Source organism: Aliiglaciecola aliphaticivorans (assembly GCF_054782055.1).
In genome coordinates this window covers 1-57,671 of sequence record NZ_BAAGTF010000029.1, presented here as the reverse complement: position 1 = coordinate 57,671, position 57,671 = coordinate 1, and the positions used below count along the sequence as shown (strand labels likewise).

Genomic DNA, 57,671 nt, shown 5'->3' with positions numbered 1-57,671 from the left:
GAGAAAATTGTACAGCTCACTATGCCTGAACTCACATCGCCGACTCTACGTAATCAAAGTCAAATTATATTAGCTGAATGTGAATTGGCAAAAACCCCTACCGATTGGGCCAAGATTGCCACATTGCAAGACCAAATAAATCAAAATATTAGCCACAAAAATCGTGTTCTATATATTCAATACAAACAATACGTGCACTTAAAACAGTGGCTCAATGCAGCACTAGTATTGAACCAAATTGAACCTGCAGAAAATCAGCAGGATAAAGATGTATGGTATTTGCTGCAAAGGTTGACTGAGACAGAGTTAGAAAATGCACTTCGCGCCCATTCAGAATTATCGCCCTGGATACAATTGAGCCTAATCGTTAAACGTTTTGGTTTACAACACCAGCAACTACAAACTGCTGTAAACGAATGGCAAACACGATTCGGTTCTCATCCTTTAAGCATTAACTTACCCCAAGAAGTCCAAATGGCCGTAAGTATAAGTCCCTTAGAAACCCACAGAATAGCGGTACTCTTACCTCTTTCTGGTAGATTATCGCAACAAGGTTTAGCCATAAAACAAGGTCTTCTGGCAGCCTATTATGGCAAGCAAAGTTCAATGCCCAGTGACACCAGGGACGACTTCCCTGCTCTACATTTTTTCGATATTGAAAGTAAGCCAATGGCTGAATTGGTAGCAGAAGTATCAGAATATGACGTGGTAATCGGACCTTTGGTAAAAGACAAGTTGGCTGAGTTTAGTCAATTAGCACCGCCAGAATTGAATATTATAGGCTTGAATAGACTTGATAACAGCAAGCTTGTATCTGAACCTGGAGTGATAGATCCATCTTCTTTGGATAACAACCAAAGTTTGGAACTAGCCACCCCAGAAATACAAGAATCAGCAAGACAGCAAGATGATAGCCAACCCGGAGTTCGCATCTATTTTGCACTGTCTCCAGAAGACGAAGCGGTACAGTTAGCCAACAAAGTGTTCAAAACCGGTGCTACTAGCCCCATTGTTGTCTCTCAACAAAGCGGTGCTCCTAAACGTATGGCCAATGCCTTTTTACAAACTTGGCAACAATTAACTGAAGGGGACGGGGTAGCCCCTGGGTTAGCAACGTTTACCGACAATAAGAGTATGCGCACCAGCTTAACCTCTTTGCTGGATGTCTCCCAAAGTAAAACACGTATAAACCAATTAGAAAGTATCACCAGTGAAAAAATTCATTCGGTTCCAAGGAACCGAAGAGACATTGATGCCATCGTTTTATTTGCATCGCCTGAACAAACAGAATTACTTAACCCGATAGTTGAAACTAGCTTAAGCCCTTTTAATGACAAGGCCGTCCCCGTATATGCTTCGTCTAGGAGCTACAGTAAGAATTTTAGTAATAATACCTTGCGGGATCTGCGAAATATTACATTTACCGATATGCCCTGGATGTTACCAGATGGAGAACATCAATCACTTAAAAGTGAAGTGGAAGCCATTTGGCCTAAACAAGACGATACCTTAAAACGTTTATTTGCTTTAGGCTTCGATGCGTATACGCTAGTCCCCGTTTTGTCTAGTTTAAAAGTATTACCTCAAGTCTCGGTCAAAGGCTTAACTGGCACTCTATCGGTTGACCAAAACGGCAATGTTATTCGCGTGCTTCCTTTTGGTAAAATTACGGAAAGAGAGGTGATATTGCTTGCAAAGGATTAAGCAACGTTTCGCAAGAACAACTGGACAGTTGTCAGAAATCAAAGCTCGCCAGTACTTGCAAGAAAATGGGTTGGATTTTTATCAGAGCAATTATCATTGTCGCTCTGGTGAAATCGATTTGGTAATGCGAAACGGTCAAGAGTGGGTATTTGTTGAAGTAAAATACCGCAGCAATTCTGACTATGGTACAGCAGCAGAATACTTTCATGCTGCCAAACGAAAAAAATTTACTCAGGCAGTGAAACATTTTATGCACTTTCACCGTCTAAACCCCGCAATGGTAGCACATCGTATTGATTTAGTTGCAATTGACGGTGATCAAATTCAGTGGTTCAAATCGGTCTGAAACATGCCATTGATATTCTATTAAAAACACAACTGAGATTGTCATGATTGAACAAATAAAAGCAAATTTCACTGAAAGTATCCAGACGAAAATAGCCGCTGGAGAAGTACTTCCAGAGTCGATTTTTAAAGCATCACAGATGATGGTTGATGCACTTATTCACGGCAATAAAATTTTATCATGCGGGAATGGAGGTTCAGCCGGAGACGCCCAACACTTTTCTTCAGAACTGCTTAATCGTTATGAACGGGATCGTCCGAGTTTACCAGCGATGGCATTAACTACAGATTCGTCAACCATCACTTCTATTGCTAATGATTACAGCTACGACGAAGTGTTTTCTAAACAAGTCAGGGCACTAGGACAAGCCGGTGACATCTTGTTAGCTATATCCACTAGTGGCAACTCTAGAAATGTGATTAATGCCATGGAAGCCGCATTAAGCAGAGATATGACCATAGTCGCGCTAACCGGAAAAGACGGTGGCGAAATGGCAGGATTACTTGGTCCAAATGACGTTGAAATTCGAGTTCCATCAAACCGAACTGCACGTATTCAAGAAGTACACTTATTAGTGATACATAATTTATGTGAGTGTATCGATGATAGTTTATTCCCTGAACAAGGAGCGGAGTAGCAGCATGTTATTTTCATCTGGTCGTTCACTGATTTTGATCGCTATGACCACCTTGCTTTTGCAAGGATGTGCTGCTCTGGTAGTCGGTGCGGGTGTTGGAGCCGCCTCTGCGGCCCATGATAGACGGACTTTGGGGACCCAGCTGGATGACAAAACCGCTACGGCTCGACTAGCAGCTAAGTTTGCCAATAACGCCAAGCTAGATTCTGCCAGAATCGATATCACCGTTTTCAATGGTATCGTTTTGTTAGTTGGTCAAGCGCCGTCAGAGTCTATTAGAGCCGAAGTCTCATCCACTGCTCAAACCGTAGATAACTTGCGTAAAATTCACAATCAAATGCGCATTGCGGAACCTATTCCAGCCACAGTCATTGCAAATGACACTTGGTTAGCCAGTAAAGTGAAAACAGCGTTAATTGGTGATAAGCGTGTAGACGGTTTAAATATAATTGTGGAAGTAGAAGACTCTGAAGTGTTTTTAATGGGCTTAGTTGATAATAGTGAAGCTGATATCGCCGTTGAAATTGCCCGCAACGTAAACGGCGTAGCTCGGGTTATTAAAGCATTTGAAAACAACTAGACTCTTCTAGGCAAAACAGTCTCTGAGTAGGCAAATCATACATTAAACAGGGTCCGCTCCAATTTACTGTAAATCTGTTGGAAACGACCCCATATCCTTATTCAACCATTTGGCGTCGAATAATAATTCATCTACTTTGTTCTGAGCCCTTCGTATTTGTGATGGAGACATCTTTTCAAACAACTTAAAGTAATGGGCATTCACCTCAGCCTTATTTTTATCTAGCGCGCTATATAACCCTTGCCAGATAGCCGCTTTCTCTAATTCATTTTTTTGCAGGTAATAACCAACATAAAACTCATATACTGACGGCTGGATATCTTTTATGACATCCGCTTTTTTGAGGGCTTGACGCGCATACTTTATGCCTTGCTCATGGTTATACTCTGCGGAGTGCGTCATTAGAGCAACATACACATCCACATGCACTTCTTTAGCCGTCTCGTAGCCATTTACCATGGATTCCCAATTATCTTGATTTTGAGACTTTGTCCAAAGCCAAAGGTTCACTTCAGGAGGGGAATGGAACGAGTGCTAGCGATTAACTCCCGTTGTATTTCAGGAATTTTTCGAATGGTTGTCATCTGTGATTGCTTGTCACTTTTATTTCTAACCGCTTCAGAGACAAAAGCATTTTCTAAACAACTTCGATATGCATCGAGACTTTTAAGTACTATATAGGTGTTAATAGAATTCAATTGCTCCCGTTGACGAGCAAGATCACGGATCACTTCACTGCGTGGTAAAGAACACAACGCTCCTGAGTGTGTGCTGTCGCAGATATCCTGATAGGTATCACAAATCTGCCACATAGAATCATCAGCGACGCCGTCGTTGTTGCAACCCGCTATCAAAATGCTTACCCAAATCAACCAATAACGCATAGATACTTTCCCAGAAACCTTGAACTAAATGATATTTTTATTTGATAAAAAAGGCGCTAAATAGCGCCTTTTATTGTTTATTTAACAACAGTTAGGTTCGGTGGACCTTTCCGCTCAGGTTTGGGTGTTGCTTTAGGTTTAGCAGCTGCCCCTTCCTTATCTCCATCAGTAAGATTTTCTTCTGGAGTAAATACTGTACCTGCACCATTTTCTTTTGCATAAATAGCTAAAACAGCGTGCGTGGGAACCACTAACTGTCGTGGTACCCCGCCAAAGCGAGCTTCAAAACTAACATCCGCATCACCAATATTTAATTTAACACATGCACTTGGTGATACATTAAGAACGATTTGTCCGTCTCGGACATGCTCTTGAGGCACATTTGTACCATCAAAAGTCGCATCAACAACTAAATAAGGTGTTAAGTCGTTGTCTACGATCCATTCGTAAAATGCTCTTAACAAATAGGGCTGATTTGAAGTCATCATAATAGGCTACCTAAACCACTTAAAGTGGATCGTGTATTTCTCTTTCTTGATCGGTTAACGAAGCTTTAAATGAGCTACGAGCAAATATACGATTCATATAAGCTAGTACTTCTTTACTGCCTGCTCCGGTTAGTTCGATGCCAAGTGCCGGCAATCTCCACAATAAAGGAGCTAAATAACAATCGACCAAACTAAACTCTTCACTCATAAAGAAGGGTGTTTCAGCAAACAATGGCGCTAAACTCAGCAATGCTTCTCGTAACTCGTTACGCGCAGCATCCAAATCACCTTTACCTGCTACAATCTTATCAGCAACTGAATACCAGTCTTGCTCTATACGGTGCATCATCAAACGACTTTGACCACGAGATACAGGGTAGACAGGCATAAGAGGAGGATGTGGGAAGCGCTCATCCAAGTACTCCATAATGATATGGGACTTGTATAAAACCAGTTCTCTATCAACCAGTGTAGGCACTGTGCCATAGGGGTTTAAATCAAGTAAATCTTCAGGAAGGTTGGTTGGATCAGTATAGCTGATTTCAACGCCCACTCCTTTTTCCGCAAGTACTATACGCACTTGGTGACTGTAAATATCACTTGTGTCAGAGAACAACGTCATGATTGAACGTTTATTCGCGGCTACAGCCATTAACTATCCTCCAGAATCAACAAAACAGGCCAATCAATACAGGGTAAAAAACAACGAGATTGACTGGTCGCCTAACCCTTTCACGGCATTAGACTGATTAAAAAAAGGGGCAATTCCGCCCCTTTTTTGATTATACCTTAATTTTGGGTGAATTAGTGAACATCACGCCAATATTCTTTCTTAAGTAGATAAACGAAAATAAACAGTACAACTATGAAGGCTAAAACCCATTTTCCGGTAGCTTCTAAATTTAAACGGCCGGGTTCACCAACATAAACAAGGTAATGAACTAGATCTCCCACCGCCTTGTCATACTCTTCTGTATTCAATTCACCGTTGCCATCTGTTTTAATGCCAACGTAAACTTCTTTCATTTCGCCATCGATCATTCTTTCTTCATGAGTTTCACGAGGCGTACCTTGCAACTCTTGAAGAACGTGAGGCATACCCACATCTGGGAAACGTTTATTGTTCACCCCAAACGTTTTACTCTCATCAACATAAAAGGTGCGCAAATAGGTATACAACCAATCAGCACCTCTTACACGAGCTACTAGGGTTAAATCGGGAGGTGGAGCGCCAAACCATTTAGCAGCATTCTCGGCAGGAATAGCACTTTTAATATGATCTGATACTTTTTCACCAGTAAACTGCAAGTATTCTTGTCCCAACTCATTAGGAATACCTAAATCTTTGAAACTACGCTCATAGCGCTGATACTGCATGTTATGACAACCTAAGCAGTAGTTGTTGAACAATTTAGCACCATTTTGCAATGCAGCCTTATCGTTCAAATCAATATCGATATGGTCGTTTTCGATTCCGCCACTGGCAGCACCAGCAAGTCCCGAAAACAATAAAGTTAACACTAATACAAACTTTTTCATTTCGTGATCCTCTCTGGTACCGGCTTAGTATTCTCATTTCTGCTGTATATAAACATCAAAACAAAGAATCCAAAGTACATAATAGTAGCGATTCGAGACGCAATTATTTTCCAATTTTCTTGTGGTGTTCCACCTAAGTAACCCAAGAAGATAAACACAGCTGCAAACACTAGTAGATTCCAGCGATGTAAACCACAGCGATAACGCCACGATTTCACTTTACCGCGATCAATCCATGGTAATAGGAACAATGCAACGATTGCAGCGAACATGGCTATTACACCGAGTAACTTATCAGGTACGGCTTTCAATATTGCGTAGAAAGGCGTGAAGTACCAAACAGGGAAAATATGCTCAGGCGTTTTCAGTGGGTTAGCAATTTCAAAGTTAGGATGCTCTAAGAAATATCCCCCCATTCCAGGAGCGAAAAACATGATGTAGCAGAAGATAAATAAGAATGCCGCGAATGCAACCATATCCTTCAACACGATATGTGGGAAGAAAGGCACTACATCATCAATGATGTCGTACTTCTTAGTGTAGTATTCATGCATTTCAAACTTGGTTTTTTGATCTTCAGTCAATGAACCTTTTTTACGCTTCACTTCAACACCGTCAGGGTTGTTTGAACCCACTTCATGTAACGCTACAATGTGTAAGAACACTAAAATAACGATAACCAAAGGCAATGCAATAACATGTAGAGCAAAGAAACGGTTAAGTGTGGCGCCAGAGATAACATAGTCACCTTGAATCCACTCAACTAAGTCTGGACCGATTACAGGAATCGCACTGAACAAAGATACAATTACTTGCGCTCCCCAATATGACATTTGCCCCCAAGGTAACACGTAGCCCATGAAGGCTTCCGCCATTAGCGCAAGGTAAATGAACATACCAAATAACCACAGTAGTTCACGAGGCTTTTGGTAAGACCCGTACATCATGCCGCGGAACATATGTAAATACACGACGATAAAGAATGCAGATGCGCCAGTAGAGTGCATATACCTAAGCACGTCTCCGTAAGGTACATCACGCATAATGTACTCAACAGAAGCAAATGCGCCTTCAGATGAAGGTACAAAGTTCATGGTCAGCCATACACCAGTCACGATTTGGTTAATCAAAACGATTGTGGCTAGGAAACCAAAGATATACCAAAAATTCATATTTTTTGGTGCGGGGTATTGAATCGCGTGCATATTAGCAACGCGCATCATTGGAATACGATATTCAATCCAATCTAAAAGACCTTTAAACATCTTATGCTGCCCCCTCGGCTTCAGAACCGATAATTACGGTATTATCATCAACATATTGATAAGGCGGTACCACCAAGTTCAAGGGTGCAGGTACACCGTCGAAAACGCGGCCAGCCATATCAAATTTAGATCCGTGACAAGGACAGAAGAATCCTTCATCCACGCCTTCGACGTATTCAGCAAATGCGCCGTCAGTCAAGTGCTGAGGAGAGCAGCCTAGATGGGTACAAATTCCCACCAGAATCAAATACTCTTCTTTCAAAGAACGATAGCGGTTCTTAGCAAATGCAGGCTGTTGTTCCTGCTCAGAGTCTGGGTCCTTAAGAATATCTTCATGCTTAGCTAATGAAGCGAGTAACTCTGGTGTACGCCTTACAACCCAAACAGGCTTACTTCGCCAAATAACACGAATCATTTGTCCAGGTTGAATTTTACCAATGTCAATTTGCACATCGGCTCCGGCAGCTTTAGCCCTTTCGCTTGGGCTCCATGAACCAATAAAAGGTACAGCTACACCAACGACACCAGCGGCACCTACAACTGAAGTTGCTACGGTAAGGAAACGGCGCCTAGGGTTGTCTTGAGGCTGATTGTCATTATTTGACGAATCATTTGTATCGACAGACACATTGCTCATCCACTCTTCTCCAAGTTCGGATTTAGTGATACTTCTTGAACATAAAAAGTTGGTTCCGATAGCAATTTGCTAACAGGTAACTCGCACAAGAAATTACGGTTTTGTTGAATTTATCTATTAACATGAAATGATAAAAGAAAACCCCTAATAAAGACAAGGAATTAAGTAAATAATCCTGTGTTTTCTGGGATTAATCTAGTTAGAGGCAATTGAATTAAATGTAATAGACATAAAATCACAAATTTTTAACAATAAAAAACCCAGCATTGCTGGGTTTTTGAAATATTCGTAACGTAAAAATTAACGTTTTGAGTATTGAGGACGCTTACGTGCTTTATGAAGACCCACTTTCTTACGCTCAACTTTACGTGCATCACGAGTTACAAACCCGGCTTTACGTAGCGCTGGACGAAGTGCTTCGTCATATTCCATCAATGCACGAGTAATGCCGTGACGGATTGCACCAGCTTGACCACTAATACCACCACCGGCAACGGTGACGTATAGGTCAAATTTGTCAGTCATTTCAACTAGCTCTAGTGGTTGTCTAACAACCATACGTGCTGTTTCACGACCAAAGAAAACATCCAAAGGACGCTTGTTAACTACAATGTTACCACTACCTGGACGTAGAAAAACACGAGCGGTAGAGCTTTTGCGACGGCCAGTGCCGTAGTATTGAGTATCTGCCATTTTTCTCGCTCCTTAAATGTCTAGAACTTGAGGCTGTTGAGCAGCATGTGAATGCTCAGTACCAGCGTACACTTTCATTTTGCGGAACATAGCACGTCCAAGAGGACCTTTAGGCAACATACCTTTTACCGCTTTCTCGATGATCATTTCAGGCTTGTGAGCTTGAAGTTTCTCAAATGTTGTATCTTTCAATCCACCTGGGTAACCAGTGTAGGAATAATAGATTTTGTTCTGTGCCTTACGGCCAGTAACTGTCACTTTTTCAGCATTGATTACGATAATGTAATCACCAGTGTCAACATGTGGAGTGTACTCTGGTTTATGCTTACCGCGTAAACGTATCGCGATTTCAGTGGCCAAACGACCAAGTGTTTTGTCTGCGGCGTCAACCACATACCAGTCGCGTTTTACCGTCTCTGGTTTTGCAACAAAAGTTTTCATTTTAAAATACCCGAAATATATAAATTGTTACTGGTTAATTTTCTGCTTTTGCCAAATATCGAATACATTGCATCGACATTCCACAATCCAGAAAACCTCTTAAATCAATATTCTGACCCCTTCGAGTCGATTGATTCTTCCACTTTCCCAAAGTGGGCGTAACTGGGCAGGGCGCGAATTATACAGAAGTTTTCATAAAACGCGAGGGGGTATTGCAAGTTTTTTAGTCAATTAAGACATTCAATTCATATTCAGTTCATTTAAGTTAGTCCATTGTATGGGCTAATATTATTCAAACGTCAGTAATCTGTTCTAGTAAAGTGTGTAATTCGGCATTAAATTACGGATAATTCCTCCAGTAACAGGAGCGGAATTAGTGAATTGAGTTTGTTTAATATATATTGCTCATCACAATTAAACCTTAGATTATTTCCGAGGTCATAACTCGCACTGTTCAAGAAAAGTCTAGTATTTAGTGTGAGAGTACAACGTTTCTATTGGAGTCCGTTAGATGAAGTACAATAAGTTGGTTTTGTTGGTCATTGCCAGCATTCAAATGAACCTGGCCATGGCAACCAGCCTACGCTCAGAGCAAATCGAATTGAGTCAACAACAAGGTAGTAATTCAAAAAGCTCCGCTATCAGCCCACTTATTGTTGGTGGTTCCTCTGCAGATGAAGGGGAATACCCGTTTATGTCGGCATTGGTGATAGTGGGCTCAGAAATTGAAACTAGGGTAACAATAAACAGTATTGGATATGACTCCGACGCCTTTGGATTTGGACCAGATGGCGAAGCAGCGGGTACTTTGGTTGATTGCGGTATTGGTGATTCACAATGTGAAGGGGTAAGCAATAACATATGTTTGATTGAACGAGGCGATATCAACTTCTCTGAAAAAGCACTAAATTGTGAATCCGGCGGAGGCATAGGTGTCATTATTTATAATAACGTCGAGGGTGCTTTAGAATCGGGCACATTAGGAGATGATTTTAGTGGCAACATTCCGGTTGTGGCAATCTCACAAGAAGATGGACAGGCACTCTTAGAATTGGACAATGCCAGCGCAAGTATTTCTTCCACCACCCTAACAGGTACTAGTCAAGATGTGGTTTGTGGAGCAACCTTCTTAGGGGAACAATGGGTGTTAACCGCTGCCCACTGTGTAGACTCCGAATTTGCCGATCAATATCAAGTTAATGTGGGTGAGTACAACCTCACAGATGGGGCCGAGGAAGCTATCGCCATTAAGCGTATTTATTCCCACCCCAATTATGATTCAGAATCGTTTGACAATGATGTAGCCCTAATTGAGCTGGTTGAAACTGTGGATGCTACAGCCATTCAACTTGCCGATGCAGACACCACCGACCAATTGGCCATCGAAAATACCATTGCCACCTCAATTGGTTGGGGCGGTCGCACTGGCTATCTACCCAATGAAGGTCCTACCGGCAACTTTCCAGATATATTGCAAGAAGTAGAACTGCCGTTACTTTCCAATACACAATGCCGAAGTGAACTAGCTAGTTCACAAGGGATCAATACGTTCAGTACAGGCATTACTGAACAAATGATTTGTGCTGCACTAGACTCAGGTGGTGCAAGCGCTTGCCAAGGAGATAGTGGCGGTCCTTTGTTTGTTGAAAGCAGTTCTGGTCCTTTGCAAGTAGGTATAACGAGTTGGGGAATAGGCTGCGCTGCAGAAGGTTACCCTGGCGTATATGCCAGAGTGGGCGCGTTACTCGATTTTATCGATGCCACCCGGTCAGGTGTGGGCATTACCGGAAATTCAGATATCACCAATTCCCCTGTTAATGTAGCTATTGAGCAGGAATTCACGGTTACTAATAATTCTAATAGTACCATAATGCCAACCATCAGCTTATCGAATGACAATGACTTTAGTATCGATAGTTCTCAATGCACAACCTTAACAGCTCAGCAAAGTTGCCAGTTAGTCGTGACCTTCAATGCACAAACACAGGGGGCTAAAACTTCCACCATCACCATTGCTTCTGACGTCCAAGATATCCCAACGGGTTCAATCAATATTCAAGGTTATGCCGTTGGCGCTGCCTCTGAATTAGCAAGCTCCATAGGCACGCAAAGTTCAGCAGTGAGCATCTACAGTGGCGGTGATGTGTCCTGGCGCACTAACTCCGTCGGCGGAGTGGTTAGCGGCAATATATCCGGTAACGAAGAAAGTATCCTCATCGCCGCTATTGAAGGTGCTGGCACATTGGATTTTGAGTGGGCAGTATCGTCAGAAGAAAATGAAGATGAGCCAAGTGAGCCTTTTGACGCACTTTACTTATTGGTCAATGGTGAAGAAATCGAATTTATTTCAGGGGAAGTGGATTATACCAGTCAAAGTATTTCACTATCTGAAGGCACTAACCTAGTAGAGATATCCTATCGTAAAGACTTTAATGTCTCAGACGGCGATGACCAAGGAAAAGTACGTAATTTCGTATTTACGCCAACAACGCCGGTAAGTGAACCCACTAATACCAGCTCAGGCGGTGGCGGAACCATGACTTGGTTACTTTTACTGTTATTTGCTGGAATAGGTGTGCGAAGACTAACTTTTTAAATGTTTGACCTTTTGCCAGATGGCTTCCATCTGGCTAAGGGTGGTATCTGGAAGGGCGGTATTCTGCTCAGCAAAATGCTGCTCTACCTTTGCAAAGCGCCCCGCGAATTTGTGGTTCGCTTTTCTAAGCGCAGTTTCTGGATTCACATTTAAATGCCGTGATAAATTTACCACTGCAAATAGCAAGTCTCCCATTTCCTCTTCGATACGATGCTGATCTTTAGGTTGTTGTTCAAGTTCTTCCATAACTTCAGCGATTTCTTCTTCTACTTTTTCCACCACAGGCGCAACATTAGGCCAATCAAATCCCACTTTGGCGCAGGCTTTTTGAATTTTATCGGCAACCATAAGAGGCGACATTCCCATTGGGATATTTTGCAAAATACTGGTTGACTCTTGTGCGCCCTTTTGGGCTCGTTCTTGTTGTTTGATTGCATCCCAGTTAAGACTAACCTGCTCAGCGGAAAGGTCTGTTTTTTCTGCAAACACGTGGGGATGACGACGTACTAACTTATCGCTAATTGTGCGTGCAATTTCTTCAAAATCAAACGCTTGCTGCTCTTTTCCTAACTGCGCATAGAACACAACCTGAAACAGTAGATCACCTAACTCATCTTGAATATCCTGCATGCTGCCATGTTCAATGGCATCGGCCACTTCATACGCTTCTTCAATGGTAAAAGGGACTATTGATTCGAAATTTTGCTGTTTATCCCAGGGACAACCCGTATCGGGATCACGTAGTTGCGCCATAATCTTAAGCAAACGCGCGACTTGGGGATAGCGCCCCTGATCATCCGACTCACTTGTCGAGCCTGATAACATCAGTTACTCCTTTAACCTGTTGCAATCTGGCGATGGTTCTAGACAAACTAGTAAGATCTTTGATTTCCAAGGATACCTTAATTTTCGCCGTTTGATCTTTAGTGTTGCTCAAGCTGTTTACACCCAATAAGGTTACTTTATCATTCGCCAATACAGTGGTGATATCTCGTAATATGCCGTCTCGGTCAGATGTGTGCACATCAAGGTCAGTTTGAAAACTGGCTCTTAAATCATTGGCCCAATTAACTTCAATTTCTCGCTCTGGATGTTGCTCTAACAAGTGACTCAATTGCTCACAGTTTTCCCGATGAACACTGATCCCTCTTCCCATGGTGATATAGCCTTGTATTGCATCACCGGGTAATGGCTGGCAACACTTGGCAATTTGACTCATGAGATTGCCCACTCCTTCTACCACTATGCTGTCTGTGGTACCTTTAGCGGGTTTACTTTGGGTCGTTTTAACCCTGGGGTCAATTTCTGGTGGTGGCGCATCAAGTTGTTGTAAATAGTTAACCACCTGCATAATACGCAGATCACCGCCGCCGATGGCAGCATAGAGATCCTCAACCTGATTCATATTGAAGCGTTCGCAGGCTTTAGTTGCATCTTTTAGTACTAAATTAGCTTTCGAAAGTTCTCGCTCTAATAACTCTTTACCGGCTTGAAGGTTCTTCTCTTTATCTTGCTTTTTAAACCAAGTATGAATTTTGGCCCTTGCCCTAGATGAATGCACATAACCCAAACTTGGATGCATCCAATCACGACTAGGGTTAAGGTTCTTACCGGTTAATACTTCAACCTGATCACCGGTTTGCAACTGATAAGTGAAGGTGACAATGCGGCCATTTACTTTAGCGCCATTACAGCGATGACCCACATTACTGTGAATATAATAAGCGAAATCTAGTGGGGTTGAACCAAGGGGTAAATCAATGACATCACCCTTAGGAGTAAATACATAAACCCTATCATCGAAGACCTGACTGCGTAACTCTTCAACCAGGTCTCCTGATTCTGCCACTTCTTCTTGCCACAACAGGATTTTACGCAACCAATTAATTTTATCTTCATAAGCAGAACGCTCTGAACTCACCCCTTCTTTATATTTCCAGTGAGCTGCAATACCCAATTCAGCATCCTGATGCATTTGTTCCGTGCGAATTTGGATTTCTACGGGGCGCTCTTCAGGGCCACGAACCACTGTGTGAATGGATTGATAACCATTCGGCTTAGGAGTAGCGATATAGTCATCAAATTCACTGGGTATATGTTTAAAAAGTGAATGGACGATCCCCAAAGCGCTATAACAATCTTGCAGTCTTTCAGCGATGATCCGTACAGCTCGAATGTCAAAGAGTTGCTCAAAGGACAAATGCTTTTTCTGCATTTTTTTCCATATGCTGTAAATATGTTTGGGACGTCCGTAGACTTTTACCTTGATATTCGCATTGTCCATTTCAGTTTGTAAATTACTCACAAACTCTTCGATATAATGTTGTCTGTCAGTCCGCTTCTCGTCTAATAAATTAGCGATTTTTTTATAGGTTTCTGGGTGCAAGTAGCGAAATGAAAGATCTTCAATTTCCCATTTGAGCTGGCCAATCCCTAACCTATTGGCAAGGGGAGCGTAAATTGTTGAGCATTCCCGCGCAACTATGACCCGAGTTTCTTCTTCTGCGGTTTTCATTTTCTGAAGGGTACAAATACGTTCGGCTAACTTTATTAACACTGTACGAACATCTTCGACCATGGCTAACAACATGCGGCGAATGTTGTCTATTTGTGCTTCGTCAGCCTTCTTGCTACTTCGACTGTGTAACGATTTAATGGCATCCATTCGACGCACACCGGAAATTAAGTGGCGAACTCCTTTGCCAAACTCTTCTTCTATTTGATCGTCATCTAACCCATGGACTTCACAGTAGGGATACACCAACGATGCTTGCAGCGTTTCATCATCCATGTTCAACTCATGGAGAATTTCCACCATTTCTTGACCCACCAGCAAAATTTCTGGCGACTCAGAGGTATCCCGCAGTTTTTGTTTAGTCTTCTCCGACAGATTCAAGCAATCAAGCCATTTATCAAATGTAGGTCTTTGAGGTTGATGAACTGTTCGGATTGAAACCATAGTAATAGCCCAGTAGAGTTACTTTCGTTTATTCAGAGGCACAAATAATGCCATCAATTCAGTGTGCGCAGTTTGCGGAAACATATCCATCACACTTAACTTATCTAACCGATAATTTTTTTCAATTAAATGTGCCGCATCTCGAGCAAAGGTAGCAGGATTACAGGAAACATATAAAATATGAGATGGCTGCAAATCTGCTAACTGCTTAACAACCGCCAATGCACCTTCTCTTGCTGGATCAAGTAACACTTTATTGCAGCTTTTCATTTGACCATGATCTGACAATTTAGTGCTGTTTAAATCTGCATGGATGAAATGACAATTGGTTAGTTCGTTAATGGTTGCATTATGTTGGGCTCTTTGCACCATTTTAGGTACACCTTCCACACCAATTAAGGTTTTACATTGCTCAGCAATAGGTAAACTAAAATTACCAATTCCACAGAACAAATCCAATACTAGATCATTTTTTTCTAAAGCTAACCAGCCAATTGCCTGCTCAACCATTTGCTGATTGACCTGGCTATTTACCTGCACAAAGTCATCATTGTGGACTTGCAAACTCAAGTTTTCATTTATTTCGTAGGTTAATTGCTTGTCTGGCTGGGTGGCGAAATCTTGCGTGTTATGTTTATCTTCGATAAGTAACTGCACATTATATTGTTCAGCAAATTCACGACATAACTGTCGATCTTGTTGGCTTAATGTGTGAATTGTGCGGATACAAACTTGCACGCCATTGTCTCCATTAAGCAAACTAACGTGACCAATATTCAACGGCGTTTGCAACTGAGCAAACATTAACTGCAGTGGCTCAATCAGACATTCCAGTGCTTGGTTAAGCACGGGGCACTGTTGCAGATTAAATATTTTATTACTACCTTTGCTTCTAAAGCCGAGTTTTAGGGCATCCGGATTCCTTGCATCCACAGATAAACGTGTTTTACGCCTATAACCTTTCGGGGCAGAGTGTAGTGCGGTCTGCCAATTTAACTCCCCTTGCTTATCACTGAATTTACGTGACTTTTTGTTTTTTCCACCACGAGATGCTTTACTGAGTCCCCGTTTAGGCTGAGCAGCAGATTGATTAGAGTCTAAGGCGGTATGTAAGATAAGATTTTGAATTGCAGATTGCTTAAACTGCAACATGGCATCGGTTTGACAATGCTGGGTTTGGCATCCACCACAAATATCAACATGTTGGCAAAAGGGTGTTTGTCGATATTCCGACGCCTCAACAATGTTTACTAACCGACCATGACAAACCTTACCGCGATCTTCTGTAATTTCCACCTCTACAACTTCACCGGGTAAAACACCTTCGACAAAGATAAGAGGATCATGATCGCCACTGATCCCTTGCGCCAAATGATCAAGTTGGGCAATAGTGACCGTTACTTTCTGACCAATTAGCTGACTATTGGATGCAGCTTTCTTTTTATTTTTTTTCGGCGAATAAAAGTTAACCATGGTTATATACTTTGCTCCAAAATCACTGTCGCCATTGCATAATGTTGTTCGTCGGAAATAGAGACCAACGCATTGTTGATGCCTCGCTGCTCGCACAGTTTCGCAAAGTGCCCATTAAATTGAATAACCGGCTGCCCTAACTCACTATTGGTAATTTCAATTTGTTGCCACCCCACTCCATTTCCTATCCCTGTCCCTAGGGCCTTAACTGCAGCTTCTTTGGCAGCAAAACGTTTAGCTAAGTAACGGCAGGGAAAAGGGTGTTCCCGATAAACCTGCATTTCAGTGCTGGTTAAAATACGTAACGGCAAGCGATCGGATTTTTCTAACAACTTTTCTAATCGAGCAATTTCGATGATGTCTGTGCCCAACCCTAAAACCGCCAACTTAACCCCTTGCCTCTAACATCAGTCGTTTCATATCGGCAACTGCATTGGCTAGTCCGTCAAATGCTGCTCGAGCAATAATTGCATGGCCAATATTCAATTCAATAATTTCGTTAAGTGCCGCTATAGGTTTAACATTGTGATAATGCAATCCATGGCCTGCGTTCACTTTTAACCCCAAAGAATGGGCGTAACTGATCCCCGTTTTCAGTTTTTCCAACTCAACTAACATTTGCTGTTCGCTGCTCGCTTCTGCATATTGGCCTGTATGTATTTCAATATAAGGTGCTCCCGCTTTTAGCGCTGCATCGATTTGACTCTTTTCGGCATCAATAAAAAGTGATACCTGGATATTTTGCTCCCCTAGTCGCCCACAAGCATCGGTTAGCTTGCTAATATTGCCGGCCACATCTAGACCACCTTCGGTGGTTAATTCTTGCCTTTTTTCAGGCACTAAACAGCAAAACTCTGGTTGTGTCTGCACAGCAATATCGAGCATTTCTTCGGTCACCGCCATTTCTAAATTCAAGCGGGTATTAATGGTTTCCCGTAATAATCTTACGTCACGGTCTTTTATATGTCTGCGATCTTCACGTAAATGAACAGTGATCCCATCGGCCCCCGCGCGTTCGGCAATATCAGCGGCATGCACCGGATCAGGGTATTGGGTTCCTCGCGCATTTCGCAATGTGGCTATGTGATCAATATTCACACCCAAAAAGATATCACTCATTCAGTTCGCTCCAATTTAATAAATAATTCTCTGCTTTTTAATGGTTTTTCACCAAGAATGGGTTTAAACGCCATCCGTGTAACTCGTTTTGCAACGAGTAAACTTTGTTTATCCCAAATGAATCTAGCGACATTTTCTAAATCTTTTCCTAAGAAACAGTTTGCGGTGCGTTGCACCTGATTTAGTCGCTGAAACCCATGGTCATTGATAAAACTATAATAGCTATTTGACTCCAGTTTGTCGCCAGTATGACAATCTGCTTGCCAATCAAATCCATATCCAATGTTATTAATCAAACTAATTTCAAACTCACGCAATACCACTTCAATGGATTCCTGCTTGGCTAAACGAAGTAAGCTCGCCATATAGAGATCATACACTTCTGGGTATGATACCTCTTTTGGTAAAACACGATTCAGTAATTCATTTAAATACATTGCGGAAAACAAAACTGGGCCGTTTAATAAAAACGCCCTGGCATCACCTTCAATCTGAGTAAGATTCTTTAGCTCATGTCTTCCGCTGAAAGAAACAAGTAAAGGTTGGAATGGCTGTATTAAACTCTTTTTCTCATTGGATTTAGTACTCTTACCGCCTCTTACTCCACGACAGATCGCTGAAACGCGCCCTTGTTGTTTAGTAAAGAAATCTACGATAAAACTAGTTTCTCTATATTCTCTTCGATGAAGAACTAACCCGTTGAGCATTGCGTTTGGCTCAGCCATCGCCAAAATTCCTAAGCTATTTTGATTCGAACTACTTTCATCGCTTCAAATTCTATTCCCGCAACAGTCTCGACTATTGGATAATAAGTAAGGTTCACCTGACAACCATTGAGATTTTTGTATTGCTTTTTACGTCTAAATTTAAAAGGCACGTCTTGTCCTTCAACCATCACTGTATTCATGATCCAGTCTTCATCTTTGCGTTGTACATGAGAAACTACTTTCATCATCTCAGAATGAATCAAATTATCATGTTTATCCAGTAGCTTGGAAATGTTGGATTTGGCCATAATCTTCTTAGTCTAAATGTTTAAGGTAAATAAAGGGTAACCAAAGCTAAGTAAAGGTACTTAAAGGCGAAATATTACCTCTTTATTCGCCTCTTCTATGGTTGCAGCAAGGCTATAATACCATTTACCGCATAAAAATGGACAATATTACGCAAACACCAGTTAACACGTTTCTGTAAAAGTACTTGCGTCAAGAAAGAGCTCTTATACACATGGATTAATTTTTATACTAAAGTTGAATGGTCTTTAGAGGTGGTTTTGTTAAGATACGCGCTCTTCAATACCTAGGCTAAAGTAATGTTTCAGAAGTGGCGAATATACTTCAAGAATAAGTTTATAGTCGCCATTGTTGCATTCATTTTTGCAGTGGCGCTTAGTGCAACCTTTTCGCTTTTAAAATCAGTGGAAAGGCAAAGTCTATTAGAACAGGAAAGCCTTACTCCAGCTTTAAATCTAATTTCCGAAGAAATCATCAAACCTCTCTATGTTGCCGAAACGATAGCGCGCGCCTCAAATCTTAAAAGCTTAATGAGCAACCCCGTGCTCGATGAAGTCGCTCTTAAACAGAAATTGCAGCAGCTTTCAGAAGAGTTTAGAGTCGGTTTTTTTGTTGCCAATGAGAATAACCGAACCCAGTATAATTCAGATGGCTCAACTCTGGCTTTAGATATGAATAAAGTGGAGTGGTATTTCCGTGCCATGTATACAAACCAGGAAATTGTTGGTGTACTCGGCAATCGAGACGATATTCGTATTTATTACGATGTGAAAGTGCATAACGACAACGGCGAGTTTCTTGGATTCATCGGACTCAATAAAAAGCTAACCACCTTTCTTAGTGCATTTGATAACTTTAAAAAGGAATTTGGTTATGACTTTGTTTTTGTGGATCACAATAACAACGTTGTACTGTCATCAGATTCTAATATAGTGGCTGACGGCAAACGCATCTTGCAACTAAATCAACTACCTTGGTATGCCCCCTATATAACCAAATATAATGATACTCAGGAACACCACAATTTCCTTGTGGAGGTAGCGGGAGAAGACTTCCTTATTGCTCAAGCAAACTTTGAGTCGTTAAACTGGAAAATGTTTCTAATCAATCCGTTAAAGGTGCGTCAAACTGCAACAACTGAAGACTTTGTTTTGCAAACGGCTTATATATCCATCGCCATATTTACTGCAATTTTAATTATCTGGTTAATTGGCAAGTCATTGCAGGGGGAATTTGCAAGACGACACCAAATAGATCCCTTAACTCAACTTCCTAATAGAGCCCACCTAGCATGGCACTATGAAAAATTTGCCAGACTAAACAAGTCGATTGCAGTGATAATGGTGGACTTAGATCACTTTAAGAATATAAACGATACCTACGGCCATAGCATCGGTGATAAAGCACTGTGTGAAGTTGCAAATTTACTGAAATCTTTACTCAGAGATATCGATATTGTTGCTAGATGGGGTGGAGAAGAATTCGTTATTCTCCTCCCTGCCGCTGATATAACCATTGCCAACCATATTGCCGACAGAGCCCGAAAGGTGATAGCTAAACATATTTTTACTGCGAATAATAAAGTGGTACAAATCACCGCGAGTTTAGGGGTAAGTGCAGACACCGGTAAATCAAATTTAATGCAATTGATTAATGATGCGGATGCAGCCTTGTATAAAGCCAAGAAAAGCGGACGAAATAAAGTCTGTACAGGCAGCAATACGGCAATCAATGAGCATAAAAAACAAGCTAACTCATGAGTAAACACATCAGCCTAACGTACAATCAATCTGACTTACCTGTTGATTTGTATTACTAACCCGAAGCCTTTGATATACTCAGCGTCTATAAAAACAGCGTATTTTCAAAGGCGATGAAGTGGTTAAAACAATCTGGCGTAAAATAGTTTTAGTGTGTTGTGTTCAACTTTTAATGGCTTGTCAGCAAGAACCAGCTAAAACCGATGCTATGTTGTTCAGAGAAGCAACCATAACCAAAGCCCAAGTCCCACTCGACAAAGCCCTTAAGATACTCACCCCAGATGTACAAAACCAGCCCATGGCCAATCTCGATAGCTTCATTGTTGCTAATCAAGGGTTACGTGACGCCCGACAAGTCTATGCAAATAACAATATAACCCATTATCAAGACAATAAATTAAATGAGTTAGAAGGAATTATTCATGCCGTAGAGCCTAAGCTTGTATCACAAGCAAAGGAACTATTGAATCAAACTGTTGATAAAACCGTTGAACTGCGCACGGAAATTGAAGAGGCAAAAAACCAACCTTACAGTGCGCGGGGAAATGATACTGCGCAATTAGTCGAATTTCTTGGCAAACAATATAACCAAGATGTTAAAGAGTGCTGTTTGAAACAACTATCGCAAATTGATCAGTTACTTAAAGATAAAACCAAAGAACATAGAGCGTTAATCATTCTAATTCGCTCAATCAATCAAGAACTCGCCCAGGTCATTAAGCAAAAAGACTATGCGCAAAAACTCAAAAATCAGATTCAAGCTTTTTAATAATCGCTCGGTTGGCGTCGGGAAAAGTCAAATGACCTAGCTTGTTAATGGCAATCCACTGGGTAAGTTGCCCCTCTTTTCCAGAAGGTTCATTGCTGAATTGCTCAATAACTTGAATATGCAGACGTACTTGTTTGTCGCCATAGTCATGTTCAATTAACATAAACCCTGACTGTGAAGTCACCTCTATACCAACTTCTTCAAGTAGCTCCCGTGACGTAGCCTGCTCAACGCTTTCACCGGCTTCGATTTTCCCTCCCGGAAACTCCCACAAGCCACCTTGGTGCAAATCATCAGCCCGTTTACTGATAAATATTAGGTCACCACGCTTAATGACCCCCACTGCAACGTCTACAATTTTCATTTGCTCTTTCCCACAAAAAAAGGGCAATAAAGCCCTTTTTGTTTATCAAATAGTGCTTAGCTTAATTTACCGTGGCACTGTTTGTACTTTTTGCCTGAGCCGCAAGGACAAGGGTCATTACGACCTACTTTAGCGCCTTCACGCACTGTCGTTGTAGGCCCTGCAGCAGGGCTTTGCTCTGGTTCATCTACCAATTCATGTTCATAACTTTTTTTAACTTCGTCTGCTTGTCTGCGCTGTTCTTCAACGGCTTCAACATCAGATTCGGCTTTCACTCGTACTTTGCTAAGTATATTAATCACTTCAACTTTGAGATTTTCTAGCATTTCAGAAAAGAGTTGGAAAGATTCGCGCTTATATTCCTGCTTAGGATTTTTCTGAGCATAGCCCCGTAAATGAATACCTTGACGTAGATGGTCCATCGCCGCTAAATGTTCTTTCCAAGCACTGTCGAGGTTTTGCAACATCACGGCTTTTTCAAATTGACGCATTACGTCTGGGCCCACGGCCTCTTCTTTTTCTTTATAGGCATCGTTCACACTAGTGTGAATCTGCTCACGAAGTTTTTCTTCAAATAACTTGTCGTCTTCATCAAGCCATTTTTGTATGGGCAATTCCAATAAGAAATCTCCTTGAATACGCTCTTCGAGGCCAGCAACATCCCACATTTCTTCGAGAGATTGGGGGGGAATGTACTCGTCAATTACACTACTAACGACATCTTCCCGTATCGCCTGAATCGTCTCACTGATATCACCTTCATCTAACAACTCATTACGTTGTTCGTAGATAACTTTCCGTTGGTCATTGGCTACATCATCATATTCTAACAACTGCTTACGCATATCGAAGTTACGGCCTTCAACTTTGCGCTGGGCATTTTCGATAGCACGCGTTACCCACGGATGCTCAATTGCTTCACCGTGTTCCATGCCTAAGCGCTTCATCATATTGCCCATTTTTTCAGAGGCAAAAATGCGCATTAATGCATCTTCTAAGGATAAGTAAAAACGAGAAGAGCCTGGGTCACCTTGACGACCAGAACGACCACGTAACTGGTTATCAATACGTCGTGATTCATGACGTTCTGTACCAATAATATGGAGACCACCGGCATCAAGTACTTTTTTATGATCTTCTTCCCACTGCGCTTTAATCTTTGCCACTTTCTCAGGTTTAGGATCGTGAATTTTAGCAATTTCAGATTGCCAGTTACCACCTAACACGATATCTGTTCCACGACCGGCCATGTTAGTCGCGATTGTTACCGCTCCAGGGCGTCCCGCTTGGGCGACAATATCCGCTTCACGTAAATGTTGTTTGGCGTTCAATACTTCATGGGGAATTTTCGCTTTCTTCAAAACCCGCGACAGTAGCTCAGAGTTTTCGATGGAAACGGTACCTACCAAAGTAGGTTGTCCACGCTTAACACATTCTTTTATGTCTTCTACTATAGCTTCATACTTTTCTTCAGCTGTTAAGTAAATTAAATCAGCTTTATCGTCACGAAGCATGGGTTTATTGGTCGGTATTACCACCGTTTCCAAACCATAGATATGGTTAAACTCAAATGCTTCGGTATCTGCAGTTCCTGTCATACCCGCCAATTTTTCGTATAGTCGGAAGTAATTCTGGAATGTAATAGAAGCAAGGGTTTGGTTTTCATTTTGAATTTTCACACCTTCTTTAGCTTCAACAGCTTGGTGTAATCCTTCTGACCAGCGACGCCCTTCCATAGTTCGGCCAGTATGCTCATCAACGATGACGATTTCATCACCATTAACAATGTAGTCGACATCTTTACTGAATAGTTTATGGGCTCTCAAAGCAGCGTTAACATGATGCAATAACGAGATATTTGAGGCCGCAAATAAGGACTCATCTTCTGGTAAAATACCATTGCGCTGTAAAATTTCTTCTACATGTACTTGACCACGTTCAGTCAGATGAATTTGTTTACCTTTTTCATCTATAGTGAAGTCCCCTTCACCTTCGCGTCCAGCTTCGTCACCTTCTTTATCTTCATCTGCTTGTTGAATTAGCTCAGGGATAATTAAGTTAATTTGACGATATAGTTCCGAACTATCTTCTGCTTGCCCAGAGATAATTAAGGGTGTTCTAGCTTCATCGATAAGGATTGAGTCAACTTCGTCTATTACTGCAAAGTACAGTTTCTTTTGTACTCTATCATTGGGACTGAACGCCATATTGTCGCGCAAATAATCGAAACCAAATTCATTATTAGTACCATAGGTAATATCAGCGGCGTAAGCTTCTTTTTTCTCAGCATGAGACATACCAGGAACGTTACAACCCACTGTCATTCCTAAGAATTCAAATAACGGACGACTCCAGTCAGCATCACGTTTGGCTAGGTAGTCGTTGACCGTAATAACATGCACACCTTTACCGGATAAACCATTTAAGTAAGCAGGTAACGTCGAGGTTAAGGTTTTACCCTCACCTGTACGCATTTCAGCGATTTTACCTTCATGCAGTACCTGTCCACCCACCATTTGCACATCAAAATGACGCATGGAGAAAACTCGCTTACTGGCTTCTCTTACAACCGCAAAAGCTTCAATCAAGATATCATCTAAACTTGCACCGTCTTCAATGCGTTGCTTAAACTCTACCGTTTTCCCTTTAAGTTGCTCATCATCTAAGGCTTCGAGTTCAGGCTCTAGGGCATTAATTTCTACAACACGTTTGTTAAGTTTTTTTAACAGGCGGTCATTACGACTACCGAAAATTTTTCTGAATATACTCGAAAACATCGCTTTAAAGCTTCCAATCTAATAGAGAGATAAAACAATCGGCTCCCAATGGAGCCGATTTTCAAAATTACGTGGTTAAATTAGTTATCACTTTCGATAAACATAGGGCAACGGGTCTTGCTGCTTACCATTTTTAATCACTTCGTAATGTACATGAACGCCTGTTGAACGTCCGGTACTACCCATAAGGGCTATTTCCTGACCTTTGGTGACCACATCCCCAATCTTAACACTTATGCCTTGATTATGACCATAACGAGTAACCAAACCATTACCATGATCAATTTCTACCAATTGACCATAACCATAACGTTCGCCTGCCCAAGTCACTAAACCAGCGCCGGTAGACACAACGGCATCGCCTTGTTTACCAGCGAAATCTAAACCTTTGTGCATGGTTGGCAGGCCGCTAAAGGGGTCTTTTCTGACACCGTAATAAGAAGATAACCAACCAGAAGTAATAGGACGACCTTCTAAATGAGTCTGTTGGTCTATATGGTGATTCATCATGATAGATTCAAGGGCAGCGAGTTGTTGAGTTTTACTATCTAAACTCTCAAGCATGGAGTCCATGCGCTCTAACAGCTCATTACTGCCTTCAATAGTAATCACTGAATCTGTAATAGGACCACCAAGGTTATCCAATTCCTGAAAGCCAAATTCGTCTTGATTTAAGCCTGCCTGTTCAACCAATCTGGCGCCCAGAGCATTCACTCGTTGAATCTGACTTTGTACATCAGCCAAGTTAAGCATGATGCCAGCCAACTGTTGTTGTGTTGCAGATTTTAGTTCTGTTACGTCTCGTTGTTGCTCAATAAAGCCGCTTTTTGCATACTCAATGCGAGCATGAGACTCATTTATTTTGTGATCCGTCCGGCTTGAAAGCATAACCAGCCCGCATACCAAAACAAAGCCGACAACCAATCGTTGCTTACCTATATGATAGGAAAACTCCGTTGATTTGCCTTTATAATGTAGTGTTAAACTCATGTAAGGTATTCTCGTGATTTTTTAGCTGCAGTGGATTCTAAACCTGATAGCCTTATGTTGATAGCTATATTAGGTATCCAGAATCAACCTAAGCGTTTACTTTTCATACAGTTCAAATTGGCTTTTTGTTAGTAATTTTGTGCCAATACCCATATCGTTTTTTCTAACCCCAAACAATACCTTGTAGAACATAAGGTTATCAAGGTATTTATATGAGGTGTTTGATTCTTTTTGCAGTTACTAAACTAAAAAATGCCGCAAAGGCGGCATTTTTATATAAATAGCTAATTCGCTAATACTGCTGGTGCAAAATGAATGGGGACTTCATCTTGATTTTCGTAGGTAACATATTCCCAACAGCTTTGGTCGTTTAACATCGCATTCAGCAATTTATTATTTAGACCATGACCTGACTTGTAGGCTCTTAATTCGCCAACAATGCTATGGGCACCTAGATACAAATCACCTACTGCATCGAGAATTTTGTGTTTCAAAAACTCATCTTGATAGCGCAAACCTTCAGGATTTAACACACGGTATTCATCTAAGGCAACCGCATTTTCCATGCTGCCACCTAGTGCCAGGTTATTAGCATTCATGTATTCAAAGTCGCGCATGAAACCAAAGGTTCTCGCACGGCTCACCTGATCAACGTAAGAGGATGCGTCAAAATCCAATACAATGTGCTGACGAGTTTGACTAATAACCGGGTGTTCAAAGTCGATTTTAAAGTCTACTTTGAAGCCATCGTAGGGATGAAACTCAGCCCACTTATCACCGTCTTCAACACGAATGTGTTTGGTAATACGAATGAATTTTTTGGGTGCATTTAACTCTTCAATACCAGCCGATTGCAGCAAGAAAATGAACGGACTCGCGCTGCCGTCCATAATCGGAAGTTCATTACTGTCAACTTCAACAATAATGTTATCGATGCCTAAACCGGCTAAGGCTGAGGATAAATGCTCAACCGTATAGATAGATACCCCGTCCGCATTACTCAGACAGGTACACAGCACTGTATCGCCTACTGCATTCGCTTTAGCAGGAATATCCACATGAGGCTCAAGATCGATGCGGCGAAATACAATTCCCGTATTCGCCGGCGCAGGCCGGAGAGTCATAGAGACCTTTTCACCTTTGTGCAGACCTATCCCTGTTTCTTGCACAGCATGTTTGATTGTGCGTTGTTTTATCATCTAAACGTTGCCTATCCAAAAACATTAATCAGCTAAAAACCGGCGCGTAGTATACTGACCAGCTGGTCTAATGTCAAAAAACTGTCATATTTGTTATGCAGTGCTTTTTGCATCAACCCCATCACTTTATCAATGACCAAGTGTTCACACTATCTCAGATGAGACGTGAACCATGGGATAAGTGATCAAGCACAGTATAACCCCTCGCGTTTTTACGCTCTCAAAATTCGCTACTAACTATGTAGCTACGACCTCACAAACGTCGAAAAATTCACTTTTCGACGAAAAATCAGTCAGCTTGCTTTCGCAAAAAAGCAGGAATATCCAAATACTCATAATCGGTATTGGCTTCCGTTTTTTCTTCCGTAGCAACCGCTTTATTCATATCGGTAGCAGTGTTACCAATGCGATCACCGCTATCAGGCTGCAGTTTGAACTGCTTCGCTTCAGCTGAAACCCGTGAACCTTGACTACTAACCAATGAAATATCAGGTTTGCGTTCTGCACCAATACCGGTTGCAACAACAGTAACTCGTAGCTCGTCAGTCATTTCCATATCAATAACTGTACCCACAACCACTGTTGCATTTTCAGATGCAAATGCCTTAACTGCGTTACCAACAGTTTCAAATTCATCGATAGCAAAGTCTGGTCCAGCCGTAATATTTACAAGAATACCGCGAGCGCCAGTTAGGTCGATATCTTCCAACAACGGACTTGCAATTGCAGCTTCAGATGCTTCTTCTGCTCGGTCTTCACCGGTGCCAGAACCACTACCCATCATTGCCGTGCCCATTTCAGACATCACTGTTTTCACGTCTGCAAAGTCAACGTTAATTAAACCAGGACGCGTAATTAGCTCAGCAATCCCCTGAACCGCACCGCGTAACACGTCATTTGCAGCACTAAAGGCTTGCAGTAAAGGCGTGCCTCTTCCCATTACTTTCAGCAATTTTTCGTTCGGGATCGTAATCAATGAATCGACATATTTTGTCAACTCTTCAATGCCCTGCTCAGCAAATTCTATGCGTTTTTTACCTTCAAACGGAAAAGGCTTAGTAACAACTGCAACGGTCAAAATACCTAATTCTTTTGCTACTTTAGCGACTTCAGGTGCCGCCCCCGTACCTGTACCGCCGCCCATACCAGCAGTAATAAAAACCATGTCAGCACCTTCAAGGGCTTGACGGATGGTTTCGCTATCTTCTTCTGCAGCTTGACGTCCGATATTTGGGTTAGCGCCCGCTCCCAAACCTTTAGTGACGCCTGAGCCTATTTGTAAGGTCACATTGGCAGAAGAACTGCGTAACACCTGGGCATCAGTATTTACAGCGATAAACTCTACACCTTCAATACTTTGAGACACCATGTGCTCAATTGCATTTCCACCGCCACCGCCGACGCCGATGACCTTTATGACAGCTTCTTCGCTGTGACTATCCATTAATTCAAACATTATTTTTCTCCGATTTTTGCGCGATAGACCGTAAGAAGTGAATACTTACGGTCAATTTTTTAAGATCCCGAGATTTTTCCATCCTCAGAATTCCCCCTTAAACCAACTTTGAACACGATGCCATAGTCCTTCGCTGGACCCGGCTTTTTGCGCTGATTTCGATTGCATGGATTCTTTGCCATATTGCAACAACCCAATTGCGGTTGCGAAACTCGCATCTTCAACGTATTCAGATAAACCTTTCATGCCGATTGGTTCTCCAACTCGAACAGGCATTTGAAACAACTCTTCTGCAAATTCTACGGCACCTTCCATTTTTGCCGAACCGCCAGTTAAAACGATTCCAGCAGCAATTTGCTCTTCTAATCCACTGGATTTGATCTCTTCATGGATCAATTCAAACAACTCCTGATAACGAGGCTCAATGACCTCTGCTAGTGTGTGTCTTGACATCATTCTTGCTGGACGTCCACCCACGCTCGGGACTTGTATTTGTTCTTCCATACTGACCATGTCACGCAATGCGCAGGCATAGTTAATTTTTATTTCTTCAGCATGATTTATCGGTGTTCTAAATATCTTAGCGATATCGCTAGTAATTTGGTTCCCAGCTACCGGAATAACCGCGGTATGACGAATAGCACCGTCGGTGTAGACCACCATATCTATAGTTCCACCACCAATATCAACGACACAAACACCCAATTCTTTTTCATCATCAGTTAACACCGCATAACTGGACGCAAGGGCAGAAAATATCATTTGGTCAGCATTGAGTTCACAACGCTCTACACATTTCACCAAATTTTTCGCCATATCATCGGCACAGGTTATAATGTGTGCTCTGGCTTCCATTCGCACCCCAGACATACCAATTGGATTTTTTATCCCTTCTTGTACATCAATGGTGTACTCCTGTGGCAGCACGTGTAACAACCGACGCTCCAACGCAATGGGCACTGAACGCGCTGCATGGACCACATTATCAACATCGTCTTGTGTCACTTCTTGATTATTGATCGGTACCATACCGCTCTCGTTTTGGCACTTTACATGACGGCCAGATATCGACATAAATACTGACGATACTCGGCAGTCAGCCATTAATTCCATTTCGCCTACCGCTCGTTGCACAGACTGCACAAGTAAGTTCAAATCGTTGACGCCGCCCTTATCCATACCTTTGGCTGAATGCGTACCTACACCGACAATGCTCACATCACCGTCGTCGAGAATTTCCCCAACCACAGCTTTGACTTTACTTGTGCCCATGTCTAAGCCAACGATTAGATTTCTTTCTGTTACCTTAGACATATTATTTGCTACCCACTTTAACTAACTCTCTTGTTCATTTGTTAATGCGCTTTTCCATCCCACGGCTAATCCCGTGTCATAACGCAAATCAATATAATCTACTTGTTTATCTTGCTTTTTTAACAACGGATAAACATCTACAAAACGTTGTAATCTATCTACATATTCCGAGCGTCCGAGATTAAGTCGAATGCCATTTTCAAGTCGTAAATTCCAAGCAAAACGTTCACTTAGATATAATTCATCAATGCGCAAACTGGCTGAGTTGAGTAATGTTTGCATATCACGATATCCATTTAACGCTGTTTCCTCACTGCCACTTGGCCCGAATAAATCTGGCAATACTTCATTTGGCAATTGAGCTGCGAACCTTTCACCATATTGATTTAACAATGCATCTTTATTCCATCTCGCGCTGGCTATCTCTTCCACTACATGAATATTGAGACTATTCGGCCAACGCTTTCGTACTGATGCTCGATGCACCCAAGGCAATGCCTCAATTTCCTGATGCAATCGATCAACATCAACTTCAAAAAAACTTTCTGGATGTTTTGAACGAATGGTATTTTCAATCAATTCATCCTCAATATTTATTCTCTTCCCACTGACAATAACTTGCTGAATGGGTGCTCGCTGGGCATCTTCCAACCAACTATCTAACCACCAAATGGCGTACACTAGAGCTAGCAGCACAATTGCCAAAAACACCATTCCCACTATTTGATAGCGAGTATTTGGTTGGCTTGTGACAGCGAGTGATTGCATTAATGTTCATCCGCCGTTTTCAATATGGCTAACACTAATTGCTCAAAAGTCATTCCAGCCTGTTTTGCCGCCATGGGTACTAAACTTTTTTCAGTCATACCAGGAACAGTATTCGCTTCTAGTAAATAGAATTGACCACTTTGGTCACACATAAAATCAATCCGCCCCCATCCAATGCCAGACACAGCATGGAAAGCTTCAAGAGCTAACCTACCCAGCCTATTTTCTTCTTCTACAGATAACCCGCTGGGGCAAAAATACTGAGTTGAATCAGAAAGATACTTGGCATCATAATCATAAAAAGTATGGGGTGTAGACATACGAATCGATGGTAGTGCGCTACCATTTAAAATTGTCACTGTGTATTCTGAACCATGGATAAAGCGCTCTAACAAGACGCTATCATCATAATTAAATGCGTCTTGAATGGCCGCTTCTAATTGTGCAGCATTGCTTACTTTGGTCATCCCTATGCTGGAACCTTCCTGCGCAGGCTTGACCATCACTGTGTCCCCTAATTCGTCCATTATAACCTTGCAAGATCGCGCATCAAAGCTACTTTTCTCTGCAATTTGATAATTTGCTGTAGGTAACCCTAAAGTTTGCCAAATTTGCTTAGTTTTAATTTTGTCCATGGCCAAGGCAGAGCCTAAAACACCACTTCCGGTATAGGGTAAATTGAGGACTTGCAATGCACCTTGCATACTGCCATCTTCCCCTCCCCGACCATGCAGCATAATGAGCACGCGCTCAAATCCTTGGCTAACAAGTTCAGTAATCGCCTGTTCTGCAGGGTCAAATTTATGGGCATCAACGCCAGCAGTTTGCAACGCGTTAAGAACCGCATTTCCGGAAAGCAAAGAAACTTTGCGTTCCGCAGAGTGACCACCAAACAAAACGGCCACCTTACCAAACTGCTTTACATCAATGTTTAGTCCATCTGTCATTGCGCACTTCCGACATTCATTTTTTCTTTATTTAATTCAACGGACTGCAAATACTTGGCAATCTGACCAATATTTCCGGCACCTTGTGTCATTAACACGTCTTGGTCCCTCAAGGCTTCGGATAGTAACTTGGGTAGCTCATCTTTATCGGCTACGTAAATAGGCTCGATTTGCCCCCGTTGTCTGATAGAGCGGCACAATGCCTTACTATCAGCACCTTCTATAGCGGCCTCTCCAGCGGAATATACTTCAAGTAACAGAAGACAATCGACCTGAGAAAGCACACGCACAAAGTCTTCGTATAAATCTCGAGTACGGGTAAAACGATGTGGTTGATAAGCCATGACCAAGCGTTTGTCTGGCCAATTGTTACGGGCAACGGCAATGGTTGCAGCAACTTCAGTAGGATGATGACCATAATCATCAACCAATATTACTTCACCGTCACCGGTCTCAAAGCAACCTAATTGCTCAAAACGTCGCCCAATTCCTTCAAAAGCGCCTAATGCATCAACAATGGCCTGATCGTCAACACCTTCATCAGTCGCAACCGCAATAGCCGATAACGCATTTAGAATGTTGTGTTTACCCGCGATATTTAACGTCACTTGTAAGTCAGAGCGCCCAGAACGCTTGGCGATAAAACGACTCTGATTAAACCCCATTTCAATATTGACGGCGCGCACATCCGCTTGCTCTTCAATACCGTATGTCATCACTTTACGTCCGACCCTAGGTAGAAGTGCGCGCACCACAGGATCGTCAACGCACATTACTGCCAATCCATAAAAGGGTAAGTTATGTAAAAAATCTAAGTAAGTGTCTTGCATTCGTTGGAAATCACCGTCGTAGGTTTCCATGTGATCCGCTTCAATGTTGGTCACAATTGAAACCATGGGTTGCAAGTGCACAAAAGATGCATCACTTTCATCCGCTTCAGCGATTAAATAACGACTGCTACCCAATTTAGCATTGGTGCCGGCACTATTTAGCAGCCCACCAATCACGAAAGTAGGGTCAAGTTCAGCTTGAGCAAATATAGTGGCTAATAAGCTTGTTGTGGTTGTTTTACCATGGGTACCCGCTACTGCGATCCCATGGCGGAAACGCATAAGTTCAGCCAACATTTCGGCGCGGCGAATGACGGGAATGCGTGCCTCTTTGGCGGCTATAATTTCAGGGTTAGTATGATCAATGGCACTGGAAACTACCACCACATTGGCGTTTTCAATATTTTCCTGACGATGGCCGATAAAGACTTTAGCCCCCTTGCTTTGTAAGCGCTGGGTCATACCGTTATTTTGTTGATCTGAACCCGAAATGGCATAGCCTTCATTTAATAGTACTTCCGCAATGCCACCCATACCAGCACCACCAATTCCAATAAAATGAATTTGTTTTATGCGGCGCATTTCAGGTACATGATAGTTCGCTTTATCAGGCTTAATCATGAAGCTTCTCCCCCCAGCGTGGCACAAATATCACTAACGGTTTTAGTTGCTTGAGGTTTGGCCAGCGATCTCGCTTTTTGCCCCATAGTTACTCGACTTTCTCCGTCGTTTACTAGTTGTTGAATAATAACTTTCAAACCACCTTCTTCTAATTGAGGTTGAGGTAATAAAACCGCTGCATGATGATCCACTAATGCCCGGGCATTCATGGTTTGATGATCATCCACAGCATGTGGTAAAGGAACAAATATCGCCGCCACACCGACCATGGCAACCTCAGCAACAGTCAATGCACCGGCTCGGCAAATAACGACATCAGCCCAGGCATAAGCTTCAGCCATATCATCAATAAACTCGGTAACCTGCCAATTATCACTGTTTGGCCACACTTGTTGATAAGTGTCTGTCACTGATTGTTGATGGCCTTTACCCGTTTGATGGCGCACTTGCGCGTTAGTAATCTCAGCCAAAGCTGGCGGTACATGCGTATTAAGGGCACTGGCTCCCAAAGAACCGCCGACAATAAGAATATGACACTTACCTTGATTAGCTTGTTTTGCCGGTAAATTAGCGAAATCACTTCTGACGGGGTTGCCCACCCAATTGTATTTGTTAGCAGACTGCTTTCCAAAAGCCTGATTAAAACCAGTCAATACTCGCTTAGCAAACTTGGCAAGGACTTTATTGGTTAGTCCAGGTAATGCATTTTGTTCATGGACAACCAAAGGTATGCCTCGGATCCACGCGGCAATGCCTCCAGGTCCACTCGCAAATCCCCCCATGCCTAAAACGACATCAGGATTAATTTGCTTAATAACTTTCAAAGCTTGGTAAACCGAATGAATCACTTGGAAAGGCGCTTTGAGTAAGCGAAGGATCCCATTGCCACGCACTCCGGCAACGTCAATAAAACTAATATCGAATCCTTCTTTGGGAACAATATCTGCTTCCATACGCGCTGCCGTGCCTAGCCAGTGGATGTGCCAATTGCGTTGCTGCAACTCTTTTGCCACGGCAATGCCAGGAAAAACATGTCCACCCGTTCCACCTGCCATAATCAGAATGGTTTTGTTCATGTCATTCATTCTGCCACCCCTTCTTCATTATGAGGGGCCGCTTCGGCAAGCAGTTTTTTGACTTTAGACTTGGCCTTGTTGACTTTTTTCTTTGAACCTTTGCTCATGGCTTGAACGCCATCAACTCGAATTTCAAAATCAATTCGAATTAAAATTGCTACGGCAACCGCCATGACAATAAGGCTTGAACCACCGTAACTAACCAACGGCAGTGTTAACCCTTTGGTCGGTAAAATCCCTGCACTGGCACCGACATTTACAGCAGTTTGGAAACTGAACCAAATGCCAATGGCATACGCTAGATAGCCATCATAGGGACGTTCAGCTTTTAATGCTAAATTACCGAGTTTCAGTGCCTTGTATACCAATGCAAATAACAGAATTAACACACAGACAACACCCATAAAACCAAATTCTTCGGCTAAAATAGCAACGATAAAGTCGGTATGTGCTTCAGGAAGAAACTCAAGTTTCTGCAAGCTGTTTCCTAATCCTTGACCAAACCAATCACCACGCCCGTAAGCCATTAATGACTGGGTTAATTGATAACCCGCACCAAAAGGGTCTTCCCAGGGCTTTAGGAAAGAACTCATTCGTTCTACTCGATAGTCAGCCGTTAAAATTAACGCCGTAATCGAGGCAAGCCCGGTAAACACTAAACCAAAAAACTGCCATAATTTTGCACCGGCTAAAAACAGTAAACCTAAGGTGGTGGCAAACATCACAACCACTGTGCCCAAATCGGGTTGTAGCAGGATTAAAAATGCCAACACAAAAAACACCACTAGAGGTTTCATAAAACCTTTAAGGTTTTCTGTTACTTCTTCGTATCTGCGCACCATATAGCCTGCCAAATAACAAAAGAAAAATAACTTAGCTAACTCAGCAACCTGAATGGTAATAGGCCCGACTACCAGCCAGCGACGACTACCATTTACTGTGCGCCCTACAAACAGCACCAAAATGAGTAAAACGACGGCCAATAACAGTAACCAAGGGTTACTCACTCGCCACCATTGCATGGGAATTTGCATCACAATACAGGCCGCCACTCCGGCTAAGCACAAATATATGCCGTGACGAATAGCAAAATGAAAGGGATTATCAAATAAACGCGCAGCCACAGGCATGGAAGCTGAAGTGACAATCACCAAACCAATGGCCATCAACGCAATGCTGATCAGAATAAAGTTCACATCAAACGCTTTTCCGTCGATTTGTTTGCCATCATGACGCTGAGAAAACATTCTACGCAACATGGAATCGTTTTGTGTGTTCATTGTCGTTGTTCTGCTTTCACTCATTGGGTGACCTCCAGAACACTTTGTTTGAATACATCGCCACGATGTTGATAGTTATCAAACATATCCAAACTTGCACAAGCAGGCGATAACAAAACAATATCACCACTTTCGACAATGCCATTTGCAAAGGTCACAGCCTCTAATAAATCAGCGACTTCAATACTTCCTGGTTTTAAAGACGCTAGTTCCCTGCCGTCTTTACCTAAGGTAATTAATAGATCGACATCAGCCAACAACATGGGTTGTAATTCAGTGAAATTAGCTTTTTTACCGTCGCCACCAGCAATTAATATAAGTTTGCTGTCTCCTCTATTTTTGAGGCTTTGCAGTGCAGCGATAGTAGCGCCAATATTGGTTGCCTTGGAATCATTGATCCAACGCACATTGCGGTTTTCACTGACTAATTCAAACCTATGCGGTAGGCCAGTAAACATACCTACAGCTTGTACAATCGCAGCTTGCTTTACTCCCAATGGCATAACACAAGCGATGGCCGCTTGAATATTCAAAATATTATGCAAACCTTGTAGCGCACATTGTTGAGCAGAAATAAAATCTTCACCATCTAGGATAATGTTTTCTGCTGGAGCATCCCAACTGATCCCCACTGGCGAATGACTCAAACCAAAGCTGTTTTTAGGTTGATAATTTTGTGGCCATGTTTTTACATCATCTCGATTAGCGATACAAAATTCAGCATTTTGATAGATGCGTTGTTTAGCATCCGCATAAGCGCTAAAAGTCAGATGACGGTCAATATGATCTTCGCTCACATTCAAAATGGTAGCGCAAACTGGGGTTAACGAATGCAGTAACTCAAGCTGGAAACTAGATAATTCAAGGACTAAATATTCGGCACCACAATCCAGTAAATCCAACACTGGGGTACCTATATTCCCGCCCATTTGCGCTTTCATACCAGCGCAATTTAGCATCTCAGTGACCAAACAAGTGACTGTGGATTTTCCGTTAGATCCGGTAATGGCAATGACTGGGATAGTGTTAAAGCGTGCAAATAACTCCACATCTCCAATCACCTCTACCCCCGCATCTTGGGCGTTTTGAAATTCCTTCGCGTTTGGATTTACCCCAGGGCTTAACACAACTAAATCAGCGTTTAATAACACCTCTTGATTGAAGTCACCACTGAGGGTCTGAATTCCACCAGGCAATTCAACTGGATTACGATCCATGCCAATTACCTTAGCCCCCTGAGCATTTAAAAACGCCACGCACGACTTGCCGGTCAGTCCTAAACCAACCACAACAACTTGCATGTGTTTTAAATCAGGGGTTTGCATAACCTTTGTTTATCTCAGCTTTAATGTGGCTAATCCAATTAGCACTAGAATGATTGAAATAATCCAAAACCTAACGATTACACGAGGTTCTGGCCAGCCCTTCAGTTCAAAATGATGGTGAATAGGTGCCATTCTAAATATGCGTTTGCCACGCAACTTATATGACCCCACTTGCAAAATCACTGACAAGGTCTCCACCACAAAGACCCCGCCCATAATAATCAACACGATTTCTTGACGGACAAGCACCGCCATAATCCCCAGAGTACCGCCTAACGCTAATGAGCCGACATCGCCCATAAACACTTGAGCCGGATAGGTGTTAAACCATAAAAAGCCTAATCCAGCACCAACAATAGCGGTGCACACAATCACTAACTCACTCGTTTCCGGAATATAAGGAATATTCAGGTACGCAGAAAAGTTAATGTTGCCAGTGGTGTAGGCAAAAATCGCCAATGCCCCTGCCACCAAAATTGTAGGCACAATGGCGAGTCCATCTAAACCGTCAGTTAAATTCACTGCGTTACTGGTCCCCACCACGGTGAAATACACAACCACCATGAAAAACATCCCAAGTTGTGGCATCACTTCTTTGAAAAAAGGCACCAAGAGTGCAGTTTCAGCAGGATCTTGGCTGCTTGCATACAAATAAATAGCAACAGCGATGGCAATAATGGACTGCCAAAAATACTTCCATTTAGCGATTAGCCCTTTAGGATCTTTACGCACTACTTTACGATAATCATCAACAAAGCCAATCAGTCCATATCCAACTACAATTGACAATACCACCCAAACATAGCGGTTACTCAGGTCTGCCCATAACAAAGCACTGGTCAGGATCGCAGCCAAAATGAGCAAGCCCCCCATAGTGGGAGTACCCGATTTGGACAAATGACTTTGCGGGCCATCATCACGGACAGTTTGACCGATTTGCATAGTTTGCAACCAACGGATCATGCTAGGACCAATTAAAACGGCCATAAGCAAAGCAGTTAGGGTGCTAAGGATTGCGCGCAGGGTCAGGTATGAAAATACATTGAACCCTGCATCATATTGCTGCAACCATTCAGCCAACCAAATTAGCATGCGATTCGCTCCCTAACTCGTTCAAACTTTCCCACAGGAGAATCCTCCAAAGCTTTCACGACGTTTTCCATACGAGCACTTCTAGAACCTTTAACTAAAATCGTAATGTCACGCTGCTCAGAGGCTAGATGGTCACTAATATATTCAATGAGCAACCCAATATCACTGAAGTGTTTACCACCAAAGATATCGCTGGCAGCCTGACTTAACACACCAAGAGTGGTTAAATTATCAATACCTTTTTGTTTCGCGTGTTCACCCACTAACTCGTGGTAATAGCGCGCTTTTTCACCTAACTCACCCATGTCACCCAACACCAAAATACGGTAACCACTGAAGCTACTGAGTAAATCGATTGCGGCATTAACAGAGGCGACATTAGCGTTATAGGTATCATCTAAAATTTTAACTTGATTGGTTAACTGTTTGACCTGCAGGCGGCCACTCACTTGCTGCATGTTTTGCAAACCAAATTTAATATCGTCTAAACTTGCTCCAACATTCATCGCCAACGCAGCGGCAGCTAGGGCATTACCCACATTATGAGTACCAGGCAATGACAAGGTAAGATGAATTTTGCCTTTTGGTGTACACATCATAAATTGCGCACATCCATCGATACCAAGGCTAATATCTTGAGCATAAAACTCAGTTTCTTTGCTTTCTGAGAACCCTTGAATATGGCATTCTTTCAATTTGCCAGACCAAAAATCACTAAACTGGCTATCTTTGTTGATAATAGCCGTACCTTCCTTACTTAAACTTCTAAAAATTTCACTTTTTGCCCGAGCAACACCCAATAAACTCCCAAACCCTTCTAGATGAGCTGCAGCAGCATTGACGATAGTGGCAACATCCGGTTTAACTAAATTGGTGGTATACGCAATCTCGCCCAAGTGATTCGCGCCCATTTCGATCACCGCGAAATCATGGTCTTGTTGCAATCTCAATAATGTTAGAGGCACGCCAATCTCATTGTTAAAATTTCCATCAGTGGCAAGTACATTACCGATTCGCGATAAAATACCAGCCACCATTTCTTTCACCGTTGTTTTGCCACTACTTCCGGTAATGCCCACGGTTTTTGGCGCAACTTTTTGTTTTACTGCCGCGCCCAACGCCCCTAATGCCAACTTTGTGTCTTCCACCAAAATGTAAGGTAAATGGGTTTCGATTTCTTGCGATACAATCAGTGCAGCAGCACCACTGTTGGCAGCTTGATCAACAAATTTATGGCCATCAAAATTAGGCCCTACCAAAGCAATAAAAACATCTCCGTGCCCCAAACTTCGTGTGTCTGTGCTAACACCTGTGACCTTGTCATTAGTGCCAAACAACTCGCCATTTGTTTGTTGTGCTATCCAGTCAAGAGATACTTCAATCATTGCATTTTCCCTACACTCAGCGTGTTTACATAATTTCTTTCATCGTACGGTAGAATTTGCTCACCGATAATTTGTTCTGTCTCATGTCCTTTACCTGCAACCACGATCAGATCTCCTTTCTGACTATGAGCAATTGCAAGTTGAATTGCTTTTTTGCGATTGGTTTCAACATAGACCTTTGATTGATCTTTTATGCCGGCGAGTATATCGGCAACAATAGAAGAAGAAGGTTCAGAGCGACTGTTGTCTGAAGTGAGAATGATTTGATCACTAAATCGTTCCGCTGCCTCGCCCATTAACGGACGCTTGCCTTTGTCTCTGTCGCCACCGCAACCAAAAACACATATAAGTTGTTTGTCACTATGCACTCTTGCTGATTTAAGCGCTTGCTCTAGGGCATCCGGTGTATGGGCAAAATCGACAATTAAATGACCCGCTGTAGGGTGTTCAAAGAGCTCCATCCGTCCGGCCACGGGTTTTAATTTCGCGCACAATTTGGCCAATTGCTGTAACGGCAGACCTAAGACTAAAAGACTCGCCATCGCGGCCAGTAGGTTAGCCACATTGAACTGACCTAACAAACCACAGTTAATCCGGGCATTTCCCCATGAAGAATGCAGTTCAAACGACAAACCACTATGGCTATAATCAATATGACTAGCTAGGCAATAGTGCCGCTGTTCTGGCAATTGTTCGACCTTTAACTGGGTCGAAAACAAAGTAATATGTTGCTGTCTCGACGCGGCAACCACCCAGTTTTGCGTCTCAGGATCATCTGCATTTAAAACCAAATGTTTGAGCCCTGGCTGGTTGAGTAATTGCCGTTTTGCCTTGGCATATTCATGCATATTGCCATGATAATCCAAATGATCGCGGGTCAGATTAGTAAAGACTCCGACATCCATTTTAAGCCCTTGAATACGATCCTGAACCAAGGCATGTGACGACACCTCTAAAGCCACTTGTTTCGCCCCAGATTGCACAAATTTGCCAAGTAACTTTTGCACCTGACAGGCGTCTGGCGTGGTATTTAGCGTTTTTTCTAATGCATTGTTATCAGCGCTGTACAGTCCTGCGCCTAAGGTCCCTATTGAAGCTGACTTGTCGCCACATAAATAACGCAGTTGACTGATTAACTGCACCACTGACGTTTTGCCATTTGTCCCCGTCACACCAACCACGTCTAAATGTTGAGCAGGTGTACCGTAAAATGCGGCGGCCAATTGAGATAGCTTTTGTCCCAACTGATAAAAAGAGATCAAAATACTCTGTTCACGCATTTCAATATCGCCGTGACGTTGCGGCTGTTCAACTTCTTGCAAGATCAATTTCGCACCTAGGCTAATTGCCTGAGGAATAAAGTCTCGTCCATCTAACTGATGACCTTTTATTGCCACAAAAACACTGTGAACTGCCACTTCACGGCTATCTAATACTAATTCACTGACTTGCACCTCAGGTGCATCAATTTTAAATTGCGCAAGTATAGATTTGATATCAGTGGTGTTGTGTAAATGCGGCATCATTGTTCTCCTCGTTTGGCGATTGAGGAAACATTTTTGGCATCTGGCGGAACATTCAATAATTGCAGCGTGTTGGCCATAATAGAGCTAAAAACCGGAGCAGCGGTGTCACCGCCGTAATACAAGTCGCCTTTAGGCTCATTAATTAGCACAACCACCGCCAGTTGGGGATCAGAAACAGGGGCCACACCGGCAAAAATATTCACATATTGCTCGCCGTAGCCGCCTTTAATCGCTTTACGACTGGTGCCTGTTTTACCCGCAACACGGTAGCCTGGCACTCGCGCTTTGCGGCCTGAACCACCGTCTTCAAGTACACTTTCCATCATATTCAACACACGATGAGCATTCTCTTCACTAATAGCCCTTTCTTGAATTTTTTGTTCATCTGACATGACAATACTGAGGGGTTGTTTAACACCGCCATTGCCTAAAATGGAATACATTCGTGCCAATTGCATAGTGGTAACAGATAATCCGTACCCGAATGACAAGGTAGACAATTCAAATTTCGACCATCTTCGCTGTTCGTTGAAAAGCCCGCCCTGCTCGCCAATCAAATTAGTGCCTGTTTCGCTCATCAATCCCATGTTGTAATAAGTGTCTAAAAGGAATTCTTTGGGTACTGAAAGCGCTAATTTTGAAGTACCGATATTGCTCGATTTTTTAATAATTTGCTGCAAAGTTAATTTGCCGTAATTACGGGAATCGCGGACGATACTTCCACCTAGACGTCGCCAACCTGGCGAGGTGTCGATAATGGTTTCAGTGTCAGCAGAACCAAACTCTAGAGCACTCACCACAGCCAGCGGCTTAACAGATGAACCAGGTTCAAACGTGTCGGTAATTGCTCGGTTGCGAATTTTCCGTGGTGATACACCTTTGCGGTTGTTTGGATTAAAAGAAGGGCTATTCACCATCGCCAATATTTCCCCGGTATTCACATCGGCCACCACGACTGAGCCAGATGTAGCACGGTAAAAATGCACGGCTGACTTTAATTCACGGTAAGCAAGCGCTTGAATTCGTTGGTCTATGGTGAGTTGAATATTTTGCGGCTCTTTTCCTTTTTCCTGTTCTAATATTTCAACTTGACGCCCTTTGGCATCACGACGAATCGTTCTAGAGTCTGGGGTTGCTGACAAATATTCGTCATATAATTTTTCTATTCCTTCGATTCCTTGGTCGTCAACATTGGTGAAACCAACGACATGGGCCGAGGCTTCGCCTGCCGGATAATAACGACGAGATTCGTTGACTAAGTATACCCCTGGAATTTTTAGCTTCTGTACAAAGGTAGCCATTGCCGGCGACACTTGTCGTTGCAAATAGACAAATTTGCTATTTTCATTGCTGGCTTTTTTAATCAGTTTATCAACGTCTTGGCCTAATACCTCAGCAAGAGCTTGCCATCTGCGAGTATCGGCTAGCGCACCTTTTTCCGGATCTGTCACGGTTGGAGGGTGCGCCCAGATAGCTTTTGCAGGCACACTTACTGCTAACTGCTCACCGTTTCTATCAGTAATTAACCCGCGATAAACTTCATTATTACGCACTCGGAGGGTTCGATTATCACCTTCTTCAATCAATTGATCAGGATTGATAACCTGAATATAGGCAGCTCTGGCAGTCAATACTGCAAACACGGCTAGTATGGCACCAACAACCACTATGAAACGCCACTGCACTAAACTTGGAGCAATGTTTTTCTTAGCTTGTTTAGTTCTAGCCTTGGTCATTTCAAACGCACCACAACTTCATCTTCTGGACTGGGTCTGTGCATATCAAGTTGCTTCTTCATCGCAACTTCAATGCGGTTATGATCGGTTAACGCCCCTTGCTCAAGGATTAAGTGACGCCACTCAATATCTAATTGATCTTGTTCTTGCATTAGCTGTTCTAGGGCCATCGACATCTGTCGATTGTGGTGCGCACTCATGATCACGGCGAACGCACTTATCAATACCATTAAAAACAACAAAACCCGTATCGGATGACGGGCTAGTTCAGTGAAGATTAAGTTGACCAAATTGAAGTTGGTCCTAGTATCTGTCACAGCTTCTGAGCCACCCTTAACACTGAACTTCGCGACCTCGCATTCACTTTAATTTCATACTCACTTGGCTTAGTCGCTTTACCAATTAACTTCATTGCCCGGGTCGCATCTATTTGCGCCTGGGTAATTGCCATTCGGGCTGGTACCTGCATTCCCCGACTTTGTTCGCGCATAAAGCGTTTTACCAATCGATCTTCTAATGAGTGAAAACTGATCACGGCCAGTCGTCCTCCTGAAGAAAGGCACGCTAATGCTCCTTTAAGTCCGTCGCGAACTTCATCTAATTCGCTATTAATATAAATACGAATTGCCTGAAAAGTCCGTGTAGCAGGATGTTTAAATTTATCTTTCACCGGTACTGCTTCATCCACTAACTTTGCCAATTGCAATGTTGTAGTTAGTGGAAACTCATCGCGACTATTCACAATGGCATGGGCGATACGTTTACCGAACTTTTCCTCACCAAATTCTTTTATTACCTGGGTAATATCATCTTCTTCTGCTTTTGCCAGCCACTGAGCCGCACTCATACCTTTACTGGTATCCATGCGCATATCCAATGGCCCTTCGCGCATAAAGCTAAATCCACGCTCGGCATCGTCTAATTGTGGAGACGACACGCCAAGATCCATCAAAATGCCATCCACTTGACCGAATACCTGATGTTTGTGAGCAACTTCTTCAATGTTTGAAAATGCCACATGCTCAATACAAAAGCGGTTGTCATCAGCAAAGCGTTTAGCCGCTTCAATCGCATATGGGTCGCGATCTAAAGCAATTAAGCGGCCTTTGTCAGACAACTTCTGCAATACTTTTTCCGTATGTCCGCCGCGCCCAAAAGTAGCATCCATATAGACGCCGTCGGGTTTAATCGCCAACCCTTCAATGGACTCATCTAAAAGCACTGAGCGATGCAACGTTTGTGACGATTCGTTTTCAGTGATCAAAGTGAGAAGTCCTGTAAGCGCTCAGTTAATTCAAATTCGCCGCCTTTCTCAGTTTCAATATCTTGATGAACCTGTTGCTGCCATGTTTCTGCATCCCAAATTTCGAAGCGATTAAGCTGTCCAACTAACATGATTTCTTTACTTAAGTTGGCATGTTGACGAAGTGGTGCTGACAATAAGAAGCGACCATTCTTGTCCATATCACCTTCCATGGCATAACCTAAAAGAAGTCGCTGTAAGCGGCGTTCTTGAGGTATCATGCTGGAAAGCTTACTAAGTTTGAGTTCAATCTCTTCCCATTCGGGAAGTGGGTAAAGTAGCAGACAGCTTTGCTGTGTATCGATTGTGCAAACCAGTTGTCCCTGACAATCATCTAGCAACAACTGTCGATACCGTGTAGGTATCGCCACCCTGCCTTTTACGTCTAGATTGATTGCGTTAGCGCCGCGGAACATATCCCCTAGCCTTTTTTATTAGTTTGCTTTTATTGTTTTGTTAGCACCAGTTTGCAACACATTGAGATCACTTTGATCCACTTTCTGCCACAATTACCCACAAATGAGAGTTTAGGTTTCCACTAACCCCATTGTCAAGGACAAAAAACAGGTTAACCAGATGCCGCGAATGTCAATTAAATTAAGGGCTAGACGAAAGCGGCTGATATATATAAAGAAAGCCTTTAAAGCTGTTTTTATGTACAGTGAAATTCTGGGATTTTGAAGGTTTAAAATAAGGTGAAAAAATTTTGTCTAACGTCCCTCTCTTATTCTTAAAAACGCAAAACAATCATATAGATGGTAATTTTTATAATAAGCTAGCCTTCAACTTATAATAAGATATCCTCAGTCACGGCAATAAATGCGGTTTTCGCGCCCCAACTGGTTTGTAAAAGGGAGGCGTTAGCATGCCATTACATTATCAACCTAAGCATTGGAGAGATTAACGATGATCGATAAAAGGCAATTTGGAAAAATGCCCGATGGCCAAACAGTGGATAGCTACATTTTAACAAACAACAATGGAATGGCCGTTGAAATATTGACACTAGGCGCCATTATTCGATCTTGGAAATTAGCTTGTGATCCCAGCGTAGATATAGTGCTAGGCTTTGATAGTGTTGCGGAGTATTTATCTGACCAAAGTTATTTGGGGAGAACTGTGGGACGCTACGCAAACCGAATCGAAAACGGAAAATTTACACTCGCTGAGAAAACCTATTCCGTTAGCACCAACTTACAGGGTAACTGTTTGCACGGTGGGGTGGAAGGCTTTCACAATCGAATTTGGGCCGTGACTAAAACACAGGACAATCCATCCCCAAGTGTTACTTTGAGTTTGACGAGCGAAGACGGCGATCAAGGGTTTCCGGGAACCTTAAAGGTTGATGTCACTTTCAGCCTTGATCAGGAAGATCGTTTAACCATTGAATACCATGGGCTTTGCAACCAAGACACGGTTTTCAATCCTACCCAACATAGTTACTTCAATTTAGCGGGTCACGATTCGGGCAGTATTTTTGACCAACAAATTACCCTGGCCGCAAACTATTACACACCTGCAGATGAAAATGCGATTCCCACGGGAGACATAAAATCAGTGGATAACACTGCCTTCGATTTACGTCAGCCGACCCCCTTTAAACAAGCTATCCAGCAACAAGATGAGGCCATAAAAGCCGCCAATGGACTCGACCATAATTGGTGTGTGGATGGATTTACACCAGCTCAAGAAAAGCTGAATTGGGTTGCAGATGTGACTGAACCAAAATCTGGGCGCGTGTTGGTCACTGAAACGACCATGCCAGGTGCGCAAATATACACGGGTAATTTTATTGGCGAGAATACCCTTGGTAAAAACAACACTAGGTACGCCGCCTATCACGGTTTCTGTATTGAGTCCCAGTTCTACCCGAACAGCCCAAACCAAGCCGAGTTTCCCAGTGCAACTCTGCGCGCCAACTCACCTTTTGTGTCGCGGACGAGCTATCAAATTAAACAAAAAAGCCAACAGTAATCACACTGCTGGCTTATGTCTATTTAACGAAGTAGCGTTAGAAAGTATTAAGCGCTTGGCGCTTCTTCTTTTTTAGTATCGTCAACGACGCTTATTTGAATAGCGCGAATAGGCTTTTCAGTGTTGACTGATAGTTGTGCTAAACGGTTTAATTGAGTAAGTGACAACATTGCCGTATAGATAGCGCCAAGATAGCCGCTATTTTTTAGCTCAATAATAATTTCGTCTGATAACTCATTGACGCGTTTTTCATTGATAGTAAAAAGGCCCGTAACAGCACGTTTTTCACCGCTACCGTACTGAACATTTAATTGCACTGCATCGAGTAATTCTAATTCAACGATTCGTTTGATAAAACGCTGGGTTGCCAATTCACTGTTAGTAATTTCGCCCAGTAGGTCTTGACGATTTTTTAGGTAATCCGTTGGCTCGCCTTCGGCAGTAAATAAACTTTCACCTTCTGTTTCGCCAACCAAGACGCTAGTTTCATCAATGTAAACGCCTAGCTTGTCACCGTCAGGGCGCACATCAAAAGGGTAACGTTGAATGTTCAAAGGCATAACATGGCCTAACCATTTGTCATCTTTGAAATATAAATTAGTACCTTGCTCCAAACCAAGCATGGCAATTGAATGGAAATTGCCTGAAGCTTGATCTTTAATAAAGACAATAGGCATACAACTGGCAATTTGCGCGTACTCACGCAATGTAGCAGAGGCTAAATGCGTTTCTTTAGCAAATTCAAAGTTATGCTGGGTCTTTACTTTTAACGCACTATGTTTATTTTTATCCAGTGGAATATAATTCGTTTTCATTACTTCTTGTTCTCTTTTAAATGATGCTCCGCGGGGAAAACACGACGGAGATTAAAATCACTTTCAAACACTTTACTAGCTCTTTGCACTGCCTGAGCACGGTAAAATATAAGTCAGTTTGTGCCAGAAAGTGTGCAAGTATGTTTTATTTGGCGTGGGAAGTCACCACCCTAGCCCTTTAAATTAGAAATACTTTATTAAAAAGTGTACTTCGGTCTGAAATTATTAGGAATTAACCACTGTGGCTATATATTCTGCGAGTTTGGCCTCGGCCTCTTCGCCAAATAGAATGTGACAGGCTTCCTTTAACCCCGGTGCCTGTAAGATATCTTGTTGGGGAACCACTAAGGCAATTTTTGAGCGCCGCCGTAAAAAGTCATCTAAGGTTGTTATCATTTCACGATTGGCTGCATGTTCCACTTCAACTCTAAGGTATTCGCTGTTTTCGATGAGTAATTTTCCCATATCTGGGTTTTCGCGAATGCTTTCCAGCATATTGATAGCATTTCGCCAATATCTACGCCAAAATCGTTGGGTTAGGGGTTCCGACGAACTGCTAGGGGTAAGATCATCCAATCCCATCAATTTGGCACGATGGAAAAACTCTTTTTTTACCGCCTCGCCGGGTTCGCCGTACCATTTGTAATTTTTGTAAGCCAAGGGAATATGAAAGGACGCTATTAACTCACAAATTTCCTCGCCAACGTTGATACAGTCGGTTAATTTACCCCCAAATATTGATAAATAATGGTTGTCTTTGTCGACGTCAATGGCATGTTTTCGTGACAACTTCACCCAGTCAGCCTCACCTCCTTTGCCTTTCATGGCTAAAGGTCTCACCCCGCAACGCTCTGCTATAATGTCTTTTTTAGTCAAAGGCTGAGCTAAGGACAAGAGTTTATTAACGTTCGACAAGATAAAATCTCTATCTTCATCGGTTACCTGAGACTGAGGTCCATCAACTTGAGTGTCGGTTGTGCCAATGCAGGTTTTAGGGCCCATAGGTATGATAAAAAATAAACGGCCATCATCAGCAAAAAAAGTCAGCACTTTTTCACTGTCTGTGAGTTTGTTTACAATTAAGTGCACACCTTTAGAAAACAGATGATGGTGCTCGGTGGTTTGATTATTAATTTGATTTACCTGATCGACAAAAGGGCCCGTTGCATTAATGATAGCTTTCGAGGAAATTTCTATTTTTTCGCCACTGATTTGATCGGTAACTTCACTAAACCATATATCATCGACTTTGCGCGAGTGCTCTAACCCCACATAGTTAGCGGCTATGCATCCATAACTCATACTAGAGCGAACGAAGTTGAATACAAATCTGGCGTCGTTATCATGCAAGTAAGCATCTGAATATTCAAAACCACCTGAAATATGCTCAGTGTTAACAATAGTCTCCATTTGTTTCATTTTTTCGGGAGATAAGTAGCGAGGCATTTTTGTAAAAAAACGCCCCATTAGCCAATATAAAAGTGTTCCCATGTAAATAAATACGGGATTAAAACGAAAACCACGCTGAATGCTCGTGAAAAACCGTATTTCCTGAACGGTGGAGGGATAATGTCGCATTAGATGATTGCGACTTCTACATAGCTTATTGACTAAAGCAAACTCAAAAGTCTCTAGATATTTGATCCCTCCCCAAGCTAAATTGGATGAATTTGAGCTCGTAAAATCGGCAAAATCCCCCTTATCAATTAGCGCTACCTTAGCCCCTTTAGCCGATAACGCAGCGGCTGAAACTGCACCATTGATCCCACCACCAACAATGAGCACATCAAAGGTCTGTTGAGAAAGCTTGGCAATATTACTTTTACGTAAATTCATGGTTTTGTGTTATTCCAAACGTCATCCAGTATTTGAATTTCTTGATTTAAAAAATCCATTAATTGATATCTCAGTAAATGATAAGCTAGTCAGTGTAACAAGGTTAGAATTCGAAACACGAACAAACAAGTATAAAAATAATGGGCTATTCCTCGACCTTGTATTCAATTACAAAATACCGGATAGTTTACAGCAGCTTTGGTTACTTCATGTAACGCTTGGGTTTGTTGGATTTTAACATTTCACTATTTCATCTTAGTGATCATACTATTTCTGAAATTTTAAGGGCTGCTTTGGCTAAGGGCGAAGGTCATAACTCGTGTGGATTTGCAACACGGTTCCCCCTTACATGCGGTTTAACGTTAAAACAAACAAAGCAATCCATGACATGGGCTTTTCAATTCAGGTCACATTGGGTCATTCATTTATACATAAAATAATAAGGAAAACAGTATGAAAAAGAGTTTATGGATTTGTACAGCATTAGCTTTGAGTGGCTGTGTTACAGCGTCTGATGGTGAATTCCATGCATCAGAAAAAGCCACAGAGTTAACCCAAAAGTACATCTTAGTTGATGGTCATATTGATGTGCCATATCGTCTTCAACAAAAATGGGAAGATGTAACCCTGGCCACTGACAGTGGCGATTTTGACTACCCAAGAGCAAAAGCGGGCGGACTTAATGCACCTTTCATGTCAATCTACATTCCAGCGTCTTTAGATGACTCACCGAAATCCACAGCGTTAGCTCACAAATTAATTGATTACGTTGAAGCGATTGTAGGCAGAGCTCCAGATAAGTTTGCCATTGCTAAATCACCTGATGATGTTAAAAAGCAATTTGCTGAAGGATTAATTTCTTTACCTATGGGGATGGAGAATGGTTCTCCGTTACAAGGTGATATGGCAAACCTGAAAACATTCTATGACCGAGGTATACGTTATATTACCTTGGCCCATTCATTAGCCAATCACATATCTGATTCATCATACGATCTGCGCAAAAAATGGAAAGGGTTAAGCCCATTTGGCAAAGAATTGGTGGGCGAAATGAACAATATCGGCATAATGATAGATATTTCCCATGTCTCCGATGATGCGTTTTACCAAGTTATCGAGCTCAGTAAAGCACCAGTTATTGCATCTCACTCGTCATTGCGCCGATTCACCCCAGGATTTGAGCGTAATATGACCGATGAAATGCTGGTGGCGCTAGCTGAAAACGGCGGCGTTGTGATGATTAACTTTGGCTCGACTTTTGTTGATCAAGTCTCTAGAGGCTGGCGCATCACATTGAGTGAGAAACGCAAAGTTATTGAACAAGAGTTTGGCGCTGATAGCGAGCAATTAGCAAATTTTGACGAAGAGTACATTAAAAATAATCCGTTTCCTTTTGCCAATGTGGATACCGTTGTTGATCATGTAGACCACGTAGTTAAATTGGTCGGTATTGATCATGTTGGGATTGGTTCAGATTATGATGGTGTGGGTGATTCTTTGCCGATTGGCTTGAAAGACGTATCTGCTTATCCTAACTTAGTGCAGGGCCTATTGGACAAAGGTTATAATGAAGAGGATATTGCGAAAATTCTAGGAACAAACTTATTGCGTGTGTGGAGTGAAGTAGAAGACTACGCCGCCAAACACTAAAAGATCGGTTAAAAATGAAATGCTGTAGAGTTGGTGAGATCAGAATCGTGTTGTGTTTGCACGTACACATTCTGCACTAACTCTGCATCACAACTGGCTCTGTGCCGAGTACAATCCATACTCCTAGCTAAGTTTTCTTGGGTATCATGCCAAAGTTCCATCTGTTTCTCAGATAGAATATTTTCCAAAGGACTCAATCTAAACTTCATGGTTTGGTTACCAGCACTGAACAGTTTTATCAGCCACGGATAATCCACAACCCAACCATCTGAGTACACAGTTTGACCATTTAACAGGTTATTTAAATCGAAACATACCTGTTTAGCAGACACACCTTTTTCCAGCAAGATTTCACGGGATATGCCATGCAAATCTTGAGCTTCCTGAGTCCAATGCCGCCAATCAGCTTCAGGTTGAATTAAGCGACAATATCGCTGCGACAAATAGGTCACAACGCCTACCTCGATGGGATAACTGTGACTCCCAAATCCACTGGCCTCAATATCGAGTATTGTCGGGATGATGGTCTTATTAATGTTAAACCTCACTTGAATTGAATTCAGTATAAAAATCGGTTTAGTTTTGGTTAATTTACCCTAATTTAGAACTGATTAACAATTGAACTAAAGTCTAACCGTCAATATCGTTTTAAACAGGACGCTTTGTAAAAGCTAAGACTAGCAAAAAAGCCATCCATTATGAAAAATAATAGATGGCTCACCACTAACCTTATATCGAATTAACCAACAAAAGGTCTTATCTCTGATCTACTCTAAAAAATGCGCTTTCAACACTTCAATATCTGCAGGGCTTACTTCTAATTCCTGCTCTATATAGGCTGTAACCGAACCCGATTGAGCAATCATTTCATCAAACGCTGCTTGTATATAGCTTTTTCTGGCCCCCATTAAAGCCGCTAAAGCAGGTTTTGGTAGCTTAGCCAACTTTGCCATCATGGGATCTGCTGGTTCGTTTGCATGCCCTGCAGGTGGCAATAGGTCCTCAGGTTTTAACACTTGCTCGGTAAATTCGTAATCTTGAATAATGACATCTCGCTCAACATCTAGTGCGGTTAAAATAAGCGCAGCGCTGATACCGGTGCGATCCTTACCTGCAGTGCAGTGGAAAACCAAAGGTTCATCAGATTCAACCAATCTGTCGAACATCGCTTTATAATGCTCTTTTTGCTGGCTTAGGATACCCGGGTACATGCTGGCCATAACGCCTTCCATCATTTCTGATGTTATGGGCTGTCCATTCATCACACTTTTAAACGATTCCATATCAAAGTCCATGGCATAATCCCAAGTGTAATGCTCTACTTCACCGCCTTGCCATTCAGTTTTTTCTGACGCGCGCTCTTCTGGGGTGCGAAAATCTACCACGGTGGCAATGCCTAAATCTCTTATTGTTGCATAGTCATCAGAGGTCAAGTTATGCATTGCACCTGAACGATATAACTTTCCCCATTTAACCTGCTTACCGTCTTTGGTTTTAAAACCGCCCAAATCGCGGAAGTTGCGTCCGCCAGCGAAAGGTAAAACCCGGGTTCGCAACTCAACTGCCTCGCCATTGCTTTGCTCTATAATAAATTGGTAACGCTGGGTTGCAGGGGCTTGCCAACGCACTTCATTGCCACTGTTGTTGCTATCTATGAGAATAACCTTTTTTTCGTTGCCCACAGGGAAAGCTTTTACGGTAACCGGTGATTCAGCCTGCCAATTTAGGTGATAAGCTTGATTTTGAGGATCATAGTTGACGTTAGCTTCGAGAGCATAGGCGTGAGAAACGGTTGCCAGGCCAAGCATGCTTGAGAATAAAATTCGGGTGTTGTTAAACTTATTTTTTTTCATAATTTGCTCCAATTTGGTCGACAAAAAAGGGCGATTAAACGCCCATTGATGTTGTTCTAGTAGTTAAAACGCACGCCAACAAGGTAGCGTTTACCATAGCGCTCTACTTGATTAGGCGTAGTTAAATCACCTACGTAGCGCACATCCAACTCGTCTGTAAGGTTATTGGCGTTGGCATAAATTGACAGCTCACCGCCCATAACATCCCAAGGCAGAGCGTAACTTAGAGATATATCCACACGGGTTTGCGCAGCCCAATATTCCCCCATGGAATCATTTTCAGTGGTGGATAACCAACTATCGCGATACTGATAGTTCAAACGCGCAGAGAAAGCATCATTTTCATAAAACACTGATGCGTTATAAATTGCCTCTGAAGTGCCAGGTAAGCTGAAAGTCGTGCCGCTTTGCGTGGTGAACTCACTGTCTAAGAAGGTGGCATTTGCGCTCATACCAAAACCTTCTAGCAGGTCTATATGCATGTCAGATGCTTGAACAATTGCATTGATTTCTAGGCCACTAAGTTTTCCATCTTGACCATTGATAAAGCCGGTGTACTGCCAAGTCTCACCGGCATTGGCGTCAGCATAAACACCGCCATCTATGGCACTACTGTCAGCATATATCACGTTATCGATTTGACGAGTGAACAGCCCTATGGAGAGTAAACTGGCATCAGCTGCATACCATTCCAATGCGATATCCCCTCCCCAAGCCTCTTCGGCTTTCAACGAAGGGTTACCGCCGCTAACTTGCACTGGACTTGAGGTATAATCAATCGATGCCGACGCTCTCCATTCGCCATAAGTTGGACGGCTAATAGCGCTATTTAACGACAGCCTCAATTTTAAATCGTCAGCTAAATTGATGTTAACCAATGCGCTTGGCAGAACATGAATATCATCATCGGAATAACTGCCGTTAGGGCCTGAACTTGTGTAATCAGTTTGCTCAACTCGCATGCCAACAACCCAGTTACCCCAGCTTTTTTCAGTGGTAAGCATGGCGTAAACAGCATTAATTTGTTCTTCAATTGAAATAACCTGATCATCAGATGCCGCTGGCGTTAAGGCGCCTGCTGCTGCCTCCCAGGCTTGTAATAAACCCGGATTGTCGTAATAGCTGGCATTCAAACTATTGGTAAAATCAGTGTCCCACAACTCGCCAGTATCGAAACTAACAATATCAACCTCATCGACCGGGAAGCTGGTTATCCCGTTGCTCATGCCATTGCCCTGTGCTTCACGTTTATTCAAGCTCAAACCGGTATTTAGAACAGAAGCCTGGCCTAGCAGGTTGAGTGAACGTTCTGCGTCGATGCTGATTAGATCCGAGTCGATATCCAAGTTACCAGCCACTATTAAGCCTAAATTTGCGGCATAACTAATGTCTTGAACACTAATAGGATCTGTTGTGCCTGCAGAAAATAAAGAAACCTTTGGATCATTGATATCCGTTAGGTCATAGCTTGCTGCTACTGCACCGCCAACGCTATATGGAATGGGTAAAAAAGTCTCATTGCTGGTTTCAGTGCGATTGTATTTTGCTTCGATAAACCAGTCGCTTAACTGTTTGTCGAATCCTAACGTACTAGTCCAAGTTGAATTCTCATACACACCCTCTTCCAGTAAACGGCTAGCCAACACGACGGGCATATAGCCGGTATCTCCGGTTGGTGTGGGCGCGTCGATTGCCCCAGCGCCACCAGCAAAATCAAATACATACTGATTACGTTGCTCATGATCGCTAAACTTTGTGTACAGTGTACTTAGATAAACCCGATCCATTCCGCCATTTGGTCGATATTCAATTCTGCCACCTAATGACTCATCTTCTCGTTTGACTTTGTAACTGCGAAAATCAATTTCGTTCAACTGGCGCAGTCCATCAACGTACTCTAAGTCATATTCTCGGTTATCCGTGGTTTGTTCACGACTATTCTTTGAGCCAAATAGGGAGAATCCCCATTCATCTTCGGAGTATGAGGTACGCAAAGAAAATTTCTCTATGTCACCATCACCTAATTGTTGTGTTCCTGCCCCTACATCTGCGGCAACAGACCAGCCTTGCACGTCAAATGGATTAAATGTGCCAATGTTGATAAAACCGGCTATTGCCTCACCAGGCATCTTGGCAGTAATCGCTTTGTTCGCTTCTATACGACTCGTAATCACAGAAGGAAAACTGTCGAAACGGGGAATACGCCCATTTTCTGCACCAGGAATAACGATGCCATCAATAGCGATAGTGGTATAACGAAATGGTGCACCACGGAAATTAATATAGCGCGCTTGACCTTGGTCGCGCTCAATGGCTAAGCCAGGAACCCGCCCTAAAGAATCTGCCAAATTTTGATCAGGAAATCGACCTATAGTATCTGCGGCAACGACATCCACAAAGTTGGTGGCACTGCGCTTAGCATCTATTGCCGCCTTTTGACTATCGCGAATTGGTGAAGCGATGGCAACCACTTCTTCAATGCTATCATCGTCGCTATTTGATTGTGCAAGGGCGCTGAAGGATGAGCTTGTTAAGGCTACAAAAACTGCAGCAGAAACAGGGTTTAAGTATCGCATTTATGATGCTCCGGTTATTTTTACATTAATATGATGGTGTAAACTTGCGGTGCATGCTGGGGGGTTTAGATTGCCAAAATATGACAAAGAGGTTTTTTTAATTTTAGAGACATCTCTAAAATTAAAGTGCTTATATTTCAATAATTTACAAGAATAAAAAATAAACTAATGTATGACTATTTTTGATTTATCAAAGTGTGTTCGATACCAATAGCGTTGTGATTTAGCATCTCTGCGCGATTCAAATAAGTAATTTTCAGCTAAATCTTCACCTAAACAATGAAGTAACTCTTCTTTTATTTTGTTTCTATTTTGATCGAGTTTTTTAGAGGTTAAGCCTTGGACTTCCAAATCATTTATGGCTTTGCCATGCCCACCGTATTGCTGCATAAGTTGAATAAGCTCTAATGCCGCCACTTTGTCTGGCCGATTGGTGGCAGGGTTCTTTTGCCAGCCATCTCCTTGCAGACGTTTTTGTGCATACCACAAGAAATAAAAATAAGGCGTTTTGGGAAGTGTTAATGGGAAACCGTGGATTAAAACCAAGTGCTCAGAGGTATTGAACTCAACCACATCCTCGTGAATAGCGATAGTTAATGCCTGATCTTTTTGCTGATAATCTTGACAGATTTTGCAAAACCACCTGACTTGATTATCACTTATATCATCGGGCACGTTTTGCATACACCATTTAACGATAATTTCCATATCATCATCAGTTTGCCCCTGTAAAAATTGAAATATTTGCAGTTGCTCAGTGGAAAATTGAGATAGGCAAAAGCTAAAGTATCCTGCCTTTTTCCTGCTCAGTCCTGATGCTAATAAAGTTTTATACCAATGCTGCTGGTGAGTGGATATGGGGCGAGGTAAATAATGAAAAGTTAATAGCATCAAGGCTGCAAGCAATGCATTTAATCCAAGTAACTGAGGCCATTTAACTTCACAGTCTAAGCTAATGCTAGCAACTAAATCATAAGGTGCAATGAGAATATCTGCATGCATCCACGACTTTTCTAGTTCAGAGGTTTGCGTTTGACTATGCACTTCAACCTCACCCCCCCGGCAACGTTTCTGAACTGAAATAATTGAAGAAGGGGAAATATCAACCAGATCGAGTAATAATCGTTCTTCAAGTTGCTGTTTGAAGTCGTAGAACATGTTGTCAGAATAGGTTTTAGTTTGTTTAATTTCTAAAAACGCAGTGTTCAAGTGGCGGTCAAATGACTGTATGGTGGTGTAATTCACCCAAAATACGTTTATAAGAGTGAAACTTATCCATAACAGTAAAAATGCGCCAACGGAAATCACCCACTTTTTCATCCGTCGCAATCCTTCAGATTATGACTCTGCATACTGTGACTCTTCACTTTGACTTGTGTTAATTGATTTTGAGTCAACTGATCAATGAAATGGATATAAGGTTGAATCCCTTTAAATATTTCACACTGAATAGGTTTAGAAATCTGTCTATTAACAAACACATCGCCAATATTGGCATCAGCGGTTATTAAAGACTTGTAGATAGGACCGTCCACCTCTTGCTCAAACCAAGCGCCACTACTAATTAAATCAATTTCGCCAGTTTTAAACCCTTCGTATAATTTATAGGCATTGTCGTAATAACGAAGATCAACTTGTTCAAGGTGCACATTGGCTTGACCTAAAGCTGTCAATGGCAGTAAATAATGGGTATGGCTAACTTTATCGTTTATCACGCCAATACGTTTACCTAAGAGTTGCTGATGAAGCGTATTCTTGAAGGGTTCGTGGCTAAACCAATAAACTTTGTACTGGGTGAAATTAACCCTAGGCTCTAAGAGTTTATATGATGCATCAAACGTTGGTACCAGCCCAGTAAAGGTGTGTTTTCTACCAATTAACAGCGAGAACTCAGTATCAGTAATATCCGCTGCGGTAATGGCATCTCTTGCTTTCCAAGATACAATTACCTTTCCATATTGTTGTTAAATCAACTTGGATTGGCACAATTTTTCAGCAATAGTTTTGATAAATATTGGGGCACCTAAATGCAGTTTAATACGCTTTTCAAGGGGCGCACCAGTTTCGCAAGCATAGGTAGAATAATTGGAAAGCTTGACATAGGGCGTAGCCTGGCGAGTGAGTATCGCCCCTAAACAAACTATGCACACCATTGAAACTAGCAATGCCAGCGAGTATTGCTTTGTTGACATCGCAGTAAAACACACCAAATAATTTTCTTAATTGCGATGATAATATGACTTTAATATTGCACTTATATGACTTTTAACTTTTTACTGTCATAAACGCCCATTTTGCAGGGCGAGGGTAAAACTCAGAAGTGAAAAGTGGCTATATTCCTTATGCTACTTTTACAGAAGCTTTAAACAATTTCCAAAATTCATATATGAGTTAAGGGGACGGGTCTTGTTACTTTGGCTTTTTTTTAATCTTCGAATTCAGAGTATTTTTTCGTTAATACATCAGTTTGTCCATGGGAGGTAAAATAGCCACCTTTAGAACTGATTACCAACTCATTGCTATTGTTAACCACTTCCCTTGCCTCTTTTAAATAGTCAACAAGGGTTTCCTCTGGCATATTTTCCTCCTGATAAACCGCCGCTTGCTCCTTTGCTTTACCCCACTCAACAAATTGAGATAACGTTGAGGTTTGCTTTACTAAACTGTTTAGACGACTGTCACGATCTAGGTACTTTTGCAGAGACTCAGCAGATTGCTCATCCCCTGTTACTGTTAGCTTTTCATTTTCGATACTAATTTGCAGATTATCAACAGAGTCAAATTGTGCAAATAACTGTTCGATTTCTTGGTTTAATCGATTCTGATTGAATTGATAGTAGTTTTCGACCGTATTCAAATCTAAATCAATTTCGCCTTTTTCAAGTAACCGCAAGGTCTCTTCAAATTCCTGATTAGCTAATCCACTGTCTAACACTGCTAAGCCACTTTTAATGTCTTGCTTGGCAGTGTTAGCGATATTCTCCAGATCTTGATTACCTTGGGTTTGATTATCCAAATAATCAAACAAAGAAAGAGGTTGTGTATTGATTTGCATGTTAAAAGTCATTTTAAAACAGGTTACATAGCCAAGAGCTAGCAGAAATAATGCCAACAGAGGTATTTTTCAGTCTTCGGTGAGAGTTATTTCACATGGCGTGTAAAGTCTACGCGGGAATTATTGACTTTAAATTAACCCTTTAAAATCAACACGTTAATATATTAATTTAAAATAAACTTTAGATTGGCCAGAAAGCGAATCTTTCCAGGCTTGCGCTACCTTGCATCTTTGCACAAAATGCCAAAACAAAATGGCAAAGTAGAAAGGCTAGCGGCAGAAAATGACGGCAAACCATTGCCTAACAGTTAATAACCTGGCCCTGTTTGTGCAGCAAGTATAATAAAGAAAACAATATTAAGGAGTAGTCCAATATAGCCTAGAAATAATCCCCACCTAGCCATTTTACTGCCAATTAATTTGCCATGACTATGACGTATTCGAGACTGTGCCACGTGACCAAAAATGATAGCCAACAGAGAACTAATAAAAATAAGGGACAATATTCCAAAAATTAAAGATGCCACAGCGCTTTTAGAGCGTTTAACTGCATTGATGGTTTCAGATGCCAATACTATAGCGTTAGGTGCTTTATAAAGTGCTTTAATGTCTTTGGCTTTACCTAAGTGTGCAGCGAATTCAACATGTTGCCCCGGACGCGCAGAATGATTGTATTTCCACTCTCCCATATTAAACGTGAAGCGTTTATTGTCGGCGCATATGACCCCTTCTTTCGAGTTGGGCTCAAAATCCAGAATTGTTCCTTTCATTGACATTCCTAATATAAAGCGAGTTTAAGATACCGAGGTCGAAATTTATCCGACTAAATGAATTTACCCCATTATTTCAACTAACTCTATAATTTTTATAGGTTTAAAGTAGTAAGTTTATCAATTGTCACCGGCAATGTAAAACTGACCCACTAACGGTAATTTAAAATTGACCCACCTGAGGCACAATTGCCACTGATTCTGAAAATGAAGAGGCGGCGTGGATGCAATGTTAGATCAGGAGTCATTA

53 protein-coding genes (1 of these 53 running past the window's edge) are annotated in these 57,671 nt (G+C 42.2%); 9 read left to right on the top strand and 44 right to left on the bottom strand.

The annotated features are described in order from the left end of the window. The 4 genes in view from ACYVIL_RS15210 to ACYVIL_RS15195 are tightly spaced (at most 43 nt apart) and all read left to right on the top strand, a layout consistent with a single transcriptional unit that may run on beyond the window. Nucleotides 1–1,704 carry the 3' portion of a penicillin-binding protein activator gene (locus tag ACYVIL_RS15210; protein ID WP_460313237.1) on the top strand. It extends 267 nt beyond the left edge of the window, so only the last 1,704 of its 1,971 coding nucleotides appear in the window; the start codon falls outside the window, past its left edge; the stop codon is at nt 1,702–1,704. Continuing rightward, nucleotides 1,691–2,050, top strand: coding sequence for a YraN family protein (locus ACYVIL_RS15205; protein WP_303472576.1), 360 nt, complete (start codon nt 1,691–1,693; stop codon nt 2,048–2,050). The genes ACYVIL_RS15210 and ACYVIL_RS15205 overlap by 14 nt, the downstream gene beginning before the upstream one ends. Before the next feature lie 43 nt (nt 2,051–2,093). Next, the gene (locus ACYVIL_RS15200) at nt 2,094–2,687 is read left to right on the top strand and encodes a phosphoheptose isomerase (protein ID WP_303472578.1); all 594 of its coding nucleotides are present in this window, start codon (nt 2,094–2,096) and stop codon (nt 2,685–2,687) included. A 4-nt stretch (nt 2,688–2,691) separates the two neighbouring features. Continuing rightward, nucleotides 2,692–3,267: a BON domain-containing protein gene (locus tag ACYVIL_RS15195; RefSeq protein WP_303472580.1), complete on the top strand. Its 576-nt coding sequence runs from the start codon at nt 2,692–2,694 to the stop codon at nt 3,265–3,267. Nucleotides 3,268–3,330: 63 nt separating this feature from the next. Here the strand turns inward: ACYVIL_RS15195 and ACYVIL_RS15190 are convergent, their stop codons facing one another. From ACYVIL_RS15190 to rplM, 9 genes are all read right to left on the bottom strand, one after another. Continuing rightward, nucleotides 3,331–3,726, bottom strand: coding sequence for a hypothetical protein (locus ACYVIL_RS15190; protein ID WP_460313234.1), 396 nt, complete (start codon nt 3,724–3,726; stop codon nt 3,331–3,333). A 47-nt stretch (nt 3,727–3,773) separates the two neighbouring features. After that, nucleotides 3,774–4,151, bottom strand: coding sequence for a DUF2989 domain-containing protein (locus ACYVIL_RS15185; protein ID WP_460313232.1), 378 nt, complete (start codon nt 4,149–4,151; stop codon nt 3,774–3,776). 77 nt (nt 4,152–4,228) lie between these two features. Next, entirely contained in the window at nt 4,229–4,636 is a 408-nt protein-coding gene (locus tag ACYVIL_RS15180; RefSeq protein WP_460313353.1) for a ClpXP protease specificity-enhancing factor, read from the bottom strand. Nucleotides 4,637–4,658: 22 nt separating this feature from the next. Continuing rightward, on the bottom strand, nt 4,659–5,291 hold the full coding sequence (gene sspA / locus ACYVIL_RS15175; protein WP_303472584.1) for a stringent starvation protein SspA: 633 nt from the start codon (nt 5,289–5,291) through the stop codon (nt 4,659–4,661). A gap of 152 nt (nt 5,292–5,443) precedes the next feature. Then, nucleotides 5,444–6,178, bottom strand: coding sequence for a cytochrome c1 (locus ACYVIL_RS15170; protein ID WP_303472586.1), 735 nt, complete (start codon nt 6,176–6,178; stop codon nt 5,444–5,446). Continuing rightward, nucleotides 6,175–7,443 carry a cytochrome b gene (locus ACYVIL_RS15165; RefSeq protein WP_303472588.1) on the bottom strand — a complete coding sequence of 423 codons (1,269 nt, stop codon included), beginning with the start codon at nt 7,441–7,443 and terminating at the stop codon, nt 6,175–6,177. Before ACYVIL_RS15165 ends, ACYVIL_RS15170 begins: the two co-directional genes overlap by 4 nt. Before the next feature lies 1 nt (nt 7,444). After that, nucleotides 7,445–8,080: a ubiquinol-cytochrome c reductase iron-sulfur subunit gene (gene petA, locus ACYVIL_RS15160; RefSeq protein ID WP_303472590.1), complete on the bottom strand. Its 636-nt coding sequence runs from the start codon at nt 8,078–8,080 to the stop codon at nt 7,445–7,447. Between the two features lie 300 nt (nt 8,081–8,380). Beyond that, nucleotides 8,381–8,773 carry a 30S ribosomal protein S9 gene (gene rpsI, locus ACYVIL_RS15155; RefSeq protein ID WP_303472592.1) on the bottom strand — a complete coding sequence of 131 codons (393 nt, stop codon included), beginning with the start codon at nt 8,771–8,773 and terminating at the stop codon, nt 8,381–8,383. A gap of 12 nt (nt 8,774–8,785) precedes the next feature. Then, nucleotides 8,786–9,214 carry a 50S ribosomal protein L13 gene (gene rplM / locus ACYVIL_RS15150; RefSeq protein ID WP_216046920.1) on the bottom strand — a complete coding sequence of 143 codons (429 nt, stop codon included), beginning with the start codon at nt 9,212–9,214 and terminating at the stop codon, nt 8,786–8,788. Between the two features lie 511 nt (nt 9,215–9,725). Here rplM and ACYVIL_RS15145 point away from each other — a divergent pair. After that, nucleotides 9,726–11,810 (top strand): trypsin-like serine protease, encoded by a 2,085-nt coding sequence (locus tag ACYVIL_RS15145; protein WP_460313228.1) that lies wholly within the window; start codon nt 9,726–9,728, stop codon nt 11,808–11,810. Here ACYVIL_RS15145 and mazG read toward each other — a convergent pair. Genes mazG through ACYVIL_RS15110 form a run of 7 tightly spaced genes read right to left on the bottom strand, consistent with a single transcriptional unit; the run spans nt 11,799 to nt 18,376 of the window. Continuing rightward, nucleotides 11,799–12,635 (bottom strand): nucleoside triphosphate pyrophosphohydrolase, encoded by an 837-nt coding sequence (gene mazG / locus ACYVIL_RS15140; protein WP_303472596.1) that lies wholly within the window; start codon nt 12,633–12,635, stop codon nt 11,799–11,801. The genes ACYVIL_RS15145 and mazG overlap by 12 nt on opposite strands. After that, nucleotides 12,613–14,769, bottom strand: coding sequence for a GTP diphosphokinase (gene relA / locus ACYVIL_RS15135; RefSeq protein ID WP_303472597.1), 2,157 nt, complete (start codon nt 14,767–14,769; stop codon nt 12,613–12,615). Before relA ends, mazG begins: the two co-directional genes overlap by 23 nt. 18 nt (nt 14,770–14,787) lie before the next feature. Then, nucleotides 14,788–16,242, bottom strand: coding sequence for a 23S rRNA (uracil(1939)-C(5))-methyltransferase RlmD (gene rlmD, locus ACYVIL_RS15130; RefSeq protein ID WP_460313225.1), 1,455 nt, complete (start codon nt 16,240–16,242; stop codon nt 14,788–14,790). 2 nt (nt 16,243–16,244) lie between these two features. Beyond that, nucleotides 16,245–16,628 (bottom strand): holo-ACP synthase, encoded by a 384-nt coding sequence (gene acpS, locus ACYVIL_RS15125; RefSeq protein WP_460313223.1) that lies wholly within the window; start codon nt 16,626–16,628, stop codon nt 16,245–16,247. 1 nt (nt 16,629) lies between these two features. Then, on the bottom strand, nt 16,630–17,361 hold the full coding sequence (pdxJ, locus tag ACYVIL_RS15120) for a pyridoxine 5'-phosphate synthase (RefSeq protein WP_303472603.1): 732 nt from the start codon (nt 17,359–17,361) through the stop codon (nt 16,630–16,632). Continuing rightward, the gene (gene recO, locus ACYVIL_RS15115) at nt 17,358–18,086 is read right to left on the bottom strand and encodes a DNA repair protein RecO (protein WP_303472605.1); all 729 of its coding nucleotides are present in this window, start codon (nt 18,084–18,086) and stop codon (nt 17,358–17,360) included. The genes pdxJ and recO overlap by 4 nt, the downstream gene beginning before the upstream one ends. An 11-nt stretch (nt 18,087–18,097) precedes the next feature. Continuing rightward, the gene (locus tag ACYVIL_RS15110; RefSeq protein ID WP_252728775.1) at nt 18,098–18,376 is read right to left on the bottom strand and encodes a hypothetical protein; all 279 of its coding nucleotides are present in this window, start codon (nt 18,374–18,376) and stop codon (nt 18,098–18,100) included. Between the two features lie 297 nt (nt 18,377–18,673). Here ACYVIL_RS15110 and ACYVIL_RS15105 point away from each other — a divergent pair, with 297 nt between their 5' ends. After that, nucleotides 18,674–20,134, top strand: a complete 1,461-nt coding sequence (locus tag ACYVIL_RS15105) for a sensor domain-containing diguanylate cyclase (protein ID WP_460313220.1) — start codon at nt 18,674–18,676, stop codon at nt 20,132–20,134. 118 nt (nt 20,135–20,252) lie between these two features. Next, nucleotides 20,253–20,903 carry a hypothetical protein gene (locus tag ACYVIL_RS15100; RefSeq protein WP_460313218.1) on the top strand — a complete coding sequence of 217 codons (651 nt, stop codon included), beginning with the start codon at nt 20,253–20,255 and terminating at the stop codon, nt 20,901–20,903. Here the strand turns inward: ACYVIL_RS15100 and mutT are convergent. The 19 genes from mutT to mraZ form a co-directional block, all read right to left on the bottom strand. Further along, a complete protein-coding gene (gene mutT, locus ACYVIL_RS15095; protein ID WP_460313216.1) occupies nt 20,878–21,267 on the bottom strand; it encodes an 8-oxo-dGTP diphosphatase MutT in 390 nt (129 codons plus the stop codon). The genes ACYVIL_RS15100 and mutT overlap by 26 nt on opposite strands. A gap of 56 nt (nt 21,268–21,323) precedes the next feature. Beyond that, nucleotides 21,324–24,044: a preprotein translocase subunit SecA gene (secA, locus tag ACYVIL_RS15090; RefSeq protein ID WP_460313214.1), complete on the bottom strand. Its 2,721-nt coding sequence runs from the start codon at nt 24,042–24,044 to the stop codon at nt 21,324–21,326. An 87-nt stretch (nt 24,045–24,131) separates the two neighbouring features. Then, a complete protein-coding gene (locus tag ACYVIL_RS15085) occupies nt 24,132–25,034 on the bottom strand; it encodes a M23 family metallopeptidase (RefSeq protein WP_303472611.1) in 903 nt (300 codons plus the stop codon). Nucleotides 25,035–25,318: 284 nt separating this feature from the next. Beyond that, nucleotides 25,319–26,233, bottom strand: coding sequence for a UDP-3-O-acyl-N-acetylglucosamine deacetylase (lpxC, locus tag ACYVIL_RS15080; RefSeq protein ID WP_460313211.1), 915 nt, complete (start codon nt 26,231–26,233; stop codon nt 25,319–25,321). Nucleotides 26,234–26,522: 289 nt separating this feature from the next. Then, nucleotides 26,523–27,689 carry a cell division protein FtsZ gene (ftsZ, locus tag ACYVIL_RS15075; protein ID WP_303472614.1) on the bottom strand — a complete coding sequence of 389 codons (1,167 nt, stop codon included), beginning with the start codon at nt 27,687–27,689 and terminating at the stop codon, nt 26,523–26,525. 84 nt (nt 27,690–27,773) lie between these two features. Continuing rightward, nucleotides 27,774–29,003: a cell division protein FtsA gene (ftsA, locus tag ACYVIL_RS15070; RefSeq protein WP_303472615.1), complete on the bottom strand. Its 1,230-nt coding sequence runs from the start codon at nt 29,001–29,003 to the stop codon at nt 27,774–27,776. Nucleotides 29,004–29,024: 21 nt separating this feature from the next. Then, the gene (locus tag ACYVIL_RS15065) at nt 29,025–29,771 is read right to left on the bottom strand and encodes a cell division protein FtsQ/DivIB (RefSeq protein ID WP_460313208.1); all 747 of its coding nucleotides are present in this window, start codon (nt 29,769–29,771) and stop codon (nt 29,025–29,027) included. Further along, complete coding sequence (locus tag ACYVIL_RS15060) at nt 29,771–30,718, bottom strand: D-alanine--D-alanine ligase (RefSeq protein ID WP_303472619.1); 948 nt, start codon at nt 30,716–30,718, stop codon at nt 29,771–29,773. Before ACYVIL_RS15060 ends, ACYVIL_RS15065 begins: the two co-directional genes overlap by 1 nt. Further along, nucleotides 30,715–32,169, bottom strand: a complete 1,455-nt coding sequence (gene murC, locus ACYVIL_RS15055; protein WP_303472620.1) for a UDP-N-acetylmuramate--L-alanine ligase — start codon at nt 32,167–32,169, stop codon at nt 30,715–30,717. The genes ACYVIL_RS15060 and murC overlap by 4 nt, the downstream gene beginning before the upstream one ends. Then, nucleotides 32,166–33,245, bottom strand: coding sequence for an undecaprenyldiphospho-muramoylpentapeptide beta-N-acetylglucosaminyltransferase (gene murG, locus ACYVIL_RS15050; RefSeq protein WP_303472844.1), 1,080 nt, complete (start codon nt 33,243–33,245; stop codon nt 32,166–32,168). The genes murC and murG overlap by 4 nt, the downstream gene beginning before the upstream one ends. 5 nt (nt 33,246–33,250) lie before the next feature. Continuing rightward, entirely contained in the window at nt 33,251–34,525 is a 1,275-nt protein-coding gene (gene ftsW / locus ACYVIL_RS15045) for a cell division protein FtsW (RefSeq protein WP_460313350.1), read from the bottom strand. Nucleotides 34,526–34,545: 20 nt separating this feature from the next. Continuing rightward, on the bottom strand, nt 34,546–35,850 hold the full coding sequence (murD, locus tag ACYVIL_RS15040) for a UDP-N-acetylmuramoyl-L-alanine--D-glutamate ligase (protein WP_460313205.1): 1,305 nt from the start codon (nt 35,848–35,850) through the stop codon (nt 34,546–34,548). 9 nt (nt 35,851–35,859) lie between these two features. After that, nucleotides 35,860–36,942, bottom strand: a complete 1,083-nt coding sequence (gene mraY / locus ACYVIL_RS15035; RefSeq protein WP_303472623.1) for a phospho-N-acetylmuramoyl-pentapeptide-transferase — start codon at nt 36,940–36,942, stop codon at nt 35,860–35,862. Beyond that, nucleotides 36,936–38,327, bottom strand: coding sequence for a UDP-N-acetylmuramoyl-tripeptide--D-alanyl-D-alanine ligase (locus ACYVIL_RS15030; RefSeq protein ID WP_303472625.1), 1,392 nt, complete (start codon nt 38,325–38,327; stop codon nt 36,936–36,938). Before ACYVIL_RS15030 ends, mraY begins: the two co-directional genes overlap by 7 nt. Then, nucleotides 38,324–39,853, bottom strand: a complete 1,530-nt coding sequence (gene murE / locus ACYVIL_RS15025; protein ID WP_303472626.1) for a UDP-N-acetylmuramoyl-L-alanyl-D-glutamate--2,6-diaminopimelate ligase — start codon at nt 39,851–39,853, stop codon at nt 38,324–38,326. The genes ACYVIL_RS15030 and murE overlap by 4 nt, the downstream gene beginning before the upstream one ends. After that, a complete protein-coding gene (locus ACYVIL_RS15020) occupies nt 39,850–41,589 on the bottom strand; it encodes a penicillin-binding transpeptidase domain-containing protein (protein ID WP_460313202.1) in 1,740 nt (579 codons plus the stop codon). Before ACYVIL_RS15020 ends, murE begins: the two co-directional genes overlap by 4 nt. Next, nucleotides 41,586–41,906: a cell division protein FtsL gene (ftsL, locus tag ACYVIL_RS15015; RefSeq protein ID WP_460313200.1), complete on the bottom strand. Its 321-nt coding sequence runs from the start codon at nt 41,904–41,906 to the stop codon at nt 41,586–41,588. Before ftsL ends, ACYVIL_RS15020 begins: the two co-directional genes overlap by 4 nt. Further along, on the bottom strand, nt 41,903–42,853 hold the full coding sequence (rsmH, locus tag ACYVIL_RS15010) for a 16S rRNA (cytosine(1402)-N(4))-methyltransferase RsmH (protein ID WP_303472631.1): 951 nt from the start codon (nt 42,851–42,853) through the stop codon (nt 41,903–41,905). The genes ftsL and rsmH overlap by 4 nt, the downstream gene beginning before the upstream one ends. Continuing rightward, nucleotides 42,850–43,308, bottom strand: a complete 459-nt coding sequence (gene mraZ, locus ACYVIL_RS15005; RefSeq protein ID WP_303472634.1) for a division/cell wall cluster transcriptional repressor MraZ — start codon at nt 43,306–43,308, stop codon at nt 42,850–42,852. The genes rsmH and mraZ overlap by 4 nt, the downstream gene beginning before the upstream one ends. Before the next feature lie 490 nt (nt 43,309–43,798). Here mraZ and ACYVIL_RS15000 point away from each other — a divergent pair, with 490 nt between their 5' ends. Continuing rightward, entirely contained in the window at nt 43,799–44,866 is a 1,068-nt protein-coding gene (locus ACYVIL_RS15000; protein ID WP_460313197.1) for an aldose epimerase family protein, read from the top strand. A 47-nt stretch (nt 44,867–44,913) separates the two neighbouring features. Here ACYVIL_RS15000 and ACYVIL_RS14995 read toward each other — a convergent pair whose 3' ends face one another. Together ACYVIL_RS14995 and ACYVIL_RS14990 are read right to left on the bottom strand one after the other, a co-directional pair. After that, a complete protein-coding gene (locus ACYVIL_RS14995; protein ID WP_460313195.1) occupies nt 44,914–45,681 on the bottom strand; it encodes a SapC family protein in 768 nt (255 codons plus the stop codon). Between the two features lie 225 nt (nt 45,682–45,906). Continuing rightward, nucleotides 45,907–47,517 carry a glycerol-3-phosphate dehydrogenase/oxidase gene (locus tag ACYVIL_RS14990; protein ID WP_460313193.1) on the bottom strand — a complete coding sequence of 537 codons (1,611 nt, stop codon included), beginning with the start codon at nt 47,515–47,517 and terminating at the stop codon, nt 45,907–45,909. Nucleotides 47,518–47,970: 453 nt separating this feature from the next. Here ACYVIL_RS14990 and ACYVIL_RS14985 point away from each other — a divergent pair, with 453 nt between their 5' ends. Continuing rightward, nucleotides 47,971–49,167, top strand: a complete 1,197-nt coding sequence (locus tag ACYVIL_RS14985) for a dipeptidase (RefSeq protein ID WP_460313191.1) — start codon at nt 47,971–47,973, stop codon at nt 49,165–49,167. An 8-nt stretch (nt 49,168–49,175) separates the two neighbouring features. On the opposite strand, the gene ACYVIL_RS14980 is transcribed toward ACYVIL_RS14985, so the two are convergent. From ACYVIL_RS14980 to ACYVIL_RS14950, 7 genes are all read right to left on the bottom strand, one after another. Next, complete coding sequence (locus tag ACYVIL_RS14980) at nt 49,176–49,715, bottom strand: hypothetical protein (RefSeq protein ID WP_303472642.1); 540 nt, start codon at nt 49,713–49,715, stop codon at nt 49,176–49,178. A gap of 219 nt (nt 49,716–49,934) precedes the next feature. Next, nucleotides 49,935–51,020 carry a tyrosine-protein phosphatase gene (locus ACYVIL_RS14975; RefSeq protein ID WP_460313189.1) on the bottom strand — a complete coding sequence of 362 codons (1,086 nt, stop codon included), beginning with the start codon at nt 51,018–51,020 and terminating at the stop codon, nt 49,935–49,937. A gap of 56 nt (nt 51,021–51,076) precedes the next feature. After that, the gene (locus tag ACYVIL_RS14970) at nt 51,077–53,596 is read right to left on the bottom strand and encodes a TonB-dependent receptor (RefSeq protein ID WP_460313187.1); all 2,520 of its coding nucleotides are present in this window, start codon (nt 53,594–53,596) and stop codon (nt 51,077–51,079) included. Between the two features lie 165 nt (nt 53,597–53,761). Further along, entirely contained in the window at nt 53,762–54,916 is a 1,155-nt protein-coding gene (locus ACYVIL_RS14965; RefSeq protein WP_460313185.1) for a hypothetical protein, read from the bottom strand. After that, nucleotides 54,913–55,311: a hypothetical protein gene (locus ACYVIL_RS14960; RefSeq protein ID WP_460313183.1), complete on the bottom strand. Its 399-nt coding sequence runs from the start codon at nt 55,309–55,311 to the stop codon at nt 54,913–54,915. Before ACYVIL_RS14960 ends, ACYVIL_RS14965 begins: the two co-directional genes overlap by 4 nt. Nucleotides 55,312–56,021: 710 nt before the next feature. Further along, nucleotides 56,022–56,651, bottom strand: a complete 630-nt coding sequence (locus ACYVIL_RS14955; protein ID WP_460313181.1) for a hypothetical protein — start codon at nt 56,649–56,651, stop codon at nt 56,022–56,024. Between the two features lie 308 nt (nt 56,652–56,959). Continuing rightward, nucleotides 56,960–57,421 carry a DUF4190 domain-containing protein gene (locus ACYVIL_RS14950; protein WP_303472654.1) on the bottom strand — a complete coding sequence of 154 codons (462 nt, stop codon included), beginning with the start codon at nt 57,419–57,421 and terminating at the stop codon, nt 56,960–56,962. Between the last annotated feature and the right edge of the window lie 250 nt (nt 57,422–57,671).

Excerpts from the sequence above, each read along its gene's own strand:
- murD (WP_460313205.1), bottom strand. The coding sequence starts at position 35,850 with ATGCAAACCCCTGATTTAAAACACATGCAAGTTGTTGTGGTTGGTTTA.
- ACYVIL_RS14955 (WP_460313181.1), bottom strand. The coding sequence starts at position 56,651 with ATGCAAATCAATACACAACCTCTTTCTTTGTTTGATTATTTGGATAAT.
- ACYVIL_RS15165 (WP_303472588.1), bottom strand. The coding sequence starts at position 7,443 with ATGTTTAAAGGTCTTTTAGATTGGATTGAATATCGTATTCCAATGATG.
- ACYVIL_RS15020 (WP_460313202.1), bottom strand. The coding sequence starts at position 41,589 with ATGACCAAGGCTAGAACTAAACAAGCTAAGAAAAACATTGCTCCAAGT.
- ACYVIL_RS14965 (WP_460313185.1), bottom strand. The coding sequence starts at position 54,916 with ATGAAAAAGTGGGTGATTTCCGTTGGCGCATTTTTACTGTTATGGATA.
- rplM (WP_216046920.1), bottom strand. The coding sequence starts at position 9,214 with ATGAAAACTTTTGTTGCAAAACCAGAGACGGTAAAACGCGACTGGTAT.
- sspA (WP_303472584.1), bottom strand. The coding sequence starts at position 5,291 with ATGGCTGTAGCCGCGAATAAACGTTCAATCATGACGTTGTTCTCTGAC.
- ACYVIL_RS15000 (WP_460313197.1), top strand. The coding sequence starts at position 43,799 with ATGATCGATAAAAGGCAATTTGGAAAAATGCCCGATGGCCAAACAGTG.
- ACYVIL_RS14995 (WP_460313195.1), bottom strand. The coding sequence starts at position 45,681 with ATGAAAACGAATTATATTCCACTGGATAAAAATAAACATAGTGCGTTA.
- lpxC (WP_460313211.1), bottom strand. The coding sequence starts at position 26,233 with ATGATAAAACAACGCACAATCAAACATGCTGTGCAAGAAACAGGGATA.
- ACYVIL_RS15180 (WP_460313353.1), bottom strand. The coding sequence starts at position 4,636 with ATGACTTCAAATCAGCCCTATTTGTTAAGAGCATTTTACGAATGGATC.
- mraZ (WP_303472634.1), bottom strand. The coding sequence starts at position 43,308 with ATGTTCCGCGGCGCTAACGCAATCAATCTAGACGTAAAAGGCAGGGTG.
- ACYVIL_RS15190 (WP_460313234.1), bottom strand. The coding sequence starts at position 3,726 with ATGGTAAATGGCTACGAGACGGCTAAAGAAGTGCATGTGGATGTGTAT.
- rlmD (WP_460313225.1), bottom strand. The coding sequence starts at position 16,242 with ATGGTTAACTTTTATTCGCCGAAAAAAAATAAAAAGAAAGCTGCATCC.
- ACYVIL_RS15145 (WP_460313228.1), top strand. The coding sequence starts at position 9,726 with ATGAAGTACAATAAGTTGGTTTTGTTGGTCATTGCCAGCATTCAAATG.
- ACYVIL_RS15060 (WP_303472619.1), bottom strand. The coding sequence starts at position 30,718 with ATGACAGATGGACTAAACATTGATGTAAAGCAGTTTGGTAAGGTGGCC.
- ACYVIL_RS15110 (WP_252728775.1), bottom strand. The coding sequence starts at position 18,376 with ATGGCCAAATCCAACATTTCCAAGCTACTGGATAAACATGATAATTTG.
- petA (WP_303472590.1), bottom strand. The coding sequence starts at position 8,080 with ATGAGCAATGTGTCTGTCGATACAAATGATTCGTCAAATAATGACAAT.
- ACYVIL_RS15195 (WP_303472580.1), top strand. The coding sequence starts at position 2,692 with ATGTTATTTTCATCTGGTCGTTCACTGATTTTGATCGCTATGACCACC.
- recO (WP_303472605.1), bottom strand. The coding sequence starts at position 18,086 with ATGGCTGAGCCAAACGCAATGCTCAACGGGTTAGTTCTTCATCGAAGA.
- mraY (WP_303472623.1), bottom strand. The coding sequence starts at position 36,942 with ATGCTAATTTGGTTGGCTGAATGGTTGCAGCAATATGATGCAGGGTTC.
- relA (WP_303472597.1), bottom strand. The coding sequence starts at position 14,769 with ATGGTTTCAATCCGAACAGTTCATCAACCTCAAAGACCTACATTTGAT.
- ACYVIL_RS14975 (WP_460313189.1), bottom strand. The coding sequence starts at position 51,020 with ATGAAAAAAAATAAGTTTAACAACACCCGAATTTTATTCTCAAGCATG.
- ACYVIL_RS15185 (WP_460313232.1), bottom strand. The coding sequence starts at position 4,151 with ATGCGTTATTGGTTGATTTGGGTAAGCATTTTGATAGCGGGTTGCAAC.
- ftsA (WP_303472615.1), bottom strand. The coding sequence starts at position 29,003 with ATGTCTAAGGTAACAGAAAGAAATCTAATCGTTGGCTTAGACATGGGC.
- ACYVIL_RS15200 (WP_303472578.1), top strand. The coding sequence starts at position 2,094 with ATGATTGAACAAATAAAAGCAAATTTCACTGAAAGTATCCAGACGAAA.
- ACYVIL_RS15170 (WP_303472586.1), bottom strand. The coding sequence starts at position 6,178 with ATGAAAAAGTTTGTATTAGTGTTAACTTTATTGTTTTCGGGACTTGCT.
- ACYVIL_RS14990 (WP_460313193.1), bottom strand. The coding sequence starts at position 47,517 with ATGAATTTACGTAAAAGTAATATTGCCAAGCTTTCTCAACAGACCTTT.
- ftsZ (WP_303472614.1), bottom strand. The coding sequence starts at position 27,689 with ATGTTTGAATTAATGGATAGTCACAGCGAAGAAGCTGTCATAAAGGTC.
- mutT (WP_460313216.1), bottom strand. The coding sequence starts at position 21,267 with ATGAAAATTGTAGACGTTGCAGTGGGGGTCATTAAGCGTGGTGACCTA.
- murE (WP_303472626.1), bottom strand. The coding sequence starts at position 39,853 with ATGATGCCGCATTTACACAACACCACTGATATCAAATCTATACTTGCG.
- rpsI (WP_303472592.1), bottom strand. The coding sequence starts at position 8,773 with ATGGCAGATACTCAATACTACGGCACTGGCCGTCGCAAAAGCTCTACC.
- murC (WP_303472620.1), bottom strand. The coding sequence starts at position 32,169 with ATGATTAAGCCTGATAAAGCGAACTATCATGTACCTGAAATGCGCCGC.
- ACYVIL_RS15030 (WP_303472625.1), bottom strand. The coding sequence starts at position 38,327 with ATGATTGAAGTATCTCTTGACTGGATAGCACAACAAACAAATGGCGAG.
- secA (WP_460313214.1), bottom strand. The coding sequence starts at position 24,044 with ATGTTTTCGAGTATATTCAGAAAAATTTTCGGTAGTCGTAATGACCGC.
- ACYVIL_RS14970 (WP_460313187.1), bottom strand. The coding sequence starts at position 53,596 with ATGCGATACTTAAACCCTGTTTCTGCTGCAGTTTTTGTAGCCTTAACA.
- ACYVIL_RS15085 (WP_303472611.1), bottom strand. The coding sequence starts at position 25,034 with ATGAGTTTAACACTACATTATAAAGGCAAATCAACGGAGTTTTCCTAT.
- ACYVIL_RS14985 (WP_460313191.1), top strand. The coding sequence starts at position 47,971 with ATGAAAAAGAGTTTATGGATTTGTACAGCATTAGCTTTGAGTGGCTGT.
- murG (WP_303472844.1), bottom strand. The coding sequence starts at position 33,245 with ATGAACAAAACCATTCTGATTATGGCAGGTGGAACGGGTGGACATGTT.
- pdxJ (WP_303472603.1), bottom strand. The coding sequence starts at position 17,361 with ATGAGTGATATCTTTTTGGGTGTGAATATTGATCACATAGCCACATTG.
- ftsW (WP_460313350.1), bottom strand. The coding sequence starts at position 34,525 with ATGAACACACAAAACGATTCCATGTTGCGTAGAATGTTTTCTCAGCGT.
- mazG (WP_303472596.1), bottom strand. The coding sequence starts at position 12,635 with ATGTTATCAGGCTCGACAAGTGAGTCGGATGATCAGGGGCGCTATCCC.
- ACYVIL_RS15065 (WP_460313208.1), bottom strand. The coding sequence starts at position 29,771 with ATGCAATCACTCGCTGTCACAAGCCAACCAAATACTCGCTATCAAATA.
- ACYVIL_RS15105 (WP_460313220.1), top strand. The coding sequence starts at position 18,674 with ATGTTTCAGAAGTGGCGAATATACTTCAAGAATAAGTTTATAGTCGCC.
- ACYVIL_RS14950 (WP_303472654.1), bottom strand. The coding sequence starts at position 57,421 with ATGAAAGGAACAATTCTGGATTTTGAGCCCAACTCGAAAGAAGGGGTC.